We start from the raw sequence: 57,671 nt of genomic DNA on the forward strand, positions 1-57,671 counted from the left end.
GGCCGCGCCCCGACGCCCCCACCCACCCCACCACCGCGTCGTACGCTGGAGACACACCCGGCACGTCCCTCACGCGTCGGGCGATTCGTGTTGTCACCCTCCCGGGACGGAAGCCCCTCATGAGCCTGCACGGTCTGCTCGACGCCGTCGTCAACGATCCGGCGCTCGCCGAAGCGGTGAAGGCCGCGGGCGACGGCAACCGGCCGCACATCGACCTCGTCGGACCGCCCGCCGCCCGGCCCTTCACCATCGCCGCCCTGGCCCGCGCCGGCCGGCCCGTCCTGGCCGTGACCGCGACCGGCCGGGAGGCCGAGGACCTGGCCGCCGCGCTGCGCTCGCTGCTGCCGCCGGACGGCGTCGTCGAGTACCCGTCCTGGGAGACGCTGCCCCACGAGCGCCTCTCGCCGCGCTCGGACACCGTCGGCCGCCGGCTGGCCGTGCTCCGCCGGCTCGCCCACCCGAGCCCCGACGACCCGGCCGCCGGGCCGGTCAGCGTCGTGGTCGCGCCCGTCAGGTCCGTGCTCCAGCCGCAGGTGAAGGGGCTCGGCGACCTGGAGCCCGTCAGTCTGCGCAGCGGGCAGAGCGCCGACCTGGGCGAGGTCACCGAGGCGCTGGCCGCCGCCGCGTACGCCCGGGTCGAGCTGGTCGAGAAGCGCGGCGAGTTCGCCGTCCGCGGTGGCATCCTCGACGTCTTCCCGCCCACCGAGGAGCACCCGCTGCGGGTGGAGTTCTGGGGCGACGACGTGGAGGAGATCCGCTACTTCAAGGTGGCCGACCAGCGGTCCCTCGAGGTCGCCGAGCACGGCCTGTGGGCGCCGCCCTGCCGCGAGCTGCTGCTCACCGACGCCGTCCGGGAGCGGGCCGCCGCGCTCGCCGAGGACCACCCGGAGCTGGGCGAACTGCTCGGGAAGATCGCCGAGGGCATCGCGGTCGAGGGCATGGAGTCCCTCGCCCCGGTGCTGGTGGACGACATGGAGCTGCTGCTCGACGTCCTCCCGGCCGGCAGCATGGCGGTCGTCTGCGACCCGGAGCGGGTGCGGACCCGCGCCGCGGACCTCGTCGCCACCTCGCAGGAGTTCCTCCAGGCGTCCTGGGCCGCCACCGCGGGCGGCGGCGAGGCGCCCATCGACGTGGACGCCGCCTCGCTGTGGAGCATCGCCGACGTCCGCGACCGGGCCCGCGAACTGGGCATGATGTGGTGGTCCGTCAGCCCCTTCGCCGCCGACGAGGACCTGGACGGCGACACCCTCGCCCTGGGCATGCACGCCCCCGAGACCTACCGCGGCGACACGGCCCGCGCCCTGGCCGACACCAAGGGCTGGCTGGCCGACGGCTGGCGGACGCTGTTCCTCACCGAGGGGCACGGCCCGGCCGCGCGGACGGTGGAGGTGCTGGGCGGCGAGGGCATCCCGGCCCGGCTCGACCCGGAACTCGACGACTTCTCCCCGGCCCTGGTGCACGTCTCCTGCGGGAGCCTCGACAGCGGCTTCGTCCACCCGGAGCTGAGGATCGCCGTCCTCACCGAGACCGACCTCTCCGGCCAGAAGTCCGCGAGCAAGGACATGGGCCGGATGCCGGCCCGCCGCCGCAAGACCATCGACCCGCTGACCCTCCAGGCGGGCGACTACATCGTCCACGAGCAGCACGGCGTCGGCCGCTACATCGAGATGGTGCAGCGGACCGTCCAGGGCGCCACCCGCGAGTACCTGCTCGTCGAGTACGCGCCCGCCAAGCGCGGCCAGCCCGGCGACCGTCTTTACATCCCCACCGACCAGCTGGAGCAGGTCACCAAGTACGTGGGCGGCGAGGCGCCGACGCTGCACCGGCTCGGCGGTGCCGACTGGACCAAGACCAAGGCGCGCGCCAAGAAGGCCGTCAAGGAGATCGCCGCCGACCTGATCAAGCTCTACTCGGCGCGGATGGCCGCCCCCGGCCACTCCTTCGGCCCGGACACCCCCTGGCAGCGGGAGCTGGAGGACGCGTTCCCCTACGCCGAGACCCCGGACCAGCTCACCACCATCGCCGAGGTCAAGGAGGACATGGAGAAGTCCGTCCCCATGGACCGCCTGGTCTGCGGCGACGTCGGCTACGGCAAGACGGAGATCGCGGTGCGGGCCGCGTTCAAGGCGGTGCAGGACGGCAAGCAGGTGGCGGTGCTGGTGCCGACCACGCTGCTGGTGCAGCAGCACTTCGGCACCTTCTCGGAGCGGTACGCCCAGTTCCCCGTGGTGGTGAAGGCGCTGTCCCGGTTCCAGACGGACACCGAGGCGAAGGCGGTGCTGGAAGGACTGCGGGAGGGGTCGGTCGACATCGTCATCGGCACCCACCGGCTGTTCTCCTCGGAGACGAAGTTCAAGGACCTGGGCCTGGTCATCGTCGACGAGGAGCAGCGCTTCGGCGTCGAGCACAAGGAGCAGCTGAAGAAGCTGCGGGCCAACGTGGACGTGCTCACCATGTCCGCGACGCCGATTCCCCGGACGCTGGAGATGGCCGTCACCGGCATCCGCGAGATGTCCACGATCACCACTCCGCCGGAGGAGCGCCACCCGGTCCTCACCTTCGTCGGGCCCTACGACCCGAAGCAGATCGGCGCCGCCATCCGGCGCGAACTGCTCCGCGAGGGGCAGGTCTTCTACATCCACAACCGTGTCGAGTCCATCGACCGGGCCGCCGCCCGGCTGCGCGAGATCGTGCCCGAGGCGCGGATCGCCACCGCGCACGGGCAGATGTCGGAGTCCGCGCTGGAACAGGTCGTGGTCGACTTCTGGGAGAAGAAGTTCGACGTGCTGGTCTCCACGACGATCGTGGAGTCGGGCATCGACATCTCCAACGCCAACACCCTCATCGTCGAGCGCGGCGACAACTTCGGCCTCTCCCAGCTCCACCAGCTGCGCGGCCGCGTGGGCCGCAGCCGTGAGCGCGGGTACGCCTACTTCCTGTACCCGCCGGAGAAGCCGCTCACGGAGACCGCGCACGAGCGGCTGGCCACCATCGCCCAGCACACGGAGATGGGCGCCGGCATGTACGTGGCGATGAAGGACCTGGAGATCCGCGGCGCAGGCAACCTGCTGGGCGGCGAGCAGTCCGGGCACATCGCCGGCGTCGGCTTCGACCTCTACATCCGCATGGTCGGCGAGGCGGTGGCGGACTACCGCGCCTCCCTGGAGGCCGGGGGCGCGGAGGAGCCGCCGCCGCTCGAGGTCAAGATCGAACTTCCCGTCGACGCGCACGTCCCGCACGACTACGCGCCGGGCGAGCGGCTGCGCCTCCAGGCGTACCGCGCCATCGCCTCCGCCAACAGCGAGGAGGACATCAAGGCCGTCCGCGAGGAGCTGACCGACCGCTACGGCAAGCTCCCGGAGCCGGTGGAGAACCTGCTGCTGGTCGCGGGCCTGCGGATGCTCGCCCGGGCCTGCGGGGTCACGGACATCACCCTGCAGGGCTCCAACGTCCGCTTCGGCCCGGTCGAGTTGCGCGAGTCGCAGGAACTGCGGCTCAAGCGGCTCTACCCGCGGACGGTCATGAAGCCCGCCAACCGGCAGATCCTCGTGCCCCGCCCGGCCACCCGCCCCATCGGCGGCAAGCCGCTGGTCGGCCGGGAACTGCTGGCGTGGACCGGCGAGTTCCTGACGACCATCCTCGGCTGACCTGCCGGACCCGGCAGGCACCGGACCCGGCAGGCACCGGACCCGGCCGGTGCCGGACCGGCCGGTGGAGGCTCCGGCGGTGGGAGCCCGGCGCTGGGGGCGTCAGGCGACGCGCTTGAGCACCACCGTCGTGCCCTCGACGCCCAGCAGCTCGTACCGGGCACCCGGATGCGTCCGGGCCGCGTCGGCGAGCAGGTCCTTCACGGGCCTGCCGTCGTCGACGCGCTGGACGGTGTACGCGGGCGTGATCCCCCGGGTGTCCCCCCACCAGAAGACGCGGCAGCGGCTGGTCAGCCGGCTTATGGCGGCGACGTCCGACGCCTCGACGGTGGCGCCGTCGGGTATGCGCGCCAGCAACCGCTCGGTGGCCTTGACGCTCGCGGGTATCTCGTAGGTGGCGGGCTCGGTCAGGGTGTAGAGCGGGAGGGACGCGCTGAACGCCAGGGCGGCGCCGGCCACGGCGGCGGGGAGCTGCCGGGCGTACCGGCGCAGCCAGGCCCGCGGGCTGTGGTGCGCGGTGGCGAGGGCGTCGGTCAGCGCGATGAGGACGACGGGCATCAGGACGGCGTTGTAGTGCCAGTCCGTTCCCCAGTAGTGGTCGTCGTGGGAGACGAACCGCCAGGCGATGGTCGGCAGGGCGACGAGCGCCACCGGTGACCGGAGGGCCAGCAGGCCGGTGGTCGGCAGCAGTATCCACAGCAGGGTGCGGACCGCCGTCAGCGGCGGTATGGCGGCGGTGGAGCCGCCGTCGATCTTGTTCCAGTAGTCGTAGGAGCCGCTGTTGTTGAAGGCCGGGATCGCGACGCCGAGGGCGAGGGCGCTCGCGGCGAGGCCGTAGACGACGAGGATGCCGCCGACCGTCGTCGCGCTGGTGTCGCGCGGGACGCCGTCCGGGCCGTGGCGCCGGTCTCGGCGCTCCAGCAGGAGGATCGCCGCGCCGATCGCGGCGACCGTGACGCCCAGGTCCTCCTTCACCAGGGCCAGGGGCAGCGCCCACCACAGGGCCGCGCGCCACCGCCGGCCGACCACTGCCTCCAGGGAGAAGGCGAGCAGCGGCATGGCGAAGGCGATCTCGTGGAAGTCGAAGTCGACCGCGCGCTGTATGCCCCAGGAGAAGCCGTAGGCGATGCCTATCGCCAGCCCGCGGGCCCGGCCCAGTTTTCCGGCGGCGAGCCGGACGACGGGGACGGCGGACAGCGCGAACAGCGCGGCCTGGACGACGAGCAGGGTGACGGGGGTGGGGAAGAGCCGGTAGAGGGGGGCGACCAGGGCGGTGATCGGGCTGAAGTGGTCGCCGAGGATGTTGACGCCGGGGCCCTTGAGGTCGGCGACGGGTGCCTGGAAGTGGGCGTAGGTGCGGATGGCCTGCTCGAAGATGCCGATGTCCCAGGAGAGGGTGAGCATCCGGCGGTGCCGTGTCACCGAGAGCGCGGTGTAGAGGACGAAGAGCGCTCCGGCCATCCAGTAGGGGTCGAGCCGCGGTGCCCGCAGGATGCCGGCCAGGGTCCGGCCCTCGGTCGGGGCCGGGGCCGTTTCGGGGCCCGGCGCCGAGACGGCGGCTGCGGCCGAGTCCATGGGGGGTCCTCTCCTCCTGCTGGCTGTCCGGTTCGGGGAACGACTGTCGAAAAGATACGCGGAACCGCCGGAGGCCGTGGCGGGCGCGGTCGTCACCCGGGACCGGATCAGCCGGTCTTCTTCCAGTCGGCGCAGCCGCTGGTCTTGAAGTAGGCGTCCTGCGGGGTGATCGTCACGATGCCGTTGCCGGTGACGTTCTCGTTGGCGGCGATGGACTCCATGCCGTGCAGGGCGTCCTTGGCGCGCTCCCAGTAGCAGTTGCCGTCCGCCTTGTTGCCGGTGGAGCGGTAGGTGCCGGGGGCTATGTCGGCCCCTATCCGGTACATGCCGTCGCCGGAGACCGACGTGGTCCGCGGGGCGCCGTCCGCCTTGGCGGGGACGCGCTCCCAGCCCTTGCAGCCCTGGGACTTGAAGATCTTGTCGTCCGCCTTGATCGTCACGTAGCTGGAGCCGGTGACGTTGTCGTTGGCGATGATTGAGTCAGGGTCTCCCTTGGAGCCCTTCGCCCGCTCCCAGTAGCAGTTGCCGGATTCCTTGTTGCCGACGCTCCTGTAGGTGCCGGGCTTGACGTCGGAGCCGACCTGGAACGTGCCGCTGCCTGAGATGTCGGCCTTCTTCCCCTCTTTCTTGGCCCCGGAGTCCTTGCCCGCCGTGCCCCGGCCGTCGGCGGTCACGACCTTGCCGGACGCGCTGTCCCCGTCGTCCCCGCCCGAGAGCGCGGCGCCCGCGCCCACGACCACGACGAGGGCGCCGGCCGCGGTGAGCACCTTGTGCCGGGCGAACCAGTTGCGCTGCTTCTGCTGGGCGTGCTGATACATGGCGAACACCTTTCGGCGCGAGTTCGGTGAACCGATGTGGCAATCACAGCAGATGCTGTTAACTGAGTCAACGACGTTCACGGGATCGAGTGACTTCACGCGTGTGAAGAGGTCCGTTCGCGAGCCGGGGGTATGCTCGGCACCACATCGAACGTGCGGCAGGGGCGGCGCGAGGGACGAGAAGGAGGGGAGTCAGGTGTCGGAGAGTGCGGTGGAGGTGACCGCGGCCGGGATCGCCCGGCTGGCCGGAGTGGGACGCGCGGCGGTCAGCAACTGGCGCCGCCGCCACGCCGACTTTCCCCAGCCCATAGGGGGTACGGAGACCAGCCCGACCTTCTACCTCACGGACATCGAGCGGTGGCTGCGGCACCAGGGCAAGATCGAGGAAGTGCCGCTGCGGGAACGGGTCTGGCAGCAGCTCGTCGGGCACCCGGCCGGTGCCGTCACCGCCCTCCGCTACGCGGGCACCGTCCTGCTCCTGGTCAAGAGCCGGCCCATGGACTGGCTGGAGCTGGCGGAGCTCTCCGACGCCGAGCTCGCGGAAGCCCTGCCCACCTCCCTGGAGGCCGCGCTGGCCGCCCGGCTCGGCGAGCACCACGCCATCGCCGTGCCCACCCCGGCCGAGCTCGCCGTCTCCGCCGGCCTGCTGCGCGGCACCGCCGACCTCGCCACGGTGCGCGGCGCAGGCCCCGCCTACGAGTTCCTCCTCGGCCGCCACCTCGACGCCAACCCCCGGCAGTACTCCCTCACCCCGCCGGGCGTCGCCGAGCTCATGGCCGCCGTCGGCCACGGGCCCAAGGGCGACCGGCGGGACCGCACGGTCCTCGACCCCGCGTGCGGCACCGGCGGGCTGCTCAGCGCCGCCGGCTCGGCCGGCCCGGCCGAGCGGCTCTCCGTCCTCGGCCAGGAGGCCGACCCCGACCTGGCCGCGCTCACCACCCTGCGCCTCGCCCTGCACTCCGACGCCCAGGTGCGGGTGCGCCCGGGCGACAGCCTGCGCGCCGACGCCTTCACGGACCTGGCCGTCGACGTCGTGCTCTGCCACCCGCCGTTCAACGAACGCAACTGGGGCCACGACGAGCTCGCCTACGACCCGCGCTGGGAGTACGGGTTCCCCGCCCGAACCGAGTCCGAGCTCGCCTGGGTCCAGCACGCCCTCGCCCGGCTGCGCGAGGGCGGCACCGCCGTCCTGCTGATGCCCCCGGCCGTCGCCTCCCGCCGGTCCGGCCGCCGCATCCGCGCCGACCTGCTCCGCCGCGGCGCGCTGCGGGCCGTGATCTCGCTGCCGGCCGGCGCCGCCCCGCCGTACGGCATCCCGCTGCACCTGTGGGTGCTGCGCCGCCCGGGCGCCCAGCAGTCGCCGACCCCGCAGGTGCTGCTCGTCGACACCGCCGACCTCGCCCCGGCCGGCCGCGACAAGCTCCCCTGGCCGGCAGTCAGTACGGCCGTGCTGGACGCCTGGGAGGAATTCGACCGGTGCGGCACGGTCGAGGAGAAACCGGGGCAGCACCGCTCGCTGCCGGTGATCGACCTGCTGGACGACGACGTGGACCTGGCCCCGGCCCGCCACCTCCCGCCCCCCGCCTCGGCCGGCGGGGTCGCCGACCTCATCGGCGTCCAGGACCGGCTCACCGTCGCCCTCGGGCGGGCCGCCGAACTCGCCCCCGGCGTACCGGAAGAGGCCGCGGGCGCCCGCTGGCCGACCACCACCGTGGGGGAGCTCGCGCGAGCCGGCGCCCTCGTCCTCCGGGCCGGCGGCCCGGGCGCCGCCGACGGGACCGACGCCCCGCCCGTGCTCACGGACTACGACGTCAAGGCCGGTGGCGCCCCCTCCGGCGCACTCCCCGAGGGACCGGCCGAGGAGCCGGTGACGGTCGAGGTGGACGACGTCGTGGTGCCGGTGCTCGGTGACGTCACCGTGGCCCGCGTCGTCGACGAGGCCACCGCCGGAGCGGCGCTGGGCCGTGGGCTCTTCCTGCTCCGGCCCGACCCGGCCGCGCTGGACCCCTGGTTCCTCGCCGGCTTCCTGCGCGGCACCGCCAACCAGCGCCAGGCGAGCAGTTACGCGTCCACGGCGACCCGGCTCGACGTGCGCAGACTCCAGGTGCCCCGGCTGCCCCTCGCGGAACAGCGCCGCTACGGCGCCCGGTTCCGCGCCCTGGCCGCCTTCGAGGAAGCGCTGCGGATGACCGAACGGCTGGGGGAACAGCTGGTCCAGGGGCTGTACGACGGGCTGACGGACGGGACGGTACGGCCGGACTGAGCGGAAGAGTGCGGCCCGGCAGGCCGGTGCGGGACGGACGAGCCGGTGTGGTTCGGTCGGACGGGCCGGTGCGGCGAGGCCGAACGGGCCGGTGCGGCGAGGCCGAACGGGCCGGTGCCGCGAGGTCGGAGCGCTCGGCGCGGGGTGACAGGGCGGAGGGGAAGGGCGAGGAGGAAGACGCGGCCGGGCCGGTCGCGGGCGGCCTCTCCATCGCCGGATCCGGGCAACCCTCGCGATCACTCATGGGTCGATGGATAGGCTCTGTCATATCCCGTACTCCCAGGAGCAGTAATGAATGGCCACGGCCCCGCACAGCCGCAGCGCCGCCGTCCCGGTGGAGCGATGGTCGTCACCATCCGCGTGGTCGTCGTCGCCATCACCGTCTGCACGTTGTTCCTGCTGAGCTGGGTGCCGATGCTGCGAGTGGCCATCGTCCGCCGGCGGGTGCGGGACTGGGCGCTGTTCTGGCTGGTGGTGGTGATCTCCGTGTTCTGGGTGATCCTGCTGGGGGACCGGTTCGCCAAGACGGTCTGGAACTCGGTGGGCATGGCCGCGGCCATCGGTACCGGGCTGATCACGACCTCCTACTACCTCTGGGCCGACATCCGTCACTACCGGGCTGCCGCGGCCCGTTGGGACGAGTCGCGGGCCGGTGCCGTTGCGGGCGCCTTCCCATCGGCCGCCGCCCCCGGTCCGTACGCCCCGGTCCACCCCGGCGGTCAGCCCCTGGGCGGCCACCCGCCGCCGCCGTATTACGACGGGTACGGCCGGATCGCGCCCGCCGTCGGGCAGCCCACTTACGGGCACTTGACGGGGAGTCATCCCATGTCCGGGCATGCGGCGGTGACGCCTCCGGCCGTTCCGTCGGGCGGGGCCGTGCCGCCCGGCCGCTTCATGGGGACCGTTCCCGGGCCCGCCGGTCCGACGAGCCCCGGGGCCCCGGTGAACCCCGGTACGCCGGCTCCCGCCGCGGGTGCGGAGCGTCCGTACCGGCCGCGGCACGCGCGGCCCGCCCCCGCCCAGGAGTCACACCCCTACGAGCCGGCACCGCATCTGCCTGCTGATCAGGCGCAGCCGCCGCTCACCGGGCAGGCGCCGGCCTACGGCTACCCCCACCCTCTGCCCCAGCCGCAGGCCCAGCCCCAGCCGCAGCCCCCTGCCCCGCACCCCTCGTACCAGCCGCCCGGGCAGCCGCAGGGACCACAGCCGCAGGGGCCGCACGCAGCGCACGCGTCGCATGCACCGCGCCCGCATCACACGCCGCACCAGGGGCCGCCGGCTCCGGCGGACGGGGTGCGTCGGCCGCAGCGGATCGACCAGGTCCGGGCGGAGTTGGACGAACTGAGCGACCTCCTCCGTAGGGGTCCGGGTCACCAAGGGGAGCGGGAGCAGTGAACGGGCGCGTCATCGCCGACCGGTACGAGCTGGCCACGGTCATCGGACAGGGCGGCATGGGCCAGGTGTGGACCGGCTACGACCGGCGGCTGGACCGCCGCGTGGCCGTCAAGCTGCTGCGTCCCGACCGGATGGCCGGCACCGACGGCGGGGACGAGCTCCGCCGCCGCTTCGTCCGCGAGTGCCGGGTCACCGCCCAGGTGGACCACCACGGCCTGGTCACCGTGCACGACGCGGGCAGCGACGGCGAGGACCTCTACCTCGTCATGCAGTACGTCGAGGGTGCCGACCTCGCCGACCACCTCGCCGAGCACGAGCCCTACCCCTGGCCGTGGGCCGTCTCGGTGGCCGCGCAGCTCTGCTCGGTGCTCGCGGCGGTGCACGCCGTCCCGATCATCCACCGCGACCTCAAGCCGCGGAACGTGATGGTCCGCCCGGACGGCTCCGTGCTCATCCTGGACCTCGGCGTCGCCTCCGTCATGGACGCCGACACCACGCGCCTCACCCGTACCGGTTCGCCCATCGGCAGCCCCGCGTACATGGCGCCCGAGCAGGCGATGGGCGGCGCCGTCGGCCCGTACACCGACCTCTACGCACTCGGCGTGCTGCTGCACGAACTGCTCAGCGGCGAAGTCCCGTTCGCCGGGTCGACGGCGCTCGGGGTGCTGCACCGGCACCTCTACGAACCGCCCGTCCCCGTCCGCCGCATCCGCCCCGAGACGCCCCCGGCGCTGGAGGAGCTGGTCCTGCGGCTGCTCGCCAAGGATCCGCAGGACCGCCCCGGCGACGCCCAGGAGGTCTACCGCGCCCTCGCCCCGCTGCTCCCCGCGCCCGGCCGGACCGGGGACGGATCCCACACCGGATCCGCCGGCCATCCGGCCATGGGGCCCATGAACCCCACGCGCCCCTTCCTGCTGCCGCACGCCCCCTGGCCCGACCGTTCCACGACCGTCCCCGCCCCCGCCGGGGTGGCGGCCCTCGCCGGTACCCCCGGCTTCGGCGGAGCGCATGCTTCTGGCAGAGCACACGCTTCCGGCGGAGCGCCCGCGGGGCCGCCGGCCGCCTCCGCTCACACCGGAGCCCCCGCTCACACCGGCACCCCCGCTCACCCCGGCACCCCCGCGCCCACCGGCGGTGCCGACGTCGCCGGGGCCGTCGAGGAGGTCAAGCGGCTGCTGGACCAGGGCGGCATCACCCAGGCCGTCGACATCCTCGGCGCGATACTCCCGGCCGCCGCGGACGAGCACGGCGAGCGCTCCGGAGTCGTCCGGAGCCTGCGCAAGCAGTACGCGGCGACGCTCATGGACGACGGCCAGTACCGCCGCGCGCTCCCCGAACTGCACCGGCTGATGGACGACTACGCCGTCGAGACCGGCCCCCGGGCGGCCCGCCAGGTGCTCCGCTTCCGGTACGACGCGGCCCAGTGCCTGGAGCAGCTCGGCGAGGCGGCCGGGGCGCTCGACGAGTACCGCGCGCTGCTGCCGCACTTCCAGCACGAGCCCGACGACCTGGCCACCGCGTTCGAGATACGCCGGCGCACGGGCCATCTCCTGCTGTCGCTCGGCGACCGCCACGCCGCACACGAGACGCTGATGAGCCTGCTCTTCGACGCCGAGCGGGTGCACGGGCCGCACCACCCCCTCCCCGCGGAGATCCGGCACACCCTCCGCTGGCTGGGCGAGGTCAGGGCGTGAGCCGTCGCGACATCGGCCGCTGAGAACCCATCAGCCCCACCCGCCTCAGATTCCCCGCGCATCCCGGACGCCGGGGAATCGTTGGTCGAATCAGTGGCCTCCGCCACACGGACTCCCTACCATCGATCAACGCCAGGTCGATCGCCGTACCGCCGCACGAGCACTGCCGGGAGGCTTCATGATCCGCCGAAGGACCGCGCTCTCCGCCGCCGCCGGGCTGTTGGCAGCGACACCCCTGCTCACCGCCTGCGGGTCCACCCCGCATCCCGGCGCCGCGGCCGTCGTGGGCGACGACCGGATCACCGTGGCGCAGCTCCAGAGCCAGGTGAAGGATGTGCGCGACGCCCAGGAGTCGTCCCCGCAGGGCGAGCAGCTGACGGCCAACAGCGCGCGGCTCAGCCAGGACACCCTCATCCGGCTCGTCCAGTACCGGATCATCGAGAAGGCCGGGCACGACAACGGCGTGGACGTCACCCGCCGCGAGCTCCAGGAGGAGCGCTCCCAGGTCGAGCGGGCCAACGGCGGCACCGAGGCGGTCCGCGGCCGCTTCCTGGCCCTGGGCATCGCCCCCTCGCAGATCGACCAGGCCCTCGCCATGGACCTCGTCCGTACCAAGCTGGACGGCAAGCTCGGTGCCGCGCGCACCAACGAGGTGCTGATGAAGACCTCCCGGGCGCTGCGAGTCGACATCAACCCGCGCTACGGCGCCTGGGACGCCAAGCGCGGCACCGCCCGGCCGCTGCAGGAGCCCTGGCTGCGGCCCGTCGCCCCGCCCGACGCCGAGAGCCCGGTGTAGGCGGCGGGCCCCTCGGGGCCCGGCCCGCCCGCCGTCCCCTACGCTCGACAGGGTGAACGACTCTGCGTCCCCGGCGGTCGGCCGGATCGTCCTGCTCACCACCAGCCACCGCGTCGCGCCCGGACTGCTGTCCTGGCCGGCGTGGCAGACGCTGCACGCCGCCGACCGGGTGCTGTGCGCCGACCCGGCCCACCCGCTGCTGCCCTACCTCGGGGAGGCCGGGATCGCCGCCGAGACCCCGGCGGAGCCCTTCGACGCCCGGGCGCTCGTCGACGACTGCCTGGCCGGCGGCCGGACCGTCGTCGTGGTCACCTCGGCGGCGGGGGAGTCGGCCCTGACCGACGGCCTGGCCCGGCTCGCGGGCTCGGGCCGGCAGCGGATGCCCGCGCTGGAGCTGCTGCCCGGTTCGTACGACCTGCCCGGCGCCCGCCTCCTCGACCTGGTGCAGGTCATGGACCGGATCCGGGTCGCCTGCCCGTGGAGTGGCATCCGCACCCACGAGGACCTGGGCAAGTACGGCCTGGAGGAGGTGTACGAGCTCGTCGAGGCCATCGAGACGGGCGACCGGGAGGCGCTCCGCGAGGAACTCGGGGACGTGCTGCTCCAGGTGGTCTTCCACGCGCGCATCGCCCAGGACGACCCCGACGAGCCGTTCGCGATCGACGACGTGGCGGGGACGATCGTCGACAAGCTCGTCCACCGGCACCCCCATGTCTTCGGGGACGCGGCGGCGGAGACGCCGGAGGACGTCAGGGCGCACTGGACGCGGACCAAGGCGGCCGAGAAGCGTCGCGCGTCCGTGACCGAGGGGATCCCGCTGGGGCAGCCGGCCCTCGCGCTCGCCGCCAAGCTGGCCTCCCGCGTCCGGGCCCAGGGCCTGGACGTGCCCCTCCCGGCCGGCGAGGGGGTCGGGTACGCGCTGCTGGCCATGGCGGTGCGGGCCGAGGCGGAGGGCGTCGAACCGGAGACCGCGCTGCGCGCCGCCGCCCGTACCTACCGCGACGCGATCCGGCAGGCCGAGGCGGCGGGGTCGGCAGGAGGGGACGGTACGGAGGAGGGGGACGCGTAATCCGCGCGCGCGGGCGGCGGGTGCACACCCGTTCGGCTCAGTGGCGGTCTTGACCGGGCGCGCTCCGGGTAACCGGATCCCATGCGTACCGATGAGATGGTTCTCGCCCTGCCCGCCTGGGTCGGCGGCGCCGCCCCCTTCGCCGTCGGGCTCTGCGTCGGCGCCCTGATCCTCCTCGCCTTCGTGTACGGAAAGCGCTGGCGCGACAAGGAACCGCCGCCCCCGAGCCAGCCGCAGCGGCGGCAGGGCGCGTGGCAGACGCGCCAGGAGCACGACCGGGGGCCGACGTCGCCGGACCACGGACCCGGGCACGAAGACAACGACGACGCCGTCGGCTACGTGACCGAGCACCGGGAGGCGGACCCGCTGCGCGCCGAGGGGCCGGGGGAGCGCGTCCTCCCGCACGAGATCAGGAACCCGGGAAGCCACGAGGAGGAGCTCACCGAGGAGCGGAAGAAGTGGAACCCCGGGAGCAGCGGGGCCTTCGGCAGCGGCGGGGGCGGCCACCACTGAGGCGGTCACCACCGGGGCGGCCACCACTGGGGTGGTCACCACTGGGGCGGTCACTGCCAGGTGGCCACCGGCAAGACAGTCACCACACAGCGGCCGCCACCGGACGGCCGGGCGGGCGCCCGCGGCTCCCGCGGCGCCCCGCCCCGCGCCCCCTAGTAGCGTCGGACCGTGCACGACAAAACCGACGATCATGCCGCGCCCGCCCCGCCCCTCGCCGCCGAGGGCCCGACGCCTCCCCTCTTCACCTGGGAGTTCGCGAGCGATCCGTACCCGGCGTACGCCTGGCTCCGCGAGCACGCCCCCGTGCACCGCACCGCCCTGCCGAGCGGGGTGGAGGCGTGGCTGGTCACCCGGTACGCCGACGCGCGGCAGGCGCTGGCGGACCAGCGGCTGTCGAAGAATCCCGTGCACCACTCCGAGTCCGCGCACGGCAAGGGCAAGGTGGGCATTCCGGGCGAGCGGAGCGCCAACCTCATGACGCACCTGCTCAACATCGACCCCCCGGACCACACCCGGCTCCGCCGCCTGGTGTCCAAGGCGTTCACGCCCCGGCGTGTCGCGGAGTTCGCGCCCCGGGTGCAGGAGCTCACGGACCGGCTCATCGACGGGTTCGCGGAGCGCGGGGAGGCGGACCTCATCCACGAGTTCGCGTTCCCGCTTCCCATCTACGCCATCTGCGACATGCTCGGCGTCCCGCCGGAGGACCAGGACGACTTCCGGGACTGGGCCGGGATGATGATCCGGCACGGCGGCGGACCGCGGGGCGGAGTGGCCCGTTCCGTGAAGCGGATGCGGACGTACCTCGCCGAGCTGATCCATCGCAAGCGCGAGGACCTGGGCGACGACCTGATCTCCGGGCTGATCCGGGCGAGCGACCACGGTGAGCACCTCACCGAGAACGAGGCCGCCGCCATGGCCTTCATCCTGCTCTTCGCCGGCTTCGAGACCACCGTCAACCTCATCGGCAACGGCGTGTACGCGCTGCTGCGCAACCCCGGGGAGCGCGAGCGCCTGCAGCGCGCGCTGGCCGCCGGGGACGAGAGCCTGCTGGAGACCGGGGTGGAGGAGCTGCTCCGCTACGACGGACCGGTGGAGCTGGCCACCTGGCGGTTCGCCACCCGGGACCTCACGATCGGCGGGCAGCGCGTCGCGGAGGGCGACCCCGTGCTCGTCGTCCTCGCCGCGGCCGACCGGGACCCGGAACGGTTCGCCGAGCCCGACACCCTCGACCTCGCCCGCAGTGACAATCAGCACCTCGGGTACGGCCACGGCATCCACTACTGCCTCGGCGCGCCACTGGCGCGGCTGGAGGGCCGGACGGCGCTCGCGACGCTGCTGCGGCGCCTCCCCGACCTGCGGCTTTCCGCTGATCCGGACGATCTCCGGTGGCGCGGCGGGCTCATCATGCGGGGCCTGCGGACCCTGCCCGTGGCCTTCTCACCGGAGCCCGGGCAGACGGGCACATGACTATACGTCAACTCGGCTTGACCGTCGCCCGGCGCCGATCACGGTGGGTTGTGGCTCCTGAAGGGCGTGGCTATCTTCTGCCGTCATATTCAGCAGCCACCCGATCGGCGGCGGTCAGCAGCCGGTCGGCAGCCATACGAGAGGTGATCGCATGCTCTCCGGGAAAGGCCGACATCGTCGTCCCCGTCAACTGCCCGCCGTGGTCGTCGCCGCGGGCGTGACGGGCGCCGGAATCGCCATGCCCCTGCTCGGCGCCACCACCGCCGACGCCGCGGACGCCCCCACCTGGGACCGCGTCGCCCAGTGCGAGAGCGGCGGCCTGTGGAGCGCGGACACGGGCAACGGGTTCTACGGCGGACTGCAGCTCACTCCCGAGGTGTGGAAGCAGTACGGCGGGACGGAGTTCGCGCCGCGCCCCGACCAGGCCAGCCGCGCCCAGCAGATCGCCGTAGCCCAGCGGATTCTTGACGCCCGCGGCCCGTACGCCTGGCCCGCCTGCGCGGTCAAGTCCGACCTGGCCAAGGACGGCCGGGCGCCCGAGGTGAACCCGGGCATGCCGCACGACGCCGTCGAGGGGCCGTCGCACGAGCGGTCCTCCGGTTCGTCCTCCGGGGCGTCCGGGAAGTCCGACTCCGGCCGGACGCGGGACACGTCGTCCGACAGCGCCGAGGGCAAGTCCGGCGACAAGGCCGAGGGCAAGGGCGAGAGCAAGGCCGGGGACAAGGCCGGGGGCAAGGCCGGGGGCAAGACCGACCGGAAGGCGTCCGACGAGGCGTCCGGGACGACGTCGGGCACGTCCGCCGGGAAGGACACCTCCTCCGACCGGTCGACCGACAAGGGCGAGCGGACCGGCGAGGGCCGCGACACGTCCACCGGTTCGTCCTCCGGCGGCAAGCACCGCAAGCCGGACGGCAAGACCGATGACAAGAGCGACGGCAAGACCGGCGACAAGGCCGACCCCGAGAGCGGCGACAAGGACGACCACAAGGCCGACTCACAAGCCGACTCCGGCACGGGCGCGCAGTCCGGAACTTCCGCCTCCGGCACGATCGGCGAGCGCGAGCGCGCCGGCGCGGACGGTGGTGCGGACGGTGGTGCGGACGGCGCGGACGGTGCCGGGACGGGCAAGCACCGCGCGGAGCCGTCCGGTTCCGCCGGCGAGCGCGCGTCGCGCGGCGTCGAGCGCGGGCGTGCGGACGCGTCGGCCGCGCACGACTACACCGTGCGCCCCGGTGACAGCCTGTCAGAGATCGCGCAGCAGCACAGGGTCGAGGGCGGCTGGCACCGCGTGTACCAGGACAACAAAAAGGTCGTCGGATCCGACCCGGACCTCATTCACCCCGGTCAGCAGCTCGAACTGAAGAAGTAGCGGGGGAGTTCGCGTCGAATGTCCGTTCCGGACGAAAGTGAGACATGGGTCTCGTTGACATCGGCGCGGAGACGGCTCGTCAGAAACTCAAGAAACCATTCCCACCTGCGGAAACAGTGAGTTCCCCGGGGTGGGCCGAGCAGACGGTGGCTGAAAAGGAGGGTTTGAACCCATCGGCCGTCTGTGCTTACCGTCTTCATCGCTCGCCATCGCGAGCACCACGGTCGTCACGCCGAATCCTGCCGACGGCCGGGGGAGTCGTCGCGCAAGCGCCGTAGGCAGGAGCGGGGGAACCACGGTAGGTCGCCGGAACGGTTCATCGGTCAACGACCGGAGTACCGGAACGGCTTGGGGTGAAGCCTGGTGAGCGCGAGCCACCGGGCCGGGCAACTCACGCCCGAACCCGACAGCTCACCTCGTAGGCGCCGGTGAGGAAACCGAGTCATGTCCAAGGGCAAGCACCGTCGTCCGAACAAGGCCGTCCGCATCGCCACGCTCGCGGGTGTCACCGGCGCCGCAGTCGCCGCCCCGCTGATGATGGCCACCTCCGCCCACGCCGCCTCCGTCGACACCTGGGAGCGCGTGGCCCAGTGCGAGTCCAGCGGTAACTGGCACATCAATACCGGCAACGGCTACTACGGCGGTCTGCAGTTCTCGCAGTCGTCCTGGGCCGCCGCGGGCGGTACCGCCTACGCCCCGCGCGCCGACCTGGCCTCCAAGGGCCAGCAGATCGCCGTCGCCGAGAAGCTGCTCGCCATGCAGGGCCCCGGTGCCTGGGGCTGCGCCGGTGCCGGCGGTCTGACGGCCGGTGGCGCCAAGGCCGACGTCGACACCTCCGGCTCCGGCAAGGTCGTCTCCAAGTCGACCTCGGGCCAGCGCTCGACCGGCCAGAGCCACGCCGACCGCAGCGAGCGCAAGGCCGCGCCGAAGCACGCCGCCCCGCAGCGGCAGGCCGAGGAGGCCCCGGCCGCCAAGCCGGCCGCGCCGAAGCACGCCGCCCCGCAGCGGCAGGCCGAGGAGGCCCCGGCCGCCAAGCCGGCCGCGCCGAAGCACGCCGCCCCGCAGCGGCAGGCCGAGGAGGCCCCGGCCGCCAAGCCGGCCGCGCCGAAGCACGCCGCTCCGAAGACCGTGAAGATCGGCGACGGCGAGTACGAGGTGAAGGAAGGCGACACCCTCGCCAAGATCGCCGAGGCCAAGAAGGTCAAGGGCGGCTGGGAGAAGCTCTACGACCGCAACAAGGACGTCGTGGAGAGCGCCGACCTCATCTTCCCCGGCCAGAAGCTGCACCTGAGCTGAGGCCCCTTCCGGGCCCGGACGCCGTACGCCGCGGCCGGGCCCCGCGGGCGCGCGGTGCGGCCACGGCCGGACACCGCCGCCCGTAGCGCCGCACCACGCGTACCACCGGCCGGGAGCACCGCTCCCGGGCCGCAGCGGAACCGCCCCGCTCCCATGCGACCGATCCCCCCCGGGCCGCATCGGAGCGGGGCTCCGCCGTTTCCGCGCGCGTTCCGTGACAGGCCGCCGCGACGACCACGCCCGCCACACCCTTTCGGAACTCCTCCCGACGGTTCCCGCAGCGGTTCCCCGTTGAGCGAACAGCCCGACCATTCGTCCCTTGATCTCGGCGTTTGTGCCATTTTTCCGGCGGGGTGGCGCTCCGGGGGCCGGTGGACCCTCCGGCGCCCGTTAGGCTCGTGCTGCAGAACGCTGGAGTACCCAGACACACACGAAGGAGACCCTCGTGCCGTCCATCGACGTCGTCGTAGCTCGCGAGATCCTCGACTCGCGAGGCAACCCCACGGTCGAGGTCGAGGTCGGCCTCGACGACGGCTCCACCGGCCGCGCCGCCGTGCCGTCCGGTGCCTCGACCGGTGCCTTCGAGGCCATCGAGCTCCGCGACGGGGACAAGAACCGCTACCTGGGCAAGGGCGTCGAGAAGGCCGTGCTGGCCGTCATCGAGCAGATCGGCCCGGAGCTCGTCGGCTACGACGCCACCGAGCAGCGCCTGATCGACCAGGCCATGTTCGACCTGGACGCCACCGACAACAAGGGCTCCCTGGGCGCCAACGCCATCCTGGGCGTCTCCCTGGCCGTCGCGCACGCCGCCTCCGAGGCGTCGGACCTCCCCCTCTTCCGCTACCTCGGCGGCCCGAACGCGCACCTGCTGCCCGTTCCGATGATGAACATCCTGAACGGCGGCTCGCACGCCGACTCCAACGTGGACATCCAGGAGTTCATGATCGCGCCGATCGGCGCCGAGTCCTTCTCCGAGGCGCTGCGCTGGGGCACCGAGGTCTACCACACCCTCAAGGCCGTCCTGAAGCGCAAGGGCCTGTCCACCGGCCTCGGCGACGAGGGCGGCTTCGCCCCGAACCTGGGCTCCAACCGCGAGGCCCTCGACCTCATCCTCGAGGCCATCAAGGAGGCCGGCTACACCCCCGGCCAGGACATCGCGCTCGCGCTCGACGTCGCCGCGTCCGAGTTCTACAAGGACGGCGCCTACACCTTCGAGGGCCAGAGCCGTACCGCCGCCGAGATGACCGACTACTACGCCGAGCTCGTCGCGGCGTACCCGCTGGTCTCCATCGAGGACCCGCTGTTCGAGGACGACTGGGACGGCTGGAAGACCATCACCGAGCGCCTCGGCGACGCGGTCCAGCTCGTCGGTGACGACCTGTTCGTCACCAACCCCGAGCGTCTCGCCCGCGGCATCGAGGAGGGCGCGGCCAACGCCCTGCTGGTCAAGGTCAACCAGATCGGTTCGCTGACCGAGACCCTGGACGCCGTCGAGCTGGCCCAGCGCAGCGGCTTCAAGTGCATGATGTCGCACCGCTCCGGCGAGACCGAGGACGTCACCATCGCCGACCTGGCCGTCGCCACCAACTGCGGCCAGATCAAGACCGGTGCCCCGGCCCGCTCCGAGCGCGTCGCCAAGTACAACCAGCTGCTGCGCATCGAGGAGATCCTCGACGACGCCGCGGTGTACGCCGGCCGCAGCGCGTTCCCGCGCTTCCGCCAGGGCTGAGCCGCACCTCCGGCAGTGCGCGTGCGAGGCTGACAAAGCCTCACGCCTCACCCCGTCCCCGGCCACGGTCCCGTACCGTGGCCGGGGACGGTTTTGGCATGCGTTCCGGCTTCGGTGAAGCCGGCAGCGGGGAGGCGATGTGGCGGCGGAACGGTTCTCCACCGCGACCAGGCTCAAGGCGATCGGCTCGGTCCTCGTCCAGGGGCCGGACGCCCGGGCCCGGCGCACCCGTCCGCCGCGGCGCAGCCGGCTCACCGGCCGCGCGGCGCTGCTGGCGCTCGTCGTCTGCTCGCTGATCGTCGCCCTGGCCTACCCCATGCGCCAGTGGGTCACCCAGCGTTCGGACATCGACGACCAGCGGAACCGCTCCGAGCAGGCCAAGGAGCAGGTGAAGCGGTTGCGCGAGGAGAAGGCGCGGCTGGAGGACCCGGCGTACGTGGAACGGCTGGCGCGCGAGCACCTGCACTACGTCCGGCCCGGCGAGACCGGTTACACGGTCGTGGACGGCAGCGGCAACGCGCGGCACCGCCGCGACCAGGGCGCCGCCGACCGGCCGTGGTACGTCAACCTCTGGGACGGCGTGGACACCTCGGACGCCCATCGCTGACGCGCGGCGCATCGCTGACGGGCGGCGCCCCTCCACTCTCTTCGATCACTTCCCCCTCTCCCGACCCTCCGACACGAGCGAGCACATGGAAACCCCTCCTCCCCAGACCGAGCCCACCCAGCCCACCGACGAGGACATCGCCGCGTTCAAGGAGCAGCTCGGCCGCCCGCCGCGCGGCCTGCGGGCGATCGCCCACCGCTGCCCCTGCGGCAACCCGGACGTCGTCGAGACCGCGCCGCGGCTGGAGGACGGCACGCCGTTCCCGACGCTGTACTACCTGACGTGCCCCCGCGCGGCCTCCGCCATCGGCACGCTGGAGGCCGAGGGCGTGATGAAGGAGATGAGCGCCCGGCTGCAGAGCGACCCGGAGCTGGCCGCCGCGTACCGCGCCGCGCACGAGGACTACATCCGCCGGCGGGACGCGATCGAGGTGCTGGAGGGCTTCCCGAGCGCGGGCGGCATGCCGGACCGGGTCAAGTGCCTGCACGTGCTGGTGGGGCACTCGCTGGCGGCCGGTCCCGGCGTCAACCCGCTGGGCGACGAGACGATCGCGATGCTGCCGGAGTGGTGGCGCAAGGGTCCGTGCGTGACGCCGTGCGGCGCGTCGGAGCCGTCCGGCACCGAGGACTAGTCCCTCTTCCTCCCTTTGACCGTTGGAGTGCGCATGACCCGCGTTGCCGCGATCGACTGCGGTACGAACTCGATCCGTCTGCTCGTCGCCGATCTCGACCCCGCCACCGGCGGGTTCAAGGAGCTCGACCGGCGGATGACGATCGTCCGGCTCGGCCAGGGCGTGGACCGCACCGGGCGGTTCGCGCCGGAGGCGCTGGAGCGGACGTTCGCCGCGTGCCGGGAGTACGCCGAGGTGATCCGGGCGCACGGCGCGGAGCGCGTCCGGTTCGTCGCCACCTCGGCGTCCCGGGACGTGAAGAACCGCGCGGAGTTCGTGGCCGGCGTCGTGGACATCCTGGGCGTCGAGCCCGAGGTGATCACGGGTGACCTGGAGGCGGAGTTCTCCTTCACCGGCGCCACCAAGGAGCTCACCGGCCGCACGGACCTCGACCGTCCCTTCCTGGTGGTCGACATCGGCGGCGGCTCGACGGAGTTCGTCGTCGGCGACGACCGGGTGCGGGCGGCGCGCAGCGTGGACGTCGGCTGCGTACGGATGACGGAACGTCACCTCGTCGCCGACGGCGCGGTGGTGGACCCGCCGTCGCCCGAGCGGATCGCCGCGATACGGGCCGACGTCGAGGCCGCCCTCGACCTCGCCGAGCGGACCGTCCCGCTGCGCGAGGCCCGCACCCTCGTCGGCCTGGCCGGCTCGGTGACCACGGTGGCGGCCATCGCCCTCGGCCTCCCCGAGTACGACTCGACGGCCATCCACCACGCCCGCATCCCCCTCGCCCGCGTCCGCGAGGTCACGTCCCGCCTCCTCACCTCCACCCACGAGGAGCGGTCGGCGATCCCGGTCCTGCACCCGGGCCGCGTGGACGTGATCGCGGCGGGCGCCCTGGTGCTCCAGTGCCTGATGGAGCGGATCGGGGCGGAGGACGTCGTGGTGAGCGAGCACGACATTCTGGACGGCATCGCCTGGAAAACGGCAGAAGAGGCCGGGAAGAACGGGCAGGCCGTCTGACCGGGTGCGTCGCTTCCCGCTGCGTGGGGTCTCGGAACACGAGGACCGGGTCCCTCGTCATGGGCAGCTCAGCCGGCGGTGGGTTTCGCGAATCCGCTGTCCGTAGAGACGCCGGTGCGGTCACGGCGGCGGGCCGGTCCCGGCCGGTCCTGCCGGGATCAGGTCAGTCCTGGCTGCCGCCGGCGGACGCCGGGCGATCCGGACGTGCCCTCCTGAGGAGTGCCGCGCCGGCTTCGGCGATGAGCCGGTGCTCGTGGGGGCTGACGCCCTCGGTGAGGCCGGGGTAGTCCACGAAGGCCAGCGCCACGACGGTCGAGCGGGCCGCGCCCTCCGGAAGTCTGATGCGCGCGATGTCATCGGCGTCCAGGGTTTCGCACGCGAAGAGGTAGGCCGTGGAAGCGGTGCCGGGGACCGGCTCCACGCCGAGAAGGAAGCGCGGTTCGACGCGGAGCCGGAGGTCCCGGCGTACGTGGTAGGTCATCGCGTTCCGCGCCGATTCCTCCGGCAGGGCCGGCCCGCCGGGGAGCCGCCAACCGCCGTCCGCTCCCTTCGGCATCAGAAGCCGCCCGTGGACGTCGGTGATGTGAGCGAGGCCCAGGGCGGGGGATGCGGGTGGCATGGCTCTTCTTTCGTGCGGGAGGGAAGTCTGTCGGTGGGACGGCCCCGGTCGGTGCCGCGCGGGGGTGACCTGACGGGCTGTCCGAGCGTCTGTGGCCGAGCCCGTGCGCTCGTCGTCCGGTGGTGCGGTTTCACCATGCCGGTCGGTTGTCGCGCTGATCCACCGCCAGGCCATATACGGCCGCCGTATATTTCGGCCATGGAGCCGGAGCCGGACGTCTGGGCGCACCCACGGTTACGGGCCGCCGCCGCGGTCGAGGACTGGGCGGCGTTGTTGAGGGGGTGGCGGGTGCTGACCCGGGCCACGCAGAGCGAGCTCGGTTCTCGGGTGGGGCTGTCGCAGCCTGACGTCTCCGCGATCGAGAACCGGCGGCGGGCGGTGACGTCGGCCGAAGTGCGACAGCGGATCGTCCGGGGGCTGGGTGTTCCGGCCGAGCTGCTGGGTGGCGCGAAGGCCGAGTTGCCGTTGCCGTCGCTGGTGCTGCCGGAGGTGGTCGCGGACCCCGCGGGGGAACGGCTGCGACGGGTCGGGGACGGCCGGGTGCGCTTGGACGCGGCCTCGCTTGAAGCGATGGAGAGGTTGCTCGCCTCCCATCGCCGGGCCGAGGACACGCTCGGTTCACGGGTCATGGCCGGGGTCGTGGCCGCGCAGTTCGAGCGGGTGGCCGGCCTGTACGACCAGGCGCGGGGGCCGCTCGCGGACCGGCTGGTGAAGCTGATGGCGGAGTACGCGCAGTTCCTGGCATGGATGGCGCAGGATCAGGACGACACCCCGCTGGCTCTGGGCTGGTTCGACCGGTCCTACGACTGGGCGTTGGAGGCCGGGTACGGCGACTTGGCGGCCACGACCATGAGCATGAAGGCCCATCTCGCCTGGTCGAGGAGCCGGGGGCGCGGATGCGTCAGGCTCGCGGAAGCGGCGGCGGGGACGGCCGGGGCGAGTCGGGCGACGCGGGCCATGGCGCTGCAGATGGCGGGACGGGGGTGTGCTCTCGACGGGGACCGCGGGGGCGCTTACCGCAATCTGGAGGAAGCGCAGCGGGTCATCCGGGAGGCGCGAGACGCTCCGCCCTGGCTTTACTTCTACGGCGAGTCCTGGTTCTCGGCGCAGCGGGGCATGGCGGATCTGCATCTGAAGGACTGGGCGAGCGCCATTGATCACCTGGTGGCCGGGCTCGCCGGGTTCGCGCCAGCTTTCCGGCGGGACAGGGCCTGGTACGGGGCCTGCCTCGCGCATGCCTACGCGGGGGCGGGGGAGGCCGAAGCGGCGGTGGATGCGGCGCTGGCCGTGGTCCGGGACGCCGCGGAGATCGGGCGTCCGCATGCGTGGGGCGAGCTGCACGCGGTGGCGGCGCTGCTGCTGCGTCGCGGGGCGGGGGAGGGGCGTGTGCTGGTGGACGTTCTGGCGGGGCTGGACTGACGGTCGGCGGCCGGCCTCTGGGGTCTGTTACGGGTGTGTCCAGGCGGGCTGAAGTGAACCGCAAGGACGGGTCGTCGCCCGCCCGGGGAAAAAGTTCGTGAAATCCTTCACATGAAAATGAGGGACTGGAACGCCGGTCCAGTGCCGATCGGCCCCCATCCGGGGCCGAGTGGGCCCGGATGAGCGTGAACGGGCCTGCTTCGTCAGGGGAGAAGGAACGTTTGGGCAGGGCGGCGGAACCGAGTGGTCCAGTTGCGTCGCGGCTTACAAGTCCAGCTCAGCGGGGGTGGTCAACGCGTTTCAGGGCCCGGTGGTTCCCTGGGGAGAGTATGGCGTCGGTCACGTGGGCGGCGCAGTGTAGCAGACAGCGCCCCGCGTCTTGTGAAGGGGCGCACGAGCACCCCTTCGGGGTGTGCTGGATACTCGAATCATGAGCACCACGGAGCGTCCACGGATCCTCGTAGTAGGCGGTGGGTACGTCGGCCTGTATGCGGCGCGTCGCATCCTGAAGAAGATGCGGTACGGCGAGGCGACCGTCACGGTCGTCGACCCGCGTTCGTACATGACGTACCAGCCCTTCCTCCCCGAAGCAGCGGCCGGCAGCATCTCGCCGCGTCACGTCGTGGTGCCGCTGCGACGTGTGCTCCCCAAGGCGGAGGTCCTCACCGGCCGCGTCACCACCATCGACCAGGACCGCAAGGTCGCCACGGTCGCGCCGCTCGTCGGCGAGGCCTACGAGCTGCCCTTCGACTACCTGGTCATCGCGATGGGCGCGGTCTCCCGTACCTTCCCGATCCCCGGCCTCGCCGAGAACGGCATCGGCATGAAGGGCATCGAGGAGTCCATCGGCCTGCGCAACCACGTCCTGGAGCAGCTGGACAAGGCCGACTCGACCACCGACGAGGAGATCCGCCGCAAGGCGCTCACCTTCGTCTTCGTCGGCGGCGGCTTCGCCGGCGCCGAGACGATCGGTGAGGTCGAGGACATGGCCCGCGACGCGGCCAAGCACTACCGGAGCGTGAAGCGCGAGGACATGCGCTTCATCCTGGTCGACGCCGCCGACAAGATCCTCCCCGAGGTCGGCCCCAAGCTCGGCCAGTACGGCAAGGAGCACCTGGAGAGCCGCGGGGTGGAGATCCACCTCTCGACGTCCATGGACTCCTGCGTCGACGGTCACGTCGTGCTCAAGAACGGCCTCGAGGTCGACGCCAACACGATCGTGTGGACCGCGGGCGTCAAGCCCAACCCGGCGCTGGCCCGCTTCGGCCTGCCGCTGGGCCCGCGCGGCCACGTGGACACCCAGGCGACCCTCCAGGTGCAGGGCACCGACTACATCTGGGCCGCGGGCGACAACGCCCAGGTCCCGGACCTCGTCGGCCGCAAGGCGGGCAACGAGAACGCCTGGTGCCCGCCGAACGCCCAGCACGCGCTGCGCCAGGCCAAGGTCCTCGGCGACAACGTGGTCTCCGGCATGCGGGGCTTCCCGCAGAAGGAGTACAGCCACGCCAACAAGGGTGCGGTCGCCGGTCTCGGCCTGCACAAGGGCGTCGCGATGATCGTCATGGGCAAGATGAAGATCAAGCTCAAGGGCCGTCTCGCCTGGTACATGCACCGTGGCTACCACGGTCTGGCCATGCCGACCTGGAACCGCAAGATCCGCATCTTCGCGGACTGGACGCTGGGCATGTTCCTCAAGCGCGAGGTCGTCTCGCTCGGCGCCATGGAGAACCCCCGCGAGGAGTTCTACGAGGCCGCCAAGCCCGCTCCGCGGCCGGCCGACGCGGTCCCGACCCAGAAGGCCAAGGCCGGCTGAGTCTCCCGCCGGCGGTACAGGCGGCATCAGCTCAAGGGCGTCCACCAAATCCGTGGGGTGGGCGCCCTTCGGCGTACCCGCACGCCGTCGCGCGCTCCCGTGCTCGGCCGTCGTGGCGATTTCCGGGCCCTGGCGCGAAGGTGACGCACTTCCGCAGGGAAGGACTACAGCACCGCTCGCCGGTGTTTAGGTGTCAGATGAATCAATCTTCTGACCGTCCTTTCCGGATCTCCTGACACTGCATCACGGAGGTGTGCGACATGGCCCAGGCCGCCCGACGGCTCGCCGACCTCGCGGAACAGGTACTGGGGGCGCCGCTCCCGGTCCGCCTCCGCGCCTGGGATCGCAGCGAGGCGGGTCCGCCCGGTGGGCCGGTGCTCGTCGTCCGCAACCGCCGCGCCCTCCGCCGCCTGCTCTGGAAGCCGGGCGAGCTCGGCCTCGCCCGTGCCTGGGTGGCCGGGGACCTCGACGTCGAGGGCGACCTGTACGCGGCCCTCGACCTGCTCGCCGAGTCCATCTGGGAGCGCGGCGAGGAACCCGCCCGCCGCTCCGGCCCCGCCGCCGCGCTGGCCGCCCTCCGGGACCCCGTGACGCGCTCCGCGGGCCGCGAGCTGCTGCGGCTGGCCCGGCCCTGGGCGCCGCCCGCGCCGCCCCCGGAGGAGGCCCGCAGGACGTCCGGCCGACTGCACAGCCTCCGCCGCGACAGGCAGGCCATCAGCCACCACTACGACGTCGGCAACGCCTTCTACGAGCTCGTCCTCGGCCCCTCGATGGTCTACTCCTGCGCCTACTGGGAGCCCGAGGGCACCCTGGAGGACGCCCAGCGCGCCAAGCTCGACCTCGTCTGCCGCAAGCTCGGCCTGGCCCCCGGGACCCGCCTGCTCGACGTCGGCTGCGGCTGGGGCTCGATGGTGCTGCACGCCGCCCGCGAGTACGGGGTGAGCGCGGTCGGCATCACCCTCTCCGAGGAGCAGGCCGGCTACGCCCGCAAGCGGATCGCCGAGGCCGGGCTGACGGACCGGGTGGAGATCCGCGTCCAGGACTACCGCGAGATCTCCGACGGGCCCTTCGACGCGATCTCCTCCGTCGGCATGGCCGAGCACGTCGGCCGCGAGCGCTACGCCGAGTACGCCGCCGACCTGTACGCCCTGCTCCGGCCCGGCGGCCGGCTGCTCAACCACCAGATCGCCCGCCGGCCGCTGCGGGACGAGGAGGCGTACCGGGTCGACGAGTTCATCGGCCGCTACGTCTTCCCGGACGGCGAACTCGCGCCCGTCGGACGCACGGTGGCGCAGCTGGAGGAGGCCGGGTTCGAGGTCCGGGACGTGGAGGCGCTGCGCGAGCACTACGCGCTGACGCTGCGGCAGTGGGTGGCCAACCTGGAGGCGCGCTGGGACGAGGCCGTGCGGCTGACCTCGCCGGGCCGGGCCCGGGTGTGGCGGCTCTACATGGCCGCCTCGGCGCTGTCCTTCGAGCGCAACCGGATCGGCGTCAACCAGGTGCTGGCCGTACGGACCCCCGGATCCGGTGATCCGGGACTGCCGCTGCGCACCCGGGAGTGGCGGGCCTGAGACGCCGGAGGGCCCGGCTCCGATCGTGGAGCCGGGCCCAGCGGGCGGTGGCGGCCGTCAGTCGGCCTTGATGGCGGAGAGCATGTTCAGCCGCGCCGCCCGGCGGGCCGGCCAGAGCGCCGCCAGCACGCCGACCAGAGCGGCCAGCAGCAGGAAGACGCCCATCCGGCCCCAGGGCAGGGTCAGCTCGTAGGTGGCCAGTTTGGTGCCGATCTGCTCGCCCGCGGCCCAGCCGAAGAAGACGCCGAGGACGATGCCCAGCACTCCGCCGAAGAGCGAGATGACCAGCGACTCCAGGCGGACCATCCGCTTGATGCCGCCGCGGTCCAGGCCGATGGCCCGCAGCATGCCGATCTCCTGCTGGCGCTCGAAGACCGACATGGCGAGGGTGTTGACGACGCCCAGCACCGCGACGATCACCGCCATGGCGAGCAGGCCGTAGAGGATGTTCAGCATCATGTTGATCATCTGCGCGATCTCGCGGGAGATGTCGTCCTTGTCCTGGACCTTGATGGCCGGGTTGTCGCCGAGGGCCTTGCGCAGCGACTTCTTGGCCGGGGCGCTCGCTCCCTTGTCGGTCTTGACCAGGACCTGGCGGTCGACGAGGTCGGGCATGTGCGGGTTCAGGGTCCGGTGGTCGACCATGATCCCCTTGAGCATGTCGTTGCCCTTGAAGATCCCGCCGACGGTCAGCCGGCCCTTCTTGCCGTCCTCGTAGGTGACCTCGAAGGACGAGTCGGCCTTCCAGTGGTGGTTCTTGGCCGTCGAGTCGTCCACGATCACCCGCTGCCGCTGGGACAGCGCCGCGTACGAGCCGGACGTGAAGTCGACGTGGGTGAGCTTGCCGATGCTCGCGGCGTCCACGCCGGTCAGGTACTCGTGGTCGCCGTCGATGCGGGCGGGCGACTCGCGCAGGGCGCTGACGGCGGTGACGCCGGGCGCCGTGGCGAGCTTCCGGGCGATGTCGGGGGAGAGGTCGTTCATGTTGGCCATGACGACCACGTAGTCGGCCTTCAGCGAGTCGGCCGCCATCTTGTCGACGGCCTTCTGGACGCTGCCGCCGATGACCGTGAGGCCGGTGATCAGGGTGAGGCCGATCATCAGCGCGGCGGCGGTCGCGGCGGTGCGGCGCGGGTTGCGGACCGCGTTCTGGCCGGCGAGCTTGCCGGGCATCCCGAAGCGGCGCAGCACCGGTCCCGCGGCGGCGATCAGCGGGCGGGAGAGCAGCGGCGTCAGCACGAAGACGCCGATGAGCAGCAGGCCCGCGCCGACCCCCAGGCCGGCCTCGTCGCCCGCCGTGACGGAGACCGCGGCGCCCGCGGCCGTGAGGAGCGCGCCGATGGTGTTGCGGACCACCAGGGACTTGGTGGTGGCCACCGCGTGGACGCTGTTCATGGCGGCCACCGGCGGGATCCTCGCGGCGCGCCGGCCCGGCAGCCAGGCGGCGAGCATGGTCACCAGGATGCCGACGGCGAGGGAGGAGACGATCGCGGACGGCGGGATGACCAGCGGGCCGTCCGGCATGGTGTCGCCGGGCATCAGGGCCTTCATCCCGGCGCCGATGCCGATGCCGGCCAGCAGACCGGCGACGGCCGCGACCGCGCCGACGACGAACGCCTCGACGAGCACCGAGCGGGTCACCTGGCGGCGGCTGGCGCCGACGGCGCGGAGCAGGGCGAGTTCCTTGGTGCGCTGGGCGACCAGCATGGTGAAGGTGTTGGCGATGATGAAGACGCCGACGAAGAGGGCTATGCCGGCGAAGACCAGCAGACCGGTCTTCACGCCGTCCATGCCCTGGGCGATCATCTCGGCCTCGTCGTCCGCGAGCTTCTTGCCCGTGGTGGCCTCGGCGTCACGCGGCAGGATCTTGTCGACTTCGGCCTTCAGCTTGTCCTGGGACGTGCCGGGGGCGGCCTTGACGTCGATCTGGTTGAACCGGCCCGGCTTCGTGAAAAGCTTCTGGGCGGTGGCGGTGTCGAAGAGGGTGAGCGTGCCGCCGGCCGTCACCTGGCCCTTGTCGGTGGTGAAGACGCCGGTGATCTTCTGGTTGAGGACCGGGCCGCGGACGGACATCCGGACGGTGTCGCCGACCTTGAAGCCCGCGCGCTCGGCGGTCTTGGTGTCGACGGCGATCTCGCCGGCGCGCTGCGGCGCCCGGCCGGACGTCAGCGGGTAGCGGGCGTCCTTGCCGTCCTTGCCGGGGAAGTAGTTGGAGCCGGCCCGGGAGAAGCCCTGGCCCACCAGCTCGCCGTCCTTGCCGGCGAGGTAGGCGTGGCCGTCGACGGAGCCGGTGGCCGAGGCGGCGCCGGGCACCTTCGCGGCCTTGTCCAGCAGGCGCTGGGTGAGCAGCGGGGCCTCGCCGGGCTTGCTCTTGTCGCGGTCCTCGACGTGCGGCTGGACCGCGACGTCGATGCCGGCGTAGCCCTTCTCGGAGCTGCTCTGAAGGGCGTTGGAGAAGGTCTCGGTGAAGACGAGGGTGCCGGAGACGAAGGCCACGCCGAGCATCACGGCGAGGACGGTCATCAGCAGCCGGGCTTTGTGCGCGAGGACGTTGCGCAAGGCGGTACGGAACATCGGGTCAGGTGTCCTGGGAGTCGGGGGCGGGCGCGGGCGCGGGCGCGGGCTGGCTCAGCTGGTCCGGCCCTTGGCGTCGAACGCCTTCATGCGGTCCAGGACGGCGTCGGCGGTCGGCTCGTACATCTCGTCGACGATGCGGCCGTCGGCGAGGAAGACGACGCGGTTGGCGTAGGAGGCGGCCACCGGGTCGTGGGTGACCATGACGACGGTCTGGCCCAGTTCGCGCACGGAGTTGCGCAGGAAGCCCAGGACCTCGGCGCCGGAGCGGGAGTCGAGGTTGCCGGTGGGCTCGTCGGCGAACATGATCTCGGGGCGGCCGGCGAGGGCGCGGGCGACGGCGACGCGCTGCTGCTGGCCGCCGGAGAGCTGGTTCGGGCGGTGCTTGAGCCGGCCGGAGAGGCCGACGGTGTCCACGACGGTGTCGAGCCACTGCCGGTCGGGCTTGCGGCCGGCGATGTCCATCGGCAGCGTGATGTTCTCCAGGGCGTTGAGCGTGGGCAGCAGGTTGAACGCCTGGAAGATGAAGCCGATCTTGTCGCGGCGGAGCTGGGTGAGCTTCTTGTCGTTGAGCGCGGTGAGCTCGGTGTCGCCGATCCGGGCGGAGCCGCCGGAGACCGTGTCCAGGCCGGCCATGCAGTGCATCAGCGTGGACTTGCCCGAGCCGGACGGGCCCATGATCGCCGTGAACTCGGCCCTGCGGAAGTCCACGGAGACGGCGTCCAGGGCGACCACCTGGGTCTCGCCCTGGCCGTAGACCTTGGTGAGATCCGTGGCACGGGCCGCCACCTCGGCGGTGCGGACGGCGGTCGGGGCGCCGTAGGGGCTGGTGGTCACGGGAGGGCACTCCTGTCGGGACGCGGATCGGGACGTGTTTCCATGGTCCTGTCCGGCTGCCCCGTACGGATCAGACCAGGCTCCCGTTCCCGGGCCCCACTCCAGAGGTACGGACGGGGGGCGGGGTCATCCTCCGGTATGAGGGTGCCCGGGGAGTGGGGCCCGGGCGGCACCGGATCGGGGGGAGTGCGGTGACCGCGTGGTGACGGAGGGGGGCGACGGGAGTCGAGATTGCGACAATTCCGTGAGAGTGCCCGGGTGGGGTGGTGAACGGGATGGATCGGCCGCTGGCATGTGCCTATGGCGTCATTGCTGCACTGACAGCTCCTCAGTTGCCCATAAAATAAGACAACCTCTGGTCAGTGTTCCGCTGTTTGGGGGGCGCCACCCGGATAGGCTCATCCTGTTCTCCTCGAGGGAACCCGCGCGCGCGTCCGCGATGCACGCGTGGCCCGAGGGCCCGCCCGGATGGTGGAATGCAGACACGGCGAGCTTAAACCTCGCTGGCCCTTCGGGCCGTGCCGGTTCGAGTCCGGCTCCGGGCACATCCGCACGTTCACCGTTCGCCTGTGGGCGGGCGCGTGTGCCCGGCGACGGGCGCGCTCCGGCCGTCCGGCCAGTGGTTTCGGCCCGCGCGCCCTACGCCTGCGCGCCCTACGCCCGCGCGTCCGGCGCCGGTCCGCCGCCCGCCAGCTCGAAGAGGGTCCTGAGCGCGGCGAACGCCTCCGCCCGGTCCACCAGGCCGTCGAGGCCGTGCAGCGTGTTCACCCCCACGCCGCTGCCGAAGACCAGCGAGGCCAGGCTCTTGGCGTCCGGCAGTCCCGGAGTGCCCGCGGTGATCCGCTCCAGGTAGCCGACCCAGACCCGGCGGGTGCCCTCGTAGCCCTTCACATAGGCGTCGCGCAGCGGCCCGGGGCCGCCCATGACCTCCGGCAGGACCGTCGCGAACACCCGGCCGCAGGAAGCGTCCACCACCGAGAGGTGGGCGTCGAGCAGGGCGTCGAAGGTGAGCGGCCCGGACTCCGGGAGCACCCGGCGGTACTCCTCCTCGGCGCTGCGGAACGCCTGCCCGATCACCTCGACGATCAGGCCCTCCTTGGAGCCGAAGTGCCAGGCGACCGAGCCCCGGCTGATGCCCGCGCGGTCGGCGACGGCCTGCACGGAGGCGGCCCGCGGGCCGCCCTCGGCGACCAGTTCCGTCGCCGCCTCCAGCAGCCGCCGGCGGCTCTCCCGGGCGGACTCCTCACGACGACCAGTCATGCGGGGATTGTTCCACGGGCGGTACCGGCCGCCGAAGGGCCGGGGAGCCCCGGTTCTCCGTCCCGTGTCCGGAAAACCGGTTCCTGCACACCACTTGACGGTCTGTGCCGGGCGTTCAACGATTGGACCACCGTCCAGTTTTCGCGGGTGAGCGGAGCCGGGGACCTTGAATGCCCTGGCGCACGGCGGCTCGCACCGCAGAAGTGGCGGGACACGTTCCGAGCCGCACGTCTTCCCGTACCGCTCAGCGCCGGCCCCGTGCCGGTGTCTTCACGCCATCCCCGGGCCTCCCCGTGCACCCGTCCGTCCGCCCGGGACCACCGACCGCACGATCGGAGCCGTCATGCGCCTGATCACGTTCGTAGGCAAGCACTCCGCCGGGCTGCCCCCGCCGGGCCGGCCCCACGCCGGCGTCCTGCTGGACGGCGACGCCGCGGACGGCGCCGTCCTCGACCTCACCGCCGCCGCGCCCGACGACCCGCGCCTCGCCTCGCTCCAGGCCCTGATCGAGTCCGGCGAGGCCGGCCTGGACCGGGCGCGGGAGCTGTGCGAACGCCGGCCCGGCGAGGCCGTCCGCGCCCGGGACGAGCTCCGGCTGCTGGCACCGCTGCCCCGCCCGGTACGGCTGCGCGACTGCGGGTTGTTCATCGCCCACCTGGAGAGCGGGCTGCGCGAGCTGGCCCGGCGGCAGGCCGCGACGGCCGAGGACCCGGCCGCCGCGTTCGAGGAGCTGATGGCCAGCGGGAGGTTCGACCTCAGCCCGCTGTTCCGGGAGCGGGTCATGTACTACACGGCCGACCACCTCTGCGTGAGCGGGCCGGAGGCCGAGATCACCGCGCCCGCCGGGGCCCGGGAGCTGGACTTCGAGCTGGAGTTCGCGGCCGTGCTGGGGCGGGCCGGCCGGGACGTGAAGCCCGCCGACGCCCCCGCCCACGTCTTCGGCTACACCGTCTTCAACGACTGGAGCGCCCGCGACCTCCAGGCCGTCCTCATGCGGGCCGGCGTCGGACCGTGCGAGGGCAAGGACTTCGCCGGCTCCAACACCCTGGGGCCCTGCATCGTGACCCGCGACGAGCTCCCCGACCCGTACTCCCTCACCATGACCGCCCGGGTCAACGGCGAGGAGTGGTCGCGCGGGACCACCGACGGGATGGAGCACAGCTTCGAGGACGCCGTGGTGCACCTCAGCCGGGACCGCGCGGTACACGCCGGGGAGGTCCTCGGCTCCGGAACCGTGCCGTCCGGCACCGGGTTCGACCTCGGCCGGCACCTGGCGGACGGGGACGTGGTGGAGCTGGAGGTCGAGGGCATCGGCGTGCTCCGCAACACCGTCCGGGTGCCCGCGGCGCCGGACCCGGGCCGGTCATGAGCGACGCGTACGTGCTCGGCGTCGGCCGCACGGCGTACGGCCGGTTCCCCGGCCGGACCGTCGGCGCGCTCGCGGGCGAGGCACTCGCCCTCTGCCTGGCCGACGCCGGCGTCGAACCGGCCGCCGTGGAGGCGGTGTTCTTCGCCAACGCCACCCAGGGCGCCCTGGAGGGGCAGCACTTGGTGCGCGGGCAGGTGGCGCTGCGGGACGCCGGGATGGCGGGCGTCCCGGTGTTCAACGTCGAGAACGCCTGCGCCTCCGGGACCGCCGCCGTCCACCTGGCGGCCACCGCGGTCCGGGCCGGGGAGGCGGACGTCGTCCTCGCCGTCGGCGCCGAGCGGATGTACGGCGCCGACGAGGAGCGGCTGGGCGCCGCCTTCCACGGCGGACTCGACGTCGCCCGGTGGGAGGAGGGGCTCAAGGCGCTGCGCGAGGCGGCCGGGGCGGAAACGGCGCCCGCGGGGCGGCGCTCGGTGTTCATGGACGTCTACGCCGCGCTCGCCGCCGACTACCGCCGCCGCCACCCCGGCCTCACCCCGCGCCGGCTCGCCGCCGTCACCGCCAAGAACCGGCGGCACGGCGCCCTCAACCCGCGGGCCGCCCGCCGCGAGGCGCTCACCGTGGACGAGGTACTGGCCGCGCGGACCATCGTGCCGCCGCTGACCCAGCCGATGTGCGCGCCCATCGGGGACGGCGCCGCGGCCGCCCTGGTCTGCTCGCCGGCCGCGGCCCGCCGGCTCGGCGCCGGCCGGGCGGTACGGATCCGGGCGAGCGTCGTCGCCTCCGGCACCGGCCGGACGCTCGACGAGGAGGCCCGCCGGATCACCCGCCTCGCCTCGGCCGCCGCCTACGAACGGGCCGGGCTCGGCCCGGCCGACGTCTCGCTCGCGGAGGTCCACGACGCCACCGCCATCGGCGAGGTGCTCCAAGTGGAGGCGCTGGGCCTGGTCCCGGCCGGGGAGGGCGCGCACGCCGCCGAACGCGGCGAGACGGCCCTCGGCGGCCGGCTGCCGGTCAACACCTCCGGCGGCCTGGAGAGCAACGGCCACCCCGTCGGCGCCACCGGCGTCGGCCAGATCCACGAACTCGTCACCCAACTGCGGGGCGAGGCCGGCGACCGCCAGGTCCCCGGCGCCCGGATCGGCGTCGCCGAGAACGGCGGCGGCTTCCTGGGCTTCGAGGAGGCCGCGGCGGCGGTGGTCGTCCTGGAGGCACCGGGGAGGCGGCCGTGAGGGGCGGGACTGTGGGGAACGGGGCAGCGGGGGACGGGCCCGTGCCGGGCGGCGCGAGGGCGCAGGGTGCCGGGCCGGGTACGGACGCCGGGCCGGTGATGGGCGTGAGGGCGGTGCCGGGCGCCGGCGCGCCCGAGGGCGCGGCCGGAGGCGCCAACGTCGCGGACCTGCTGCACCGGGCCGCCGCCGAGGCGCCGGACGCGCCCGCCGTGTGCGAGGGGGCGGACGTCGTCCGCGACTACCGGGAACTCGCCGGGCGGGCGGCCGCGATCGGCGGGGCGCTCCTCGGCGAGTACGGCCTGCGGCCCGGCGACCGGGTGGCGCTGGCCATGCGGAACACCCCGCTCTATCCGGAGGTGCTGTTCGGCGTCTGGTGGGCCGGGCTGGTGGCGGTGCCCATGAACGCCCGGCTGCATCCGCGGGAGTTCGCGCAGCTGGTGGAGGACTGCGGCGCGCGGGTCTGCGTCGCCACCGGCGAACTGGCCGGCCCGCTCGGCGGGCAGGGGCTCGGTCCGGCCGCGCTGGTGGCCGTCGACGAGCTCTCCGGGACCGCCGGGCGGCCCGGACCGCCCGCCGAGGTGGCGGCCGACGCGCCGGCGTGGCTGTTCTATACGAGCGGCACCACCGGCCGCCCCAAGGGCGCCACCCTCACCCACGGCAACCTCCGGGCCGCCACCGACAGCGCGCTCGCCGACATCGGGGACGGCGTCGACGCGTCGATGCTCCACATCGCCCCGATGTCGCACGCCGGGGGCCTCTTCGGCCTCGCCCACGTGGCGCGCGGCCGGGCCCAGGTCTTCCCCCGGGGCGGCGCGGTCACCGCGGACACCCTGGCCGAGGCGCTGCGCGCGTTCGGGCCGGTCACGTTCTTTGCGGTGCCGACGATCCTGCGCCGCCTGCTCGACCCGGACCTGCTGCCCGACGCGCTCGTCCCGCGCGTGCACCGCGTCCTCTACGGCGGCGCGCCGATGTACCGGGAGGACCTGGAGCGGGTCGTCGCCCGCTTCGGCCCCGGACGGCTGTGGCAGGGCTACGGGCAGGGCGAGTCGCCCGGCACCATCACCCACCTGCGTCCCGAGGACCACGCCGGGGACGATCCCGAGGCGCTCGGGCGCCGGCTGGCGGGCGTCGGCCGGGCGCGGACCGGCGTCGAGGTACGGGTCGCGGATCCGGACGGGCGTGACGTGCCGGCCGGGACGACCGGCGAGGTGCTGGTCCGCGGGGCCACCGTGATGTCCGGCTACTGGAACGCGCCGGAGGCCACCGCCCGTACGCTGCGCGGCGGCTGGCTGCACACCGGCGACCTGGGCCGGCTGGACGCGGACGGCTTCCTCACCCTCGTCGACCGGGCCAAGGACCTGGTCATCTCCGGGGGTTCCAACATCTACCCCCGGGAAGTGGAGGAGGTCCTGCTGCGCCATCCCGCGGTGGCCGAGGCCGCGGTGGTCGGCGCGCCGGACCCCGAGTGGGGGGAACTGCCCGTCGCCTTCGTGGTGCGGGCCGACGGCGGCGCGGCGACCGGTGACCTCGGCGCCGCCCTGGAGGCCCACTGCCTCGACCACATGGCCCGCTTCAAGCGGCCGCGCCGTTTCCTGTTCGTGGCCGCGCTGCCCAAGAACAGCTACGGAAAGGTGCTCAAGACCGAACTGCGGGGGCTGATCGGCCGGCCCCCGGAAGCCGACAACCGGAGAGCTGGTACCGCGACATGAGCCGCATCGTCGACCTCACCTCCCCCATCGACCCCCGTGACCTCGACCTCGTCCCGGAGAGCATGCCGGACCTGGCGCTGGTCGTCGCCCCGCGCATGGACTACCACACGCACGACGAGTGGGGCCGGGACTTCATGGTCGCCTCCTTCGGGTGCGACCCCGACGACCTGCCCGGGCGCGAGGGCCCGGCCGGGGAGGTCATGCACGAGATCAGCACCCACTGCGGGACACACGTGGACGCCCCGCTGCACAGCGGGCGCATGTGCGAGGGCCGTCCCTCCCGCACCCTCAGCGACATCTCCCTGGAGGAGCTGTACCGGCCGGGCATGGTCCTCGACGTCCGGCCCTGGGCGAAGCCGGGTGAGGCCATTCCCGTCGAGGCCCTGAAGCAGGCCATCGCGGCGACCGGGCGGGACGTCGAGCCGGGGGACGCGGTGCTCGTCAGGACCGGGCAGGAGCGGTACCGGCTGGGCGATCCCGAGTACTTCGCCTATCCGGGCATGTCCGGGGCCGGGACGCGGTACCTCACCGGGCTGGGGGCCACCGTGCTGGGCACGGACGCCATCGGGTGGGACCGGCCTATTCCGGCGATGCGGCGGGCTTTTGAGGAGACGCGCGATCCCGGGCACATCTGGGACGGGCATTACGCGATCCAGGACAAGGAGGCGTTCATCGTCCAGCAGTTGGTGAATCTGGGGGCGCTTCCGGCGACCGGGTTCATGGTCGGGTTCTTCCCGCTGAAGCTGACGGGGACGAGTGCGGCGCCGGCTCGGGTGGTGGCGTTCTTGGAGGGGTGAGCCCCTGACCCGCCGGGCGGGCGTTTCAGCCCGTCCGGCGTCTCAGGACCGCGCGCGCAGCGCGCTTCGGGGGTGCGGGGGCGCAGCCCCCGCAAGAAACGGTGAAGGGGCGGGGCTGGGGCTCAAGAAGCCGGCGTCGCAGCCGCCGCGGCCCGCCGGGAGCCCACGGCGAAGGCCACGAGCCCACCGACCAGCCAGCAGGACAGCACGGCCAGAGCACGCCCACACCCGGCGCCATCGAAGAAGGCCGTCGACCGCAGCAGAGTGCCACCCGCACCGGGCGGCAGGAACTGCCCGAACGTCCCCCACCCGGAGGGAAGCCACTCCGGCCCGGAGGCGAGACCGGACAGCGGATTGCCAAGGAAGATCATCATGGCGGCGCCCAGGCCCAGCCCCGGCCCCCCGAGCAGCGCGTGCAACCCCATGATGGTGACGGAAGTGGCCGCCGTGTTGAAGGTGACCGCCAGGGCGATCAGCGCGTAGTCGCCGTCCGTCACCCCGAACCCGTACTGGAGCACGGCGCTGAGGACGAAGCCGGCGAGCACGGAGAAGCCGAGGGAGGCGGCGGCCCGCTGGGCCGGCCGGCGGAGCAGCATCACGATGGCGACGGTCGCCAGGTAGCCGCCCAGGACCAGGGGCAGGGCGCCGGCGGCGAGCCCCGCCGCGTTGGGGTCGTCGTCGGTCGGCGGGTGCAGGTCGTGCACGGCGACGGAGGGTCGGGGCGCGGACGGGTCGAGGGACGGCGCGAGGGCGCGCAGGGTGGCGGCGACGGAGGGGCCGGCCGTGGTGGCGACGAGCACCTCGGGCTTGTCGCCCGGCGTCGCGCCGAGGACCACCGCGCCGTACGCGTCCCGGTCGTCGATCCGCTGCCGGGCGGCAGCCGCGTCGGGCACCTTCGTGACGCGGAAAGCGCCGGGCCGGGCCTCGGCGAGCCGGTCCGCGACCCGGTCGGCCAGCGGCCCGGGGCCGGCGACCGCGATCGGCACCTCGTGCGGCCCGGAGTTGATCGCCGGCAGCGCGAAGGCCGTCAGCATGGCGGCGAGCAGGGCGGTGAGCCCGACGATCAGCACCGGGACCTTGCGCCACCCGGCCGCCGCCTCGGCGGCCGGGTCGGGGGGACCGGCCGCGACGCCCTGAGGCTCTTCGGTGGGGGCGGCGGTGGCGCCGGCCGTGTCAGTGGGTGTCGTACGGGACATGGGAGTTCCCCTCGGGGCGGGTGACGTGCTCCTGGTGCCGTGCTGTGTGGCTGACGTGCTGTGGTGCCGACGTTCCGTGGGAGTACCGGCGGAGGCCGCGGCCCCGCGCGCCCTCCGCCGACGCCGCGCGCGGGGAGGTGCCGAGGCATACCGGGGGCGTACGGGCGGGCGGACCGGTCAGGGGTCGACGCGCACGCGCTCCAGTTCCCGGCGCACCGCCTCGGCGACGGGCGTACGGGATCCGGTGCGCACCCAGTGCTCGAAGGTGAGCCGGGTGGTGGTGAAGGCGACCGTGGCGGCGAGCAGCGGGTAGAGGTCGCGCTCGGGGTCGGTGCCGGTGCGGCGGGCGATCTCGGTGGCCAGGGTGGCGGCCATCCCGGCCTCGAACCGCACCTGTTCCGCGGCCAGCTGGGAGTGGGTCAGGGCCAGCCGGGCGCGCAGGATGGTGCCGGGGTCGTCGGCGGAGAGCGCGTCCAGCGCGGTGGCGAAGGCGTGCGTGAGGGCGTCCCACAGCGGTTCCTCCGGCGGGCGGGCGGCCAGTGCCGCGCGGACGTGCTCGGCCCGTTCGGTGCCGGAGGCCATGACGGCCTCCTCCTTGCTGGAGAAGTAGTTGTTGAACGTCCGGGCGGAGACGCCGGCCTCGGCCGCGATGTCCTCGACCCGGACGGCTTCCCAGCCCCGCTCGGCGGCGAGCCGCAGCGCCGCGCGGCCGAGCGCCGTCCGCGTGGCCCGCTTCTTCCGCTCCCGGAGCCCGGTCGCCGGCAGCTCCGTCGCCGACCGGGCCCCCGTCGACCGGGCCCCCGTCGACCGGGCCCCCGTCGACCGGGCCCCCGTCGACCGGGCCCCCGTCGACCGGACCGTCGCCGACCCCGCCGGCCCGGCGGGCTCCTGCTGTGCCGCCGTTCCCGCGGCCGTGGTGCTCATGCCCCTCACCTTACAGAAACGTGCGCACCCCGCAAGTTTGCGTGGCGCGCAAGAAAACCCCGGGTGAAGGGTGCGTCGTCGGCCGCCTGGCCGAATCCCAACTGTCGGGCCACTACGGTGCGTTGACGCTCGAACGCTACGGTATGTAGCGTTACCGATCGGTAGGGTTGTGATCGCAGGGGGCGGCGGGGAGAGAAGAGGCGGGAGTGGCGGGCGGACCGGACGTCCGGCGGGGCGGCCACCGTTGAATTCCCGACCCTCCCCGGCATCTTCGGTCCTTTACCGGCGGTCACGCCCGCAGCCCGCCATCCGGACGGGATGCAAAGAAACTCACTGGGGCGTGCATGCGTATTCCCAATTCCCTTTACATGGTCCCGGACCCGTGCGACCGGGACATCGCCGAGAACCCGCGGGCGGACGACGACACACCACCCGGAGACGTCGACCAAGTCCTTTTACGGATGCGCCCGCTCATCGAATCCGTGATGCAGAGCACACAGATCCGGGCGCTGGAGGAATCGAGCCTCGCGGTCATCGGCGACCGCGCCGTCGCCGTCGACGCGCTCATCGGCCTGGTGCGCCGGGCGGAGACCTCGGTGACCCTCCTCGTCCCGCCCACCGGCGACGCCCTGCGGCTGGTGGCCGACGCGCTGGAGGCGCTGGCCGACCGGCACCCGGACGACACCCGGGTGCGGATCCTCGCCCCGCCGGAACTGGCCGCGGACGCCCGGCTCGCCGGGCTGGCGACGCTGCTCGACGGCGTGGAGATCCGGCTCGCCGCGGGCGTACGGCACGCGGCGGCCGTCGTCGACCAGCGGGTGGCGCTGGTCAGGGCCGGTGAGGCCACCGTGTTCGGCGCCGAGGCGTCGCTCGTCCGGGCCCCGAGCGTGGTCCGCGCGCTGTACGACATCCTCATGACGGCCTGGTACCGGGCCGCCCCGCTGACCCGCTACCAGCGGCTCCAGGAGTGCCTGGGCCGGGACTCCGGCGTCCGCATCCTGCGCATGCTCGGCGAGGGCTACACGGACGAGGTGGCCGCCCGCGAACTCGACATCTCCGTCCGCACCTACCGCCGCCGCGTCGCCGACATCATGCGGCTGCTCGGCGCCCGCTCCCGGTTCCAGGCGGGCCTCTACGCCGCCGGCGCCGGATTGTTGCGGGCATAAGTACGGGGAGGTGACATCCGTATGACGCGGCGGCAGGAAGCTGCCAGCGCGGGCGGCGGGACGGCGGGGAATTCCGGCCATCCCGCGTACCGCCCGGCAGTTTCCGGACCGGGCCGTTGAACCCCTTCCCGCCGTATCCCAGAGTCGTGACGTATCCGAGAGTCGGAGACCGAATCCGCGCCGGCGCCGGCCGCGCGGTCCCCGGAATCGAGCCGAAATCGAGGAAGTCACGTACACCATGGGCGAATACGACAGGGCGCGGCCCGCTCCCATAGCCGTCGTGGGCATCGGCTGCCGGGTGCCCGGCGCCGACGGCCCGGACGCGTTCTGGCGCTTGCTGACGGACGAGACCTGCACGGTGCGTGACGTGCCGTCGACCCGCTTCGGGCAGCCGTACGAGATCCCGGGGGCGCGCGTCCGCTCCGGACTGCTGGACGACGTGGACCGCTTCGACGCCGCGTTCTTCGGGATCTCCCCGCGCGAGGCGGCGGGCATGGACCCGCAGCAGCGGCTGTTCATGGAGGCCGTCTGGGAGGCGCTGGAGGACGCCGGGCAGGACACCGGCGCCCTGGCCGGCACCCGCACCGGCGTCTGGGTCGGCACCACCAACGTCCACTACTGGGAGCTCCAGCAGTCCGTCGGCCACCCGGACATCCACGCCTCGCTCGGCGCCGGCTCCCGCTCCACCACCACCGGCCGCGTCTCCTTCGCCCTGGACGTCACCGGCCCGGGCCTCTCCGTGGACACCGCCTGCTCGTCCTCCCTCACCGCCCTCGCCCTCGCCTGCCAGAGCCTGGCCGCCGGCGAGTCCACGGTGGCCATCGCCGGCGGCTCCCAGCTGCTGCTCACCAACACCGAGAACCACGGCTTCGTCGACGCGAACGTCTTCTCGGACAACTGCCGCTTCGGTGACGCCAACGCCGACGGCTTCGTGTTCAGCGAGGGCGTCGGCGCGGTGATCCTCAAGCCGCTGGACCGCGCGCTCGCCGACGGCGACCCCGTGCGGGCCGTCATCCGCGGCTGGAGCGTCAACAACGACGGCGCCGGCAGCGACACCATGATCAACCCGGCGCTGAGCGGCCAGCGGCAGATGCTGGAACTCGCCTACGAGCACGCCGGGATCCCGATCACCGACGTCGACTACATCGAGGCCCACGGCACCGGCACCCGCGCCGGCGACCCCGTCGAACTCGGCGCCATCGCCGCCGTCCTGGGCGGTGCCCGCGCGGACCGCGCCGACCGTACGGACCGGACGCCGCTGTTCGTCGGCTCGGTCAAGAGCAACATCGGGCACACCGGCGCCGCCGCGGGCGTCCTCGGGTTGATCAAGACCATCCTCGCCCTCCAGCACCGCACCGTCCCCCGCACCCTGCACGTCACCGAACGCACCACCGCCGTCGACTGGGACGCCGCCGGCATGGACCTCCCGCACGCCGGCGCCGTGCCACTCGCCGCCGAGGGCCGGCCGCTGACCGCCGGGGTGAGCGGGTTCGGCGTCTCCGGGACCAACGTCCACGTCGTCCTCACCGAGGCCGGGCCGGGCGCGGAGCCCGCCGGGCGGCCGGCCGGCGCCGAACGCGGCGCCGCCCACCTGCTGCCCGTCTCCGCCGCCTCCCCGGAGGCCCTGCGGCAGCGCCTGCTGGACCTGGCAGGCCACCTCGAAACCGACGGCCGCGCCACCCCGCTCGCGGACCTCTGCCACACCGCCGCCGTCCGCCGCGCCCACCACGACTGCCGGGCCGCCGTCGTCGGCGACGCGCCCGAGGCGCTGGCCGCCCGGCTGCGCGAGGCCGCCGAGGACGCGTCCGACGCCGGCTACGCGGGCCGCCCGCGCGTCGCCTTCGTCTTCTCCGGCCACGGCTCCCAGTGGATCGGCATGGCCCGCGAACTCATGGACGCCTCCCCGGCGTTCAGCGCCTCCCTGATCCGCTGCGACGAGGCCGTCCGCGCCGAGACCGGCTGGTCCGTCATCGACCGCCTCACCGACGGCACCGACCTGCTGAACGAGACCGTCGCCATCGTCCACCCCGTGCTGTGGGCGGTGCAGGTGTCGCTCGCCGAGACCTGGCGCGCCTGGGGCGTCGAACCGGACGTCGTCCTCGGCCACAGCATGGGCGAATCCGCCGCCGCCTGCGTCGCCGGGGCGCTGAGCCACACCGACGCCGCCGCCGTCGTCTGCCGCCGCGCCCGGCTCATCCGCGACCGCGTCGCCGGCCGGGGGACGATGTCGGTGGCCGCCCTGACCGCCGACGAGGCCGACCGGCTCATCGCCGACCTCGCCGTCGACGTCGCGGTCGCGGCCAGCAACGGCCCCCGCACCACCGTCCTCGCGGGCGAGGTCGAGGGCATCGAGAAGATCAAGGCCGAGCTGGACGCCCGCGACGTCTTCTGCCGCGTCATGAAGGCCGAGGCCGCCTCCCACTGCTCCCAGATGGATCCGCTGCTCGACGAACTCGCCCACGAGCTCCGGGACCTCGCCCCCCGCGCCGGGACGGTCCCGGTCCGCTCCACCGTCACCGGCGAACTCGTCGACGGCTCCGGCCTCGACGCCGCGTACTGGACCCGCAACATCCGCGGCCGCGTCCACTTCCACGAGGCCGTGCTCGCCACCGCCGAGGCGGGCGAGACCGTCTTCGTCGAGATCAGCCCGCACCCCGTCCTCTCCAAGGCCGTCCAGGAGACCCTGGCCGCCGCCGGCCTCCCCGGCACCGCCGTCGGCTCCCTGCTGCGCGACCAGCCCGAGCGCGAGACGCTCCTCGGCCACCTCGGCCGGGTGTACGAGGCGGGGGCGCCCGTCGACTGGACCGCCCTGTACGGCGGCGGCCGCTGCGTCCCGCTGCCCGCCTACCCCTGGCAGCGGGAGAGCCACTGGGTGGAGGACTTGGACGCGCTGCCCCGGACGTACGAGTTCCGGCTGGACGAGCCGGGGACGCCGTTCCTGCCGCCGCCCGCCCGTGACCAAGACCCTGCGGTCGTCCACGGCCCCGAGTGCGTCGAGGCCGCGCGGGCCGCCGTCGCCCGGGCCGCCGGCACCGACGATGTCCGGCTCACCGCCGCCGACATCGGCGAGGCCCTCCTCGTCCCGCCCGGGAAGGCCGCCGTGCTGCGGGCCGTCGTCACGCCGGGCGCGGCGGACGGGGAGTGGGCGTTCACCGTCGAGAGCCGGACCGACGGCACGGCGGAGTGGACCGGGCGCGCCCGGGGCACCGCCTCCGTCGGCCTCGGGAGCGCCGGACACGAGCCGCCCGCCGCCGTGCTCGCCCGCTGCCCCGAGCGCCTGGACGGCGACGCCTTCCGGCGGCGCGTCCCGGCGGCGGGAGCCCTCCGGCCCGTCCTGGAGGAGGTGTGGCTCGGGCAGGGCGAGGCCGTCGCCCGGCTGCGCCGGCCCGCCGGGACGGAACCCCGGCCCGGCCACCCCGTCCACCCCGAGCTCGTCCGGTCGGCCTACCAGCCCGCGCTGGCCCTGCTGCCCGACCCGTCGCTGCTCTCGCCGCACCTGACCGGGTTCGCGGTGACGGGCGAGGCGACCGAGGAACTGTGGACGGTCTGCCGGATCACCGAGGGCGCGGGCGGGGCGCTCGCCCTGGACACCGTCCTCTTCGACGCCGAGGGCCGGGCCGTCGCGGAGGCGAAGGGCATGCCCGTCGGGCGGCACCCGGCACACGACAGGGAGAAACCGGAGCACGTGAGCGAGGACGAGACCGTGGCGACCGAACACGCGAGGGCGGACCAGACGGGCGCCCGGCGGGCCCCCGCCGACACGGCGGACGCGAACACGGCGGATCAGGGTGTCGAACTGACCGGTGAGCTGCGGCTGACGGACCCGGCGAGCGGGTTCGTGATCGAACTGCGCGGCAGCCTGCGCATCACGGCAGGGGCGGTCCGCGGGGAGGCCACGGCCGCTCCGGCGGCTCCCGAGCCCGCCGCGAGGGAGGCGGTACGCGTCACTCCGGCCGCGCCCGCGCCCGTATCCGCGCCCGCGCCCGCACCTGCATCCGCGCCCGCGCCCGCACCTGCATCCGCGCCCGCGCCCGTCGTCCCCGAGGGACCCGCCGCCGACCGCCCGGTCGCCGACCGGGTGGCCGAGCACGTCGCCGAGGTCCTGGGCATGCGCGTGGGCCGCCTCGACGTGAACAAGCCGTTCAACCGGCTCGGCATGGACTCGCTCATGGCCACCGAGCTGCGCAAACGGCTCGAACGGGAGCTGGGCGTCGCCCTCCCCGTGGCCCGCCTGGCCCGCGGCACCACCACCGCGTCCCTGGCCCGGGAGCTGGCGGCGGAGATCCCCGCCTGAAGCACCGGCACCCGCAGTACCGCATGACGCATGTGACGCCAGTCACCCGACGTGGAGGAAGAGTTGACCAAGGACCTGTACGACATCGGCGAGATGCCGCCCCTGGGCGAGGTTCCGGCGCGGATGCACGCGTCGGTCATCCGTCCGGAGCGCTACGGGCCGCCGTCCCAGGGCTTCGCCATGGAGGTCGTGGACGTGCCGGCGGTCGGCCGCGGCCAGGTGCTCGTCTACGTCATGGCCGCGGGCATCAACTACAACAACGTGTGGGCTTCCCTCGGCTACCCGTACGACGTGGTGGCCGGCCGGCAGAAGAAGGGCGAGCCCGAGGACTTCCACATCGGCGGCTCCGAGGGTTCCGGCATCGTCTGGGCCGTGGGGGAGGGCGTCAGCTCCGTCAAGGTCGGCGACGAGGTCACCCTCTCCGGCTGCACCTGGGACGAGACCGCCGACGACATCCGGCTGGGTGCCGACCCCATGACGTCGGTCACCCAGAAGGCGTGGGGCTACGAGACGAACTACGGCACCTTCGCCCAGTACGCCCTGGTCAAGGACTTCCAGTGCCACCCCAAGCCGAAGAGCCTCTCCTGGGAGGAGGCGGCCTGCTTCCTGCTGACCGGCGCCACCGCCTACCGCCAGCTCTGCGGCTGGGCCCCGCACACCGTGGAGCCCGGCGACCCGGTGCTGATCTGGGGCGGCGCGGGCGGCCTCGGTTCGATGGCGATCCAGATCACCCGGATCCGCGGCGGCATACCCGTCGCCGTGGTCTCCGACGACGAGCGCGGGAAGCACTGCCTGGAGCTCGGCGCGGAGGGCTTCATCAACCGCAACGACTTCGACCACTGGGGCCGGCTCCCCGACACTTCGGACAACGCCGCCATGGCGAAGTGGATGAAGGGCGCCCGCGCCTTCGGCAACCGGTTCTGGGAGATCCTGGGCGAGCGCCGGGCCCCCCGGATCGTCCTGGAGCACAGTGGGCAGAACACCATTCCCACCTCGATGTATTTGTGCGACACCGCCGGAATGGTGGTCATCTGCGGGGGCACGAGCGGTTACAACGGCGACCTCGACCTGCGATTCCTCTGGATGCGGCAGAAGCGGCTGCAAGGCTCCCACTTCGCGAACATCCGGCAGTGCCGCCAGGTCATCGAACTCGCCGCGAGCGGAAAACTCGACCCGTGCCTGTCCTGGACCGGTGATTTCGCCGACACCGGCCGGGCGCACCAGCTGATGTACGAGAACCGGCACCCGTCCGGGAACATGGCCGTCCGGGTGAACGCTGTGAACGGCGTGAACGACGTGACCGCAGCCGCCGGCTGACCCGGCGCACCACCGGGTGGAGGGGGCCGGGCGGGCCGTTCGCGGACGGGTCGCCCGGCTTTCGGCCGTCCTCGGCGGAACCCGTCGTTTGGGTATCGCGTTCTCTGGTAGGAGAGGGACGAGGCAAAAGATCGTCCCACAGCACGAGAGCCATTCTTTTGCCTACCTATTACCCTTGACGGCAAGGCCGCGCAGGGTGGCCATGGAGGAGTGAAATGAGGAGCAGGAACCCGGTCTTCTCGCGACGGGGGTTCACTCCCGGAGGCGGCTACGCGAACTTCAACGCGGCACCGCCGTCCGGGTCCGCGACGCAGGGAAACCCCTACGCGAACAGCCCGTACGCGCAGCCGACCGACCCGTACGCGGGCAACCCGTACGGCCAGCCGACCAACCCGTACGCGCAGGGCGCCCCGGATCTCCAGCAGGGGATGCCGCAGGCCCCGGCCCGCTCGGGCGCCATGACGATGGACGACGTCGTCAGCCGCACCGCCATCACGCTGGGCCTGGTGGTCGTCGCCGCGGGCGCCGCCTGGGCGATGGAGCTGCCGGTCGGTCTCGGCTTCGGCGCCGCGATCATCGCGATGGTGCTGGGTCTCGTCCAGTCGTTCAAGGCCAAGCCCTCCCCGGCGCTGATCCTGGCCTACGCGGCGTTCGAGGGTCTGTTCCTCGGTGTCATCAGCCAGGCGTACAACGAGGTCGCCAAGGGCGCCCCGATGCAGGCGGTGCTGGGCACGGTGGCGGTGTTCGCCGGTGTGCTCTTCGCGTACCGGGCCCGGATCATCAACGTGAACCGCAGGTTCGTCCGCTTCGTGGTCGGTGCCGCGATCGGCTTCCTGCTGCTGGGCGTCGTCAACATGCTGTTCGCCGTGTTCGGCGGCGGTGACGGCCTCGGCTTCCGCACCGGTCCGATGGGCATCCTCGTCGGTGTCATCGGCGTGCTGCTCGGTGCCGCGTTCCTGGCGCTCGACTTCAAGCAGGTCGAGGACGGCATCCAGTACGGCGCCCCGCGCGAGGAGGCGTGGACGGCCGCGTTCGGTCTGACGCTGTCGCTGGTGTGGATCTACACCGAGCTGCTGCGGGTCATCGCCCTCGTGATGAGCGACGACTAGACGACCGGGCCGCAGGAGGTCGCAGGACGAGAACGGATGTGACGGGCCGGGCCCGGGAAGACAAGTACGACGGTCTTCCCGGGCCCGGCCCGTCTGTGTGGGGTGCGGGGTACGGACCGGCCGCCGCGGCTACAGGAGCCTGCGCGCGGCCCGTCGGAGGTCGTACTCGTGCACGATCGCCTTGGCGTGGCCGTAGGCGAGACCGTGCTCTCCGCGCAGCCAGCTCACCTTCTCCTCGAACCGGGACAGGGATGGGCCTTCGTCGACCGTGCGCATCCAGTCGGCGACTTCTCGGCCGGTGCAGTGGGGGATTCGGGAGAGCAGGTTCCGGTGGGTTTCGTCGGAGATGACGTAGGACATCGGCGCCTCCGGACGCGTCGGATGATGGTCCTTCATGTCACCGTGCCCGAGTGTTCGGTCATTGGCAACAGTCGGTGGCCGCCGCATAGTCTCAGGGCGTGGACGATGTGACGCCTCTCCTGACCGCCGTGGACACCTTCGCCGACCGCCTGCGCGCCCTGCCCCAGTCCCGGCTGAGCCGGGGGGCCGCCGCCGAGGCGCTGGCCCTCGCCCGTGAGCTGGCGGGCCGGGCCCAGCGGATGGAGGAGCCCGGGGACGCCGCGCCGCGCGAGATGCCGGACGCGGGGATCTTCGCGGTGGCCGACCAAGTCGCCGTCGCCGGCCACGATCTGGCCGAGGCGCTGGCCGCCGGCGGCGCGCCGGAGGGCGCGGTGACGGCGGCGGTGGAGCTGGTGGCGGATGCGGCGCGGCGGTGCGGCCTGCAGTGAGGCCGAGGGGCCTGGCCCCGGGTCGGCCGGCGGATCGGACCCCGGGTCAGAGGGACGCGATGACGCGGTCCGCGAGGACGTAGACGTTGCCCGTCGCGCAGCCGAAGGTGAGGGCGTAGGCGCCCGCCACCCCCGAGCCGCCGAGCAGCACCGGCGCCTCGCCGGTGCGCAGCGCGTGCGCCAGGCTCTCGGCGGTCTCCCGGTGGCCGGGCGTCATGCAGACGGTGGTGCCGTCGGCGAAGACGTAGACGTCGAGGGTGCCGAGCGGGCCCGGACGGACGTCCGCCAGCGGTACGCCGGCCTCGGCGAGTTCGGTCAGCCGCTCGACGGTGCGCTCGTGGTCGCCGACCGGCGCGCCGGCGGGCGAGAAGTCGGGGTGCGACGGGTGCCGGCGGCGGGCCGCGGCCAGTTCGGGGGAGTCCGTCTCGTCCGCCGCGGTGGCGTCGGTCTGCCGGGGCAGGTACGGGACCTGCGGGACGTCGCCGTACAGGAGCTCGGGGCCGGCCGTCTCGTCCACGGCGCCCGGCAGGTTCGACAGCAGGGAGGGCGCGTCGGCCGCGCCGCTCAGGTCGAGGGCCTCCTGCGCGGCCCAGAACGCCCGGGCCTCGGCCAGCTCCCGCTCCCGCTCCTCGGCGAGCGCGTCGGCGACGGCGGCCCGTATGTCGGAGAGCACGACACCGGCCTCCTCCGCGGGGGCCTGCCGCGCGGCCGGGACCGTCGGGGCCGTCGGGTCCGCCGCGCGCCGGGTGTCGGCCGCGGCCAGGTCGGCGCGGAGTGCGTGGATCTGCCGGCGCAGCCCGCGGGTCGTCCACAGGGCGGCGGTGCCCGCGGCGGTGGCAGTGGCGGCGGCCAGCAGCAGGGCAAGGGACATGGCGCTCACTGACGTACTCCCGGTTGCTGTCGGTCCCCGAATTCCTACCTCAGCTTCGCGCGCGTCTTCGCCGGTCCCCAGTGCAAAACGTCATGAAACCGGCGGGACTTAGGACCCGGAGGTTGTGACTTCAACATATCTGACCTGGGGAAACGAATCTCCCCCGGGACGTTGGTCACATCCTGGGGGAGATTGGGTCACGAACGAGAGGCGGGGAGCGGGGTCAGCTCATGCGCTCGCCTCTTGTCTGTCGCGATGAGCTGCGGCTCCGCTGCGGGCAGGTGCCGCCTTCGTTCCTCAGGCGACCCCTACCCTCCGCTGCGCCTCAGCTCATGCGCTCGCCTCTTGTCTGTCGCGATGAGCTGCGGCTCCGCTGCGGGCAGGTGCCGCCTTCGTTCCTCAGGCGACCCCTACCCTCCGCTGCGCCTCAGCTCATGCGCTCGCCTCTTGCCTGTCGCGATGAGCCGCGGCTCCGCTGCGGGCAGGTGCCGCCTTCGTTCCTCAGGCGACCCCTACCCTCCGCTGCGCCTCAGCTCATGCGCTCGATGACCATCGCCATGCCCTGCCCGCCACCCACGCACATCGTCTCCAGCGCGAACTGCTTGTCGTGGAACTGGAGCGAGTTGATGAGCGTGCCGGTGATGCGCGCGCCCGTCATGCCGAAGGGGTGGCCGACCGCGATGGCGCCGCCGTTGACGTTGAGCTTGTCGATGTCGATGCCCAGGTCGCGGTAGGAGGGGATCACCTGCGCGGCGAACGCCTCGTTGATCTCGACCAGGTCGATGTCGTCGATGGTCATGCCGGCCCGCTTCAGCGCCTGGCGGCTCGCCTCGACCGGGCCGTAGCCCATGATCTCGGGGGAGAGGGCGGAGACGCCGGTGGAGACGATCCGGGCGAGCGGGGTCAGGCCCAGCTCGCGCGCCTTGGTGTCGGACATGATCACCAGGGCGGCGGCGCCGTCGTTCAGCGGGCAGCAGTTGCCGGCCGTGACCAGGCCGTCCGGGCGGAAGGACGGCTTGAGGCCGCCGACGCCCTCCAGGGTGACGCCCGCGCGCGGACCGTCGTCCTTCGCGACGACCGTCCCGTCCGGGGTGGTCACCGGGGTGATCTCGCGCTCCCAGAAGCCGTTGGCGAGGGCCTGCTCGGCGAGGTTCTGGGAGCGGACGCCGAACTCGTCCATCTCCTCGCGGGTGATGCCCTTGAGACGGGCGAGGTTCTCGGCCGTCTGCCCCATCGCGATGTAGGCGTCCGGGACGAGACCGTCCTCGCGCGGGTCGTGCCAGCCCTCGCCGCCCTGCTCGGCGCGGGCCGCGGTGCGCGCCTCGGCGTCGGCGAACAGCGGGTTGTGGGTGCCGGGCATGCCGTCCGACGTGCCGTTGACGGACCGGGACACCATCTCGACGCCCGCCGAGAGGAAGACGTCGCCCTCGCCCGCCTTGATCGCGTGGAAGGCCATCCGCGAGGTCTGGAGGGAGGACGCGCAGTAGCGGGTGATCGTGGTGGCGGGCAGGTGGTCCATGCCCATCTGCACGGCGACGATCCGGGCCAGGTTGTGGCCCTGCTCGCCCCCGGGCAGGCCGCAGCCGAGCATCAGGTCGTCGATCTCGCGCGGGTCGAGACCGGGGACCTTGTCGAGCGCGGCCTGGATGATCGTGGCGGTCAGGTCGTCAGGCCGCAGCTCCTTCAGCGAGCCCTTGAAGGCCCGGCCGATGGGGGAACGGGCGGCTGAGACGATCACGGCTTCGGGCATCACGGCTCCAGTCGACGCGACGACGGCAGGACTCCGGTGAAGTTACCTGCACGTAAGGTCAAGGTCACGAGGCGGCGGCTGTGATGCGGGACTCATGGCCGTCGGGCCGGATGACGGCGGGGTGCCCGTCCATTGTCGCTCCGCGCCGGTTGCCGCGGTTGCTCCGCTCGTCCTCAGACGCCGGACAGGCTGTGTCAGCCTGTCCGGCGACTGAGGACAGCGCCCGGAGGGCGCTTCGGGGGTGCGGGGGCGCAGCCCCCGCAGGAAACGGTGAAGGGGCGGGGCCGGGGCATCCCCCCTACCGGCCCACCCGGTGCCACACATGGTGCCGCTCCGGCCCGTCCCCCGGCCCCCCGGGCCCCTCGGGCCCCTCGGCCGGAGGAAGCTGACGGCGCCGGCGGTGCTTGAGGAGCGCCCAGCGCCCCCGAGCGGCGGCCGTGACCTCGGTGCCGCCCTCGGCCGCCGCCTCGGCCGCGGCCCGGGCCACCGGCAGGATGCCCTCGCGCCGGGTGGCGTCCGGCCGCTCCTCGTCCTCCGGCCACAGGCCGAGCGTCGCGCAGAGCGTGGGCAGGACGGCCATGGCGGCGGTCGCGTAGCCCTCCGCCGAAGGGTGGTAGTTGTCGGGACCGAACAGCTCGCGCGGGTTGGACTCGAACTCCGGGCCGAGCAGGTCGCCCAGCGAGACCGTGCGCCCGCCGGCCTCCAGCACCCCTATCGTCTGCGCCGCCGCGAGCTGCCGGCTCAGCCGCCGGGCCAGCCAGCGCAGCGGCTGGTACACCGGCTCGATCGTGCCGAGGTCGGGGCAGGTGCCGACGACCACCTCGCAGCCCGCGTCGCGGAGCCTGCGCACGGCCTCGGCCAGCAGCCGGACCGAGCGGGCGGCGGGCACCCGGTGGGTGACGTCGTTGGCGCCGATCATGATGACGCAGACGTCGGGGGCCCGGTCGTGGCCGGACAGCAGCAGGGTGACCTGCCGTTCCAGGTCGTAGGACTGCGCCCCGGAGAGCGCCACGTTCCGCAGCTCCACCGGCCGCTCGGCGATCGCCGCCAGCCCGGTGGCCAGCAGGGCGCCGGGCGTCTGCCGGGGCCGGTGGACGCCCTTGCCGGCGGCCGTGGAGTCGCCCAGCATGCCGAGGACCAGCGCCTCGTTCCCGGCCCGGTGGACGAACGCCGACCCGTAGCGGCCGTCCGCCTGCGGCGGGGTCTCGTTGTTGCCGCCGACGATCCGCCTGGCCAGCGCCACCTCGGTCAGCAGCAGCCCCAGGGCCGCACCGCCCAGCAGCCCGATGCCGCCGCCCCCGTACGCCGCCGCGGCCGCGATCCGTCGCGCGGCCCTCGCCCTCGACATGGACATAAGGCGGGTCTCCTCCCGCTCCACGAGCGCTGTGCACCCTTGCTCGACCGTGTTGATGGCTACGTGCCCCGAGCGTGGGCCAGTGCAACGCGTCACTGGTGCACTCGGCCCTCGAATCGTCCGAATAGGCTGGTTGTACGGGCACGCGACGAACCGCTAGTGCCCCCGACCGCGGAGACCACCGTGCAGTATCACGATTCGATGATCGAGCTCATCGGGAACACCCCGCTCGTGAAGCTCAACAGCGTGACCGAGGGCATCAAGGCGACCGTGCTGGCCAAGGTCGAGTACTTCAACCCCGGCGGCTCGGTCAAGGACCGCATCGCCGTGCGGATGATCGAGGCCGCCGAGAAGTCCGGGGACCTGAAGCCGGGCGGCACGATCGTCGAGCCGACGTCGGGCAACACGGGCGTGGGCCTGGCGATGGTGGCCCAGCAGAAGGGCTACAAGTGCGTCTTCGTCTGCCCGGACAAGGTGTCCCAGGACAAGATCAACGTGCTGCGGGCCTACGGTGCCGAGGTCGTCGTCTGCCCCACCGCCGTCGATCCGGAGCACCCGGACTCGTACTACAACGTGTCCGACCGGCTGGTCCGTGAGATCCCGAACGCCTGGAAGCCGGACCAGTACAGCAACAAGAACAACCCGCTGTCGCACTACTACTCCACCGGCCCGGAGGTGTGGGAGCAGACCGCCGGCAAGATCACGCACTTCGTCGCGGGCGTCGGCACCGGCGGCACGATCAGCGGCACCGGCCGGTACCTGAAGGAGGTCAGCGACGGCAAGGTCAAGGTCGTCGGCTCGGACCCCGAGGGCTCGGTCTACAGCGGCGGCTCCGGCCGCCCGTACCTGATCGAGGGCGTCGGCGAGGACTTCTGGCCGACCGCCTACGACGGCACGGTCACCGACGAGATCATCGCGGTCTCCGACAAGGACGCCTTCCAGATGACCCGCCGCCTCGCCCGCGAGGAGGGGCTGCTGGTCGGCGGCTCCTGCGGCATGGCCGTGGTCAGCGCACTGCGCCTGGCCGAGCGGCTGACCGAGGACGACGTCGTGGTCGTCCTGCTGCCGGACAGCGGTCGCGGCTACCTCAGCAAGATCTTCAACGACGAGTGGATGGCGGACTACGGCTTCCTGGAGGAGCCGGGCGACGCCGCCCGCGTCGGCGACGTGCTGCGCCGCAAGGACGGCGGCCTGCCCTCGCTGGTGCACATGCACCCCGAGGAGACGGTCGGCGAGGCGATCGAGGTGCTGCGCGAGTACGGCGTCTCGCAGATGCCGATCGTCAAGCCGGGCGCCGGGCACCCGGACGTGATGGCCGCCGAGGTCATCGGCTCGGTCGTGGAACGGGAGCTGCTGGACGCGCTGTTCACCCAGCGTGCCTCGCTCTCCGACCCGCTGGAGAAGCACATGAGCGCGCCGCTGCCGCAGGTCGGCTCCGGCGAGCCGGTCGGCGACCTGATGGCCGTGCTGGGCGCGGCGGACGCGGCGATCGTGCTGGTCGAGGGCAAGCCGACCGGTGTGGTGAGCCGTCAGGACCTGCTGGCGTTCCTGGCGGAGGGCAACGGGGCCAAGTAGCCGGCCGGGCCGGCGGGCCCCCGCCGTCGGAGGCCGGGGGTCGGCCGGCCGCCCGGGGCGGGGGCCCGCTGTCCGTCCGGGGCGGGGGCCCGCTGTCCGTCCGGGGCTGAGGGTCCGCTGTCCGTCCGGGAGTCGGTGGTTCGCCGTCCGTCCGGGAGTCGGTGGTCCGCCGTCCGTCCGGAGGCCGTCAAGACGGGCCCCCGCCCCGTAAAAGGAACGTATGTGTCACGTGACGGCAGCACGGACTTAACAAGCGCCCGCCACACTGGAGGCGTGCCGCGCGGACGGAAGTGTCCCGGGCGGCACGTCGGTGCGACGGCAGGACTTCCGGAGCGGCTCCCGGACTCCACGGCCGTCCGGACGCGGTGGCCGGCGCCCTAGGGCCCGGACCGCGTCCCCGCGGGGGACCGCCGCCGTCCCGGCCCCGGGCTCGGCCCGGGGTGCGGCGGCCCCCGCGCAGTCCGTTCCCGCCGTCACGTGTGCGGTGTCAGTCCCACTCCGAGCCGCCGCGGTCGTGGTTCCGCTGCCACGGCCACCCCCGCATCACCTGCACGGCGTTGACGCCCACGATCCCGGCCCAGGTCACCAGCAGACCGGACAGCCCCGCGTTGGCCGCGCCGATCGCGGACAGCGGGATCGCCAGGACGAGGGTCACCACGGCGAAGCCGAAGCGCTCGCCGAAGGTGCCGAACTCCCCGCCGCCGTCCGGCCTGCCGCCGCGCGCGGCCGTCATGCGCTGTTCGGCGGCCTGGCGGCGCAGGCGTCGCTCCATCGCGCCGTCGAGCTTGTGCTCCACCTTCTCCAGGAAGGAGTCGACGAGCTCCGCCTCGTAGTCGGCGCCCAGTTCCTTGCGGGCCTGGAGTGACGCGTCGAGATCCTTCTTGAGCTCTGGTTTCAGGTCTGGGTCGTGGCCGGTCATGCCGACAACGGTACGGTCGGCCCGTGGCCCCCGTCAGTGGGGGCAGCACCCGTATCCGCAGTGGGGCCGTCCCCGGGGCGGGCCCGTGGAAGGAGCAGCCCGTGACAGCCGCCCTCCTGTCGTCCCTCACCGGCGGCGCCGCCGACCGGCCGGACGCCCTCTCCTTCGCCGGCCGGACCCTCTCCCGCGAGGACCTGCTCGGCGCCGCGGGGGCCGTGGCGCACCGGATCGCCGGCGCGGCCTCCGTGGCCGTCCGCGCGACGCCGACGGCCGAGACGGCCGTCGCGGTCGTCGGCGGGCTGCTCGCCGGGGTGCCCGTGGTGCCGCTGCCGCCGGACGCGGGGCCCGTCGAACGGCGGCACATCCTGCGCGACTCCGGCGCGGAACTCGTCCTGGGCGGGGAGCCGGAGGACGACGGCGTCGCCACCGCCCCCGTGGACGTCCGGGAACGGGCCGACCTCCCGGCCCGGACGGCGGACCCGGACCGCCCCGCACTGATCCTCTACACCTCCGGCACCACCGGCGCCCCCAAGGGCGTGCTGATACCGCACGACGCGATCACCGCCTGCCTCGACGGGCTCGCCGAGGTCTGGCAGTGGACGGCGGAGGACACGCTGGTCCACGGGTTGCCGCTGTTCCACGTGCACGGGCTCGTCCTCGGCGTGCTGGGTGCGCTGCGCACCGGCAGCCGGCTGGTCCACACCGGGCGGCCGACCCCCGAGGCGTACGCGGCGGCGGGCGGCAGCCTGTACTTCGGGGTGCCGACGGTGTGGTCCCGGATCGTCCGCGAACCCGCCGCCGCCCGGCGGCTGGCCGGGGCGCGGCTGCTGGTCTCCGGCAGCGCCGCGCTGCCCGCGCCGGTCTTCCGCGAACTGGAGGCGCTGACCGGGCAGCGGCCCGTCGAGCGGTACGGCATGACGGAGACGCTGATCACCGTCGCGGCACGGGCGGACGGGGAGCGGGTGCCGGGACGGGTCGGCGTACCGCTGCCGGGGACGCGCACCAGGATCGCGGAGGTCGAGGACGGCGGCGGCATCGGCGAACTGGAGGTGTCGGGCCCCACCCTCTTCTCCGGCTACCTCGGCCGCCCCGAGGACACCGCCCGCGCCCACACCGCCGACGGCTGGTTCCGCACCGGCGACATCGCCGCCCTGGACCCCGACGGCACCCACCGCATCGTCGGCCGCGCCTCCACGGACCTCATCAAGTCCGGTGGCTACCGCATCGGGGCGGGCGAGGTGGAGAACGCGCTGCTCGACCACCCGGCGGTGGCCGAGGCGGCCGTCGTCGGGCTGCCGCACGACGACCTCGGGCAGGAGATCGTCGCCTACGTGGTGGCGGAGGGCGTGACGGAGCGGGCGCTGATCGACTTCGTGGCCGGGCAGTTGTCCGTGCACAAGCGGCCGCGCCGGGTCCGCTTCCTGGAGGCGTTGCCGCGCAACGCGATGGGCAAGCCGCAGAAGAAGCTGCTGGAGGGGTTGTAGGGACGCCGGGCGTGAACCGGGCCTGCATAATTCCATGCAGAGTCCGGTTCGGATGAATGAGCCGGGGTGGAGCGGGAGAGGAAGAGCGGATGACGGAGACCGGCGCGGCACCGGAGGCGACCGCACGGCTGCAGAAGCTCTTCGAGGGGCACCGGCTGACGCCCACCCAGCGCCGCATCGCGCACTGCATGGTGCGCCGGGCCGCCGACGCGCCCTTCCTCTCCAGCGTGGAACTGGCCGAGCTCGCCGGGGTGAGCCAGCCGTCCGTGACCCGGTTCGCCGTGGCGCTCGGCTTCGACGGCTACCCGGCGCTCCGCCGCCACCTCCGGGAGGCGTTCCCCGCGGCGCCCGAGACGGCGCCGGCCACGGACAACGCGTACCAGCAGGCGGTCCACGCCGAGATCGACAACCTGCGGCACCTCGCGTCGCTCCTCGCCGACCCCGAGCCCGTCGCCCGCGCCGGGCGGCTGCTCGCCGCCTCCCGGCCGCTGCCGGTGCTGGGCCTGCGCGCCGCCGGCGCCCAGGCGGCCGGCTTCACCTACTTCGCCCGCAAGGTGCACCCCGACGTCCGGCTGCTCGACGAGGGCGGCAGCCTGCTCGTCGACCGCGTCGACGCGGCCGTACGCGCCGGCGCGAGCGTCCTGCTCTGCTTCGCGCTGCCCCGCCACCCACGCGAGGTCGTCGAGGCCCTGGAGTACGCGCGGGGCGCGGGCCTCACCGTCGTCACCGTCGCCGACTCCACCTTCGCCCCCGTGGCCCGCCACAGCGACCTCCTCCTCCCCGCCGCCGTCGGCACCGGCCTCGTCTTCGACACCGCCTGCGCGCCGATGCTGCTGGGGCGGGTGCTGCTGGAGGCGATGTGCGACGCGCTGCCCGACGCGCAGGCGCGGCTGGAGGAGTTCGACGTCAACGCGGCGGCGCGGGGGCTTTTCGCCGAGTGACGCGGCGTCAGCGCGTCAGCGTGTCTGTTCGCGCCGCGGCCGTGTGCTGCGGCGCCTGCGCGCCGGCTTCCGTCGCCGACCCCAGGAAGCTCATCAGCGCTGTGAGCGCCAGCGCCACCGCCGCGACCGCTGCGCGCCGCCTCAATCCCCGCTTGTCGACCGGCATTCCGGGTTCCTCCGCTCGTTGTTCCGCCCCCGTGCGCTTGCTTTGACGGTAGCGGGGGTGGGGGCGTGTGCACGTCATACTCGGGCGCTCAGTGGCGGGTGATACGTGGGTATGACGTTGTCGTCATCGTTCGGTCATGTGGGGTGCCCCGGTCCCGCCCTTTCGCCGTTTCCTGGGGCTGCGCCCCAGACCCCGCTTGTCGCGGCTTCGCCGCTCGTCCTCAAACGCCGGACGGGCTGGATCGGGCGCCCACTCCAGCCCGTCCGGCGTTTGAGGACAACCGCGCGGAGCGCGGTTTCGGGGGTCCGGGGGCCGGCCCCCGGGAATCGGCGAAGGGGTGGGACCGGGGCACAGCCCGCCGCAGGCGCCCCCGCCCAGCGCCATCCTCAGCTTCTCCTCAGATTCGCCCGCTACCCTCCGCCCTGAATCCAGCCCACGTAAGGAGGTTCGAGATGGGACGCGGAAGCGGAAGCAGTTCACTGGCACGCGTAGCCGTGATCGTACGAGCACCCGCCACCCCCCTGTGGTGGCTCGGCCTCCTGGCAGCCGGCGTCGGCGCCGCCCTCCCCGGCCTCACCGGCCGCCGGATCGGCCTCCTCGCCGGAGCGGCCCTGTTCCTGGCGACCGCCACCGCCGCGTTCACGGCCCGCCGCAAGCGGTACACGCACCTGACCCAAGCCGCCTCCCGGGCGGGCAAAGCGGTCTTCCTCCAAGACCGCGCCGTCACCGCACGCACCTGGAGG

General features: G+C 73.4%; 44 protein-coding genes, 1 tRNA gene and 1 riboswitch (1 of these 46 running past the window's edge). Of the genes, 31 read left to right on the forward strand and 14 right to left on the reverse strand.

Features of this window, described 5'->3' with window-relative positions:
• Nucleotides 1-119: 119 nt before the first annotated feature.
• Nucleotides 120-3,647 (forward strand): transcription-repair coupling factor, encoded by a 3,528-nt coding sequence (gene mfd / locus JNW98_RS06535; protein ID WP_223767120.1) that lies wholly within the window; start codon nt 120-122, stop codon nt 3,645-3,647.
• Nucleotides 3,648-3,749: 102 nt separating this feature from the next.
• Here the strand turns inward: mfd and JNW98_RS06540 are convergent, their stop codons facing one another.
• Both JNW98_RS06540 and JNW98_RS06545 read right to left on the reverse strand, forming a co-directional pair.
• Nucleotides 3,750-5,222 (reverse strand): DUF2079 domain-containing protein, encoded by a 1,473-nt coding sequence (locus tag JNW98_RS06540; RefSeq protein ID WP_223767121.1) that lies wholly within the window; start codon nt 5,220-5,222, stop codon nt 3,750-3,752.
• A 107-nt stretch (nt 5,223-5,329) separates the two neighbouring features.
• The gene (locus JNW98_RS06545) at nt 5,330-6,040 is read right to left on the reverse strand and encodes an Rv1352/Rv1906c domain-containing protein (RefSeq protein WP_223767122.1); all 711 of its coding nucleotides are present in this window, start codon (nt 6,038-6,040) and stop codon (nt 5,330-5,332) included.
• 196 nt (nt 6,041-6,236) lie between these two features.
• Between JNW98_RS06545 and JNW98_RS06550 the strand changes: the two genes are divergently transcribed.
• The 13 genes from JNW98_RS06550 (at nt 6,237) to JNW98_RS06615 (ending at nt 21,874) form a co-directional block, all read left to right on the forward strand.
• Nucleotides 6,237-8,303 (forward strand): N-6 DNA methylase, encoded by a 2,067-nt coding sequence (locus JNW98_RS06550; protein WP_223767123.1) that lies wholly within the window; start codon nt 6,237-6,239, stop codon nt 8,301-8,303.
• Nucleotides 8,304-8,594: 291 nt separating this feature from the next.
• A complete protein-coding gene (locus tag JNW98_RS06555; RefSeq protein WP_223767124.1) occupies nt 8,595-9,698 on the forward strand; it encodes a hypothetical protein in 1,104 nt (367 codons plus the stop codon).
• Entirely contained in the window at nt 9,695-11,392 is a 1,698-nt protein-coding gene (locus tag JNW98_RS06560) for a serine/threonine-protein kinase (protein WP_223767125.1), read from the forward strand. Before JNW98_RS06555 ends, JNW98_RS06560 begins: the two co-directional genes overlap by 4 nt.
• Nucleotides 11,393-11,570: 178 nt before the next feature.
• A complete protein-coding gene (locus JNW98_RS06565) occupies nt 11,571-12,188 on the forward strand; it encodes a SurA N-terminal domain-containing protein (RefSeq protein ID WP_223767126.1) in 618 nt (205 codons plus the stop codon).
• Between the two features lie 52 nt (nt 12,189-12,240).
• A complete protein-coding gene (locus JNW98_RS06570) occupies nt 12,241-13,257 on the forward strand; it encodes a nucleoside triphosphate pyrophosphohydrolase (RefSeq protein WP_223767127.1) in 1,017 nt (338 codons plus the stop codon).
• Nucleotides 13,258-13,338: 81 nt separating this feature from the next.
• On the forward strand, nt 13,339-13,770 hold the full coding sequence (locus JNW98_RS06575; protein ID WP_223767128.1) for a DUF6479 family protein: 432 nt from the start codon (nt 13,339-13,341) through the stop codon (nt 13,768-13,770).
• A 168-nt stretch (nt 13,771-13,938) separates the two neighbouring features.
• Nucleotides 13,939-15,237 (forward strand): cytochrome P450 family protein, encoded by a 1,299-nt coding sequence (locus JNW98_RS06580; RefSeq protein WP_223767129.1) that lies wholly within the window; start codon nt 13,939-13,941, stop codon nt 15,235-15,237.
• A 151-nt stretch (nt 15,238-15,388) separates the two neighbouring features.
• Nucleotides 15,389-16,606: a transglycosylase family protein gene (locus tag JNW98_RS06590; RefSeq protein WP_308015503.1), complete on the forward strand. Its 1,218-nt coding sequence runs from the start codon at nt 15,389-15,391 to the stop codon at nt 16,604-16,606.
• 260 nt (nt 16,607-16,866) lie between these two features.
• Nucleotides 16,867-17,046: riboswitch (cyclic di-AMP (ydaO/yuaA leader) on the forward strand.
• Nucleotides 17,047-17,050: 4 nt separating this feature from the next.
• Complete coding sequence (locus JNW98_RS06595) at nt 17,051-17,902, forward strand: LysM peptidoglycan-binding domain-containing protein (protein WP_223767130.1); 852 nt, start codon at nt 17,051-17,053, stop codon at nt 17,900-17,902.
• Between the two features lie 445 nt (nt 17,903-18,347).
• Nucleotides 18,348-19,631, forward strand: a complete 1,284-nt coding sequence (gene eno, locus JNW98_RS06600) for a phosphopyruvate hydratase (protein ID WP_223767131.1) — start codon at nt 18,348-18,350, stop codon at nt 19,629-19,631.
• A 139-nt stretch (nt 19,632-19,770) separates the two neighbouring features.
• The gene (locus tag JNW98_RS06605) at nt 19,771-20,238 is read left to right on the forward strand and encodes an FtsB family cell division protein (protein WP_223767132.1); all 468 of its coding nucleotides are present in this window, start codon (nt 19,771-19,773) and stop codon (nt 20,236-20,238) included.
• Between the two features lie 85 nt (nt 20,239-20,323).
• Nucleotides 20,324-20,869 carry a DUF501 domain-containing protein gene (locus JNW98_RS06610; RefSeq protein ID WP_223767133.1) on the forward strand — a complete coding sequence of 182 codons (546 nt, stop codon included), beginning with the start codon at nt 20,324-20,326 and terminating at the stop codon, nt 20,867-20,869.
• Nucleotides 20,870-20,902: 33 nt separating this feature from the next.
• Nucleotides 20,903-21,874: a Ppx/GppA phosphatase family protein gene (locus JNW98_RS06615; protein ID WP_223767134.1), complete on the forward strand. Its 972-nt coding sequence runs from the start codon at nt 20,903-20,905 to the stop codon at nt 21,872-21,874.
• A 163-nt stretch (nt 21,875-22,037) separates the two neighbouring features.
• Here the strand turns inward: JNW98_RS06615 and JNW98_RS06620 are convergent, their stop codons facing one another.
• Nucleotides 22,038-22,493, reverse strand: coding sequence for an NUDIX hydrolase (locus JNW98_RS06620; RefSeq protein WP_223767135.1), 456 nt, complete (start codon nt 22,491-22,493; stop codon nt 22,038-22,040).
• 198 nt (nt 22,494-22,691) lie between these two features.
• Here JNW98_RS06620 and JNW98_RS06625 point away from each other — a divergent pair, with 198 nt between their 5' ends.
• The 3 genes from JNW98_RS06625 (at nt 22,692) to JNW98_RS06635 (ending at nt 27,296) form a co-directional block, all read left to right on the forward strand.
• A complete protein-coding gene (locus tag JNW98_RS06625) occupies nt 22,692-23,912 on the forward strand; it encodes a helix-turn-helix domain-containing protein (RefSeq protein ID WP_223767136.1) in 1,221 nt (406 codons plus the stop codon).
• A 430-nt stretch (nt 23,913-24,342) separates the two neighbouring features.
• Nucleotides 24,343-25,725, forward strand: coding sequence for an NAD(P)/FAD-dependent oxidoreductase (locus JNW98_RS06630; RefSeq protein ID WP_223767137.1), 1,383 nt, complete (start codon nt 24,343-24,345; stop codon nt 25,723-25,725).
• 260 nt (nt 25,726-25,985) lie between these two features.
• Entirely contained in the window at nt 25,986-27,296 is a 1,311-nt protein-coding gene (locus JNW98_RS06635; RefSeq protein ID WP_223767138.1) for an SAM-dependent methyltransferase, read from the forward strand.
• Nucleotides 27,297-27,353: 57 nt separating this feature from the next.
• On the opposite strand, the gene JNW98_RS06640 is transcribed toward JNW98_RS06635, so the two are convergent.
• Together JNW98_RS06640 and JNW98_RS06645 are read right to left on the reverse strand one after the other, a co-directional pair.
• Entirely contained in the window at nt 27,354-29,870 is a 2,517-nt protein-coding gene (locus tag JNW98_RS06640) for an ABC transporter permease (RefSeq protein ID WP_223767139.1), read from the reverse strand.
• A 54-nt stretch (nt 29,871-29,924) separates the two neighbouring features.
• Entirely contained in the window at nt 29,925-30,707 is a 783-nt protein-coding gene (locus JNW98_RS06645) for an ABC transporter ATP-binding protein (RefSeq protein WP_223767140.1), read from the reverse strand.
• 462 nt (nt 30,708-31,169) lie between these two features.
• Between JNW98_RS06645 and JNW98_RS06650 the strand changes: the two genes are divergently transcribed.
• Nucleotides 31,170-31,252: transfer RNA gene (locus JNW98_RS06650), tRNA-Leu, on the forward strand.
• 109 nt (nt 31,253-31,361) lie between these two features.
• Here JNW98_RS06650 and JNW98_RS06655 read toward each other — a convergent pair.
• Nucleotides 31,362-31,967: a TetR/AcrR family transcriptional regulator gene (locus JNW98_RS06655; RefSeq protein WP_223767141.1), complete on the reverse strand. Its 606-nt coding sequence runs from the start codon at nt 31,965-31,967 to the stop codon at nt 31,362-31,364.
• A gap of 343 nt (nt 31,968-32,310) precedes the next feature.
• Here JNW98_RS06655 and JNW98_RS06660 point away from each other — a divergent pair, with 343 nt between their 5' ends.
• The 4 genes from JNW98_RS06660 (at nt 32,311) to JNW98_RS06675 (ending at nt 37,074) form a co-directional block, all read left to right on the forward strand.
• Nucleotides 32,311-33,336, forward strand: coding sequence for a fumarylacetoacetate hydrolase family protein (locus JNW98_RS06660; RefSeq protein WP_223767142.1), 1,026 nt, complete (start codon nt 32,311-32,313; stop codon nt 33,334-33,336).
• Nucleotides 33,333-34,568, forward strand: a complete 1,236-nt coding sequence (locus tag JNW98_RS06665; RefSeq protein WP_223767143.1) for a thiolase family protein — start codon at nt 33,333-33,335, stop codon at nt 34,566-34,568. Before JNW98_RS06660 ends, JNW98_RS06665 begins: the two co-directional genes overlap by 4 nt.
• 104 nt (nt 34,569-34,672) lie before the next feature.
• Nucleotides 34,673-36,277, forward strand: a complete 1,605-nt coding sequence (locus tag JNW98_RS06670) for an AMP-binding protein (protein ID WP_223767144.1) — start codon at nt 34,673-34,675, stop codon at nt 36,275-36,277.
• Nucleotides 36,274-37,074, forward strand: a complete 801-nt coding sequence (locus tag JNW98_RS06675; RefSeq protein WP_223767145.1) for a cyclase family protein — start codon at nt 36,274-36,276, stop codon at nt 37,072-37,074. The genes JNW98_RS06670 and JNW98_RS06675 overlap by 4 nt, the downstream gene beginning before the upstream one ends.
• Before the next feature lie 122 nt (nt 37,075-37,196).
• Here JNW98_RS06675 and JNW98_RS06680 read toward each other — a convergent pair whose 3' ends face one another.
• A complete protein-coding gene (locus JNW98_RS06680) occupies nt 37,197-38,270 on the reverse strand; it encodes a hypothetical protein (protein WP_223767146.1) in 1,074 nt (357 codons plus the stop codon).
• A gap of 177 nt (nt 38,271-38,447) precedes the next feature.
• On the reverse strand, nt 38,448-39,194 hold the full coding sequence (locus JNW98_RS36520) for a TetR/AcrR family transcriptional regulator (protein ID WP_308015504.1): 747 nt from the start codon (nt 39,192-39,194) through the stop codon (nt 38,448-38,450).
• Nucleotides 39,195-39,538: 344 nt separating this feature from the next.
• Between JNW98_RS36520 and JNW98_RS06695 the strand changes: the two genes are divergently transcribed.
• The 4 genes from JNW98_RS06695 to JNW98_RS06710 all read left to right on the forward strand — a co-directional run bounded on the left by JNW98_RS06695 (nt 39,539) and on the right by JNW98_RS06710 (nt 47,080).
• Nucleotides 39,539-40,360 (forward strand): helix-turn-helix transcriptional regulator, encoded by an 822-nt coding sequence (locus tag JNW98_RS06695; protein WP_223767147.1) that lies wholly within the window; start codon nt 39,539-39,541, stop codon nt 40,358-40,360.
• A gap of 238 nt (nt 40,361-40,598) precedes the next feature.
• A complete protein-coding gene (locus JNW98_RS06700) occupies nt 40,599-44,654 on the forward strand; it encodes a type I polyketide synthase (protein WP_223767148.1) in 4,056 nt (1,351 codons plus the stop codon).
• Nucleotides 44,655-44,717: 63 nt separating this feature from the next.
• A complete protein-coding gene (gene ccrA, locus JNW98_RS06705) occupies nt 44,718-45,971 on the forward strand; it encodes a crotonyl-CoA carboxylase/reductase (protein ID WP_223767149.1) in 1,254 nt (417 codons plus the stop codon).
• Between the two features lie 215 nt (nt 45,972-46,186).
• A complete protein-coding gene (locus JNW98_RS06710; protein WP_223767150.1) occupies nt 46,187-47,080 on the forward strand; it encodes a Bax inhibitor-1/YccA family protein in 894 nt (297 codons plus the stop codon).
• A gap of 129 nt (nt 47,081-47,209) precedes the next feature.
• Here JNW98_RS06710 and JNW98_RS06715 read toward each other — a convergent pair whose 3' ends face one another.
• Nucleotides 47,210-47,440, reverse strand: coding sequence for a DUF4287 domain-containing protein (locus JNW98_RS06715; protein WP_223767193.1), 231 nt, complete (start codon nt 47,438-47,440; stop codon nt 47,210-47,212).
• Nucleotides 47,441-47,538: 98 nt separating this feature from the next.
• On the opposite strand from JNW98_RS06715, the gene JNW98_RS06720 reads away from it, so the two are divergent.
• The gene (locus tag JNW98_RS06720) at nt 47,539-47,868 is read left to right on the forward strand and encodes a hypothetical protein (protein ID WP_223767151.1); all 330 of its coding nucleotides are present in this window, start codon (nt 47,539-47,541) and stop codon (nt 47,866-47,868) included.
• Nucleotides 47,869-47,914: 46 nt separating this feature from the next.
• Here the strand turns inward: JNW98_RS06720 and JNW98_RS06725 are convergent, their stop codons facing one another.
• From JNW98_RS06725 to JNW98_RS06735, 3 genes are all read right to left on the reverse strand, one after another.
• Entirely contained in the window at nt 47,915-48,748 is an 834-nt protein-coding gene (locus tag JNW98_RS06725; RefSeq protein WP_223767152.1) for a hypothetical protein, read from the reverse strand.
• Nucleotides 48,749-49,268: 520 nt separating this feature from the next.
• Nucleotides 49,269-50,489, reverse strand: coding sequence for an acetyl-CoA C-acetyltransferase (locus JNW98_RS06730; RefSeq protein ID WP_223767153.1), 1,221 nt, complete (start codon nt 50,487-50,489; stop codon nt 49,269-49,271).
• Nucleotides 50,490-50,787: 298 nt separating this feature from the next.
• Nucleotides 50,788-51,843 (reverse strand): SGNH/GDSL hydrolase family protein, encoded by a 1,056-nt coding sequence (locus JNW98_RS06735; RefSeq protein ID WP_223767154.1) that lies wholly within the window; start codon nt 51,841-51,843, stop codon nt 50,788-50,790.
• A 183-nt stretch (nt 51,844-52,026) separates the two neighbouring features.
• On the opposite strand from JNW98_RS06735, the gene JNW98_RS06740 reads away from it, so the two are divergent.
• Complete coding sequence (locus JNW98_RS06740) at nt 52,027-53,418, forward strand: cystathionine beta-synthase (protein ID WP_223767155.1); 1,392 nt, start codon at nt 52,027-52,029, stop codon at nt 53,416-53,418.
• A 487-nt stretch (nt 53,419-53,905) separates the two neighbouring features.
• Here JNW98_RS06740 and JNW98_RS06745 read toward each other — a convergent pair whose 3' ends face one another.
• The gene (locus JNW98_RS06745) at nt 53,906-54,337 is read right to left on the reverse strand and encodes a hypothetical protein (protein ID WP_223767156.1); all 432 of its coding nucleotides are present in this window, start codon (nt 54,335-54,337) and stop codon (nt 53,906-53,908) included.
• Between the two features lie 101 nt (nt 54,338-54,438).
• Between JNW98_RS06745 and JNW98_RS06750 the strand changes: the two genes are divergently transcribed.
• Together JNW98_RS06750 and JNW98_RS06755 are read left to right on the forward strand one after the other, a co-directional pair.
• The gene (locus JNW98_RS06750; RefSeq protein ID WP_223767157.1) at nt 54,439-55,821 is read left to right on the forward strand and encodes an acyl-CoA synthetase; all 1,383 of its coding nucleotides are present in this window, start codon (nt 54,439-54,441) and stop codon (nt 55,819-55,821) included.
• 89 nt (nt 55,822-55,910) lie between these two features.
• A complete protein-coding gene (locus JNW98_RS06755; protein WP_223767158.1) occupies nt 55,911-56,762 on the forward strand; it encodes a MurR/RpiR family transcriptional regulator in 852 nt (283 codons plus the stop codon).
• Between the two features lie 7 nt (nt 56,763-56,769).
• Here JNW98_RS06755 and JNW98_RS06760 read toward each other — a convergent pair whose 3' ends face one another.
• The gene (locus JNW98_RS06760) at nt 56,770-56,928 is read right to left on the reverse strand and encodes a hypothetical protein (RefSeq protein WP_223767159.1); all 159 of its coding nucleotides are present in this window, start codon (nt 56,926-56,928) and stop codon (nt 56,770-56,772) included.
• 452 nt (nt 56,929-57,380) lie between these two features.
• Here JNW98_RS06760 and JNW98_RS06765 point away from each other — a divergent pair, with 452 nt between their 5' ends.
• Nucleotides 57,381-57,671 carry the 5' end (the start) of a hypothetical protein gene (locus tag JNW98_RS06765; protein ID WP_223767160.1) on the forward strand. 306 nt of this gene lie beyond the right edge of the window, so 291 of the gene's 597 nt are visible here — the first part of the coding sequence; its start codon is at nt 57,381-57,383; its stop codon lies beyond the right edge, outside the window.

The organism is Streptomyces huiliensis (assembly GCF_020037025.1).
Lineage (GTDB): Bacteria > Actinomycetota > Actinomycetes > Streptomycetales > Streptomycetaceae > Streptomyces > Streptomyces huiliensis.

Coding starts and splice junctions, on each gene's coding strand:
- mfd (WP_223767120.1), top strand. CDS start 120: ATGAGCCTGCACGGTCTGCTCGACGCCGTCGTCAACGATCCGGCGCTC.
- JNW98_RS06540 (WP_223767121.1), bottom strand. CDS start 5,222: ATGGACTCGGCCGCAGCCGCCGTCTCGGCGCCGGGCCCCGAAACGGCC.
- JNW98_RS06545 (WP_223767122.1), bottom strand. CDS start 6,040: ATGTATCAGCACGCCCAGCAGAAGCAGCGCAACTGGTTCGCCCGGCAC.
- JNW98_RS06555 (WP_223767124.1), top strand. CDS start 8,595: ATGAATGGCCACGGCCCCGCACAGCCGCAGCGCCGCCGTCCCGGTGGA.
- JNW98_RS06565 (WP_223767126.1), top strand. CDS start 11,571: ATGATCCGCCGAAGGACCGCGCTCTCCGCCGCCGCCGGGCTGTTGGCA.
- JNW98_RS06575 (WP_223767128.1), top strand. CDS start 13,339: ATGCGTACCGATGAGATGGTTCTCGCCCTGCCCGCCTGGGTCGGCGGC.
- JNW98_RS06590 (WP_308015503.1), top strand. CDS start 15,389: ATGCTCTCCGGGAAAGGCCGACATCGTCGTCCCCGTCAACTGCCCGCC.
- JNW98_RS06595 (WP_223767130.1), top strand. CDS start 17,051: ATGTCCAAGGGCAAGCACCGTCGTCCGAACAAGGCCGTCCGCATCGCC.
- JNW98_RS06610 (WP_223767133.1), top strand. CDS start 20,324: ATGGAAACCCCTCCTCCCCAGACCGAGCCCACCCAGCCCACCGACGAG.
- JNW98_RS06615 (WP_223767134.1), top strand. CDS start 20,903: ATGACCCGCGTTGCCGCGATCGACTGCGGTACGAACTCGATCCGTCTG.
- JNW98_RS06620 (WP_223767135.1), bottom strand. CDS start 22,493: ATGCCACCCGCATCCCCCGCCCTGGGCCTCGCTCACATCACCGACGTC.
- JNW98_RS06625 (WP_223767136.1), top strand. CDS start 22,692: ATGGAGCCGGAGCCGGACGTCTGGGCGCACCCACGGTTACGGGCCGCC.
- JNW98_RS06630 (WP_223767137.1), top strand. CDS start 24,343: ATGAGCACCACGGAGCGTCCACGGATCCTCGTAGTAGGCGGTGGGTAC.
- JNW98_RS06635 (WP_223767138.1), top strand. CDS start 25,986: ATGGCCCAGGCCGCCCGACGGCTCGCCGACCTCGCGGAACAGGTACTG.
- JNW98_RS06640 (WP_223767139.1), bottom strand. CDS start 29,870: ATGTTCCGTACCGCCTTGCGCAACGTCCTCGCGCACAAAGCCCGGCTG.
- JNW98_RS06655 (WP_223767141.1), bottom strand. CDS start 31,967: ATGACTGGTCGTCGTGAGGAGTCCGCCCGGGAGAGCCGCCGGCGGCTG.
- JNW98_RS06660 (WP_223767142.1), top strand. CDS start 32,311: ATGCGCCTGATCACGTTCGTAGGCAAGCACTCCGCCGGGCTGCCCCCG.
- JNW98_RS06665 (WP_223767143.1), top strand. CDS start 33,333: ATGAGCGACGCGTACGTGCTCGGCGTCGGCCGCACGGCGTACGGCCGG.
- JNW98_RS06675 (WP_223767145.1), top strand. CDS start 36,274: ATGAGCCGCATCGTCGACCTCACCTCCCCCATCGACCCCCGTGACCTC.
- JNW98_RS06680 (WP_223767146.1), bottom strand. CDS start 38,270: ATGTCCCGTACGACACCCACTGACACGGCCGGCGCCACCGCCGCCCCC.
- JNW98_RS36520 (WP_308015504.1), bottom strand. CDS start 39,194: ATGAGCACCACGGCCGCGGGAACGGCGGCACAGCAGGAGCCCGCCGGG.
- JNW98_RS06695 (WP_223767147.1), top strand. CDS start 39,539: ATGCGTATTCCCAATTCCCTTTACATGGTCCCGGACCCGTGCGACCGG.
- JNW98_RS06700 (WP_223767148.1), top strand. CDS start 40,599: ATGGGCGAATACGACAGGGCGCGGCCCGCTCCCATAGCCGTCGTGGGC.
- JNW98_RS06710 (WP_223767150.1), top strand. CDS start 46,187: ATGAGGAGCAGGAACCCGGTCTTCTCGCGACGGGGGTTCACTCCCGGA.
- JNW98_RS06715 (WP_223767193.1), bottom strand. CDS start 47,440: ATGTCCTACGTCATCTCCGACGAAACCCACCGGAACCTGCTCTCCCGA.
- JNW98_RS06730 (WP_223767153.1), bottom strand. CDS start 50,489: ATGCCCGAAGCCGTGATCGTCTCAGCCGCCCGTTCCCCCATCGGCCGG.
- JNW98_RS06735 (WP_223767154.1), bottom strand. CDS start 51,843: ATGTCCATGTCGAGGGCGAGGGCCGCGCGACGGATCGCGGCCGCGGCG.
- JNW98_RS06745 (WP_223767156.1), bottom strand. CDS start 54,337: ATGACCGGCCACGACCCAGACCTGAAACCAGAGCTCAAGAAGGATCTC.
- JNW98_RS06755 (WP_223767158.1), top strand. CDS start 55,911: ATGACGGAGACCGGCGCGGCACCGGAGGCGACCGCACGGCTGCAGAAG.
- JNW98_RS06760 (WP_223767159.1), bottom strand. CDS start 56,928: ATGCCGGTCGACAAGCGGGGATTGAGGCGGCGCGCAGCGGTCGCGGCG.